The organism is Anaerostipes hominis (ex Lee et al. 2021) (assembly GCF_002270485.1).
GTDB classification, from domain to species: domain Bacteria; phylum Bacillota; class Clostridia; order Lachnospirales; family Lachnospiraceae; genus Anaerostipes; species Anaerostipes hominis.
Map to the genome: position 1 here is coordinate 1 of NZ_NQOG01000013.1, position 57,671 is coordinate 57,671.

At 41.0% G+C, this 57,671-nt stretch carries 62 protein-coding genes, 2 pseudogenes and 1 riboswitch (1 of these 65 running past the window's edge); of the genes and pseudogenes, 4 read left to right on the top strand and 60 right to left on the bottom strand.

The annotated features are described in order from the left end of the window. Positions 1 to 412: 412 nt before the first annotated feature. From CI597_RS11815 to CI597_RS11850, 8 genes are all read right to left on the bottom strand, one after another. Positions 413 to 997: a LysE family transporter gene (locus CI597_RS11815; RefSeq protein ID WP_024728798.1), complete on the bottom strand. Its 585-nt coding sequence runs from the start codon at positions 995 to 997 to the stop codon at positions 413 to 415. Positions 998 to 1,082: 85 nt separating this feature from the next. Next, on the bottom strand, positions 1,083 to 1,481 hold the full coding sequence (locus CI597_RS11820) for a hypothetical protein (RefSeq protein WP_024728799.1): 399 nt from the start codon (positions 1,479 to 1,481) through the stop codon (positions 1,083 to 1,085). Between the two features lie 28 nt (positions 1,482 to 1,509). Continuing rightward, a complete protein-coding gene (locus CI597_RS11825) occupies positions 1,510 to 2,577 on the bottom strand; it encodes a PDDEXK nuclease domain-containing protein (RefSeq protein ID WP_024728800.1) in 1,068 nt (355 codons plus the stop codon). Between the two features lie 336 nt (positions 2,578 to 2,913). Then, complete coding sequence (locus CI597_RS11830; protein WP_235824615.1) at positions 2,914 to 3,075, bottom strand: hypothetical protein; 162 nt, start codon at positions 3,073 to 3,075, stop codon at positions 2,914 to 2,916. A gap of 180 nt (positions 3,076 to 3,255) precedes the next feature. Next, on the bottom strand, positions 3,256 to 3,576 hold the full coding sequence (locus CI597_RS19500; RefSeq protein WP_095142951.1) for an AAA family ATPase: 321 nt from the start codon (positions 3,574 to 3,576) through the stop codon (positions 3,256 to 3,258). Next, the gene (locus CI597_RS11840; RefSeq protein WP_024728802.1) at positions 3,527 to 3,808 is read right to left on the bottom strand and encodes a nucleotidyl transferase AbiEii/AbiGii toxin family protein; all 282 of its coding nucleotides are present in this window, start codon (positions 3,806 to 3,808) and stop codon (positions 3,527 to 3,529) included. The genes CI597_RS19500 and CI597_RS11840 overlap by 50 nt, the downstream gene beginning before the upstream one ends. Further along, entirely contained in the window at positions 3,805 to 4,398 is a 594-nt protein-coding gene (locus CI597_RS11845) for a type IV toxin-antitoxin system AbiEi family antitoxin domain-containing protein (RefSeq protein WP_024728803.1), read from the bottom strand. The genes CI597_RS11840 and CI597_RS11845 overlap by 4 nt, the downstream gene beginning before the upstream one ends. 380 nt (positions 4,399 to 4,778) lie before the next feature. Next, complete coding sequence (locus CI597_RS11850; protein ID WP_024728804.1) at positions 4,779 to 5,447, bottom strand: flavodoxin family protein; 669 nt, start codon at positions 5,445 to 5,447, stop codon at positions 4,779 to 4,781. Positions 5,448 to 5,559: 112 nt separating this feature from the next. On the opposite strand from CI597_RS11850, the gene CI597_RS11855 reads away from it, so the two are divergent. After that, positions 5,560 to 5,931, top strand: coding sequence for a winged helix-turn-helix transcriptional regulator (locus CI597_RS11855; protein WP_024728805.1), 372 nt, complete (start codon positions 5,560 to 5,562; stop codon positions 5,929 to 5,931). 138 nt (positions 5,932 to 6,069) lie between these two features. Here CI597_RS11855 and CI597_RS11860 read toward each other — a convergent pair whose 3' ends face one another. The 13 genes and pseudogenes from CI597_RS11860 to CI597_RS11920 all read right to left on the bottom strand — a co-directional run bounded on the left by CI597_RS11860 (position 6,070) and on the right by CI597_RS11920 (position 15,999). Next, positions 6,070 to 6,411, bottom strand: a complete 342-nt coding sequence (locus CI597_RS11860) for a hypothetical protein (protein ID WP_024728806.1) — start codon at positions 6,409 to 6,411, stop codon at positions 6,070 to 6,072. 65 nt (positions 6,412 to 6,476) lie between these two features. Beyond that, positions 6,477 to 6,664 (bottom strand): annotated as a pseudogene (locus tag CI597_RS19505) (transposon-encoded TnpW family protein). Positions 6,665 to 6,964: 300 nt separating this feature from the next. Then, positions 6,965 to 7,786 (bottom strand): DNA-3-methyladenine glycosylase family protein, encoded by an 822-nt coding sequence (locus CI597_RS11870; RefSeq protein WP_024728807.1) that lies wholly within the window; start codon positions 7,784 to 7,786, stop codon positions 6,965 to 6,967. Between the two features lie 550 nt (positions 7,787 to 8,336). Continuing rightward, complete coding sequence (locus CI597_RS11875) at positions 8,337 to 8,945, bottom strand: AAA family ATPase (RefSeq protein WP_024728808.1); 609 nt, start codon at positions 8,943 to 8,945, stop codon at positions 8,337 to 8,339. A gap of 49 nt (positions 8,946 to 8,994) precedes the next feature. Continuing rightward, on the bottom strand, positions 8,995 to 9,729 hold the full coding sequence (locus CI597_RS11880) for a GntR family transcriptional regulator (protein WP_024728809.1): 735 nt from the start codon (positions 9,727 to 9,729) through the stop codon (positions 8,995 to 8,997). Between the two features lie 33 nt (positions 9,730 to 9,762). Beyond that, positions 9,763 to 10,545 (bottom strand): SDR family NAD(P)-dependent oxidoreductase, encoded by a 783-nt coding sequence (locus CI597_RS11885; RefSeq protein WP_024728810.1) that lies wholly within the window; start codon positions 10,543 to 10,545, stop codon positions 9,763 to 9,765. Positions 10,546 to 10,559: 14 nt separating this feature from the next. Beyond that, a complete protein-coding gene (locus CI597_RS11890) occupies positions 10,560 to 11,036 on the bottom strand; it encodes a PTS sugar transporter subunit IIB (protein WP_024728811.1) in 477 nt (158 codons plus the stop codon). Further along, positions 11,008 to 11,442 (bottom strand): PTS sugar transporter subunit IIA, encoded by a 435-nt coding sequence (locus CI597_RS11895; RefSeq protein WP_024728812.1) that lies wholly within the window; start codon positions 11,440 to 11,442, stop codon positions 11,008 to 11,010. The genes CI597_RS11890 and CI597_RS11895 overlap by 29 nt, the downstream gene beginning before the upstream one ends. 12 nt (positions 11,443 to 11,454) lie before the next feature. Continuing rightward, positions 11,455 to 13,089: a PTS system mannose/fructose/sorbose family transporter subunit IID gene (locus tag CI597_RS11900; RefSeq protein WP_024728813.1), complete on the bottom strand. Its 1,635-nt coding sequence runs from the start codon at positions 13,087 to 13,089 to the stop codon at positions 11,455 to 11,457. Between the two features lie 21 nt (positions 13,090 to 13,110). Then, the gene (locus tag CI597_RS11905; protein ID WP_024728814.1) at positions 13,111 to 14,115 is read right to left on the bottom strand and encodes a zinc-dependent alcohol dehydrogenase family protein; all 1,005 of its coding nucleotides are present in this window, start codon (positions 14,113 to 14,115) and stop codon (positions 13,111 to 13,113) included. A 14-nt stretch (positions 14,116 to 14,129) separates the two neighbouring features. Beyond that, positions 14,130 to 14,975 carry a class II fructose-bisphosphate aldolase gene (locus CI597_RS11910; protein WP_024728815.1) on the bottom strand — a complete coding sequence of 282 codons (846 nt, stop codon included), beginning with the start codon at positions 14,973 to 14,975 and terminating at the stop codon, positions 14,130 to 14,132. 201 nt (positions 14,976 to 15,176) lie between these two features. After that, a complete protein-coding gene (locus tag CI597_RS11915; RefSeq protein ID WP_024728816.1) occupies positions 15,177 to 15,446 on the bottom strand; it encodes a DUF3795 domain-containing protein in 270 nt (89 codons plus the stop codon). 28 nt (positions 15,447 to 15,474) lie between these two features. After that, positions 15,475 to 15,999, bottom strand: a complete 525-nt coding sequence (locus CI597_RS11920; RefSeq protein WP_024728817.1) for a PadR family transcriptional regulator — start codon at positions 15,997 to 15,999, stop codon at positions 15,475 to 15,477. A 120-nt stretch (positions 16,000 to 16,119) separates the two neighbouring features. Here CI597_RS11920 and CI597_RS11925 point away from each other — a divergent pair, with 120 nt between their 5' ends. Continuing rightward, positions 16,120 to 17,526 (top strand): MATE family efflux transporter, encoded by a 1,407-nt coding sequence (locus CI597_RS11925; RefSeq protein ID WP_095142952.1) that lies wholly within the window; start codon positions 16,120 to 16,122, stop codon positions 17,524 to 17,526. 127 nt (positions 17,527 to 17,653) lie between these two features. Here CI597_RS11925 and CI597_RS11930 read toward each other — a convergent pair whose 3' ends face one another. The 15 genes from CI597_RS11930 to CI597_RS12000 form a co-directional block, all read right to left on the bottom strand. Next, positions 17,654 to 18,826, bottom strand: a complete 1,173-nt coding sequence (locus CI597_RS11930) for an iron-containing alcohol dehydrogenase (RefSeq protein ID WP_024728819.1) — start codon at positions 18,824 to 18,826, stop codon at positions 17,654 to 17,656. A 21-nt stretch (positions 18,827 to 18,847) separates the two neighbouring features. Continuing rightward, complete coding sequence (locus tag CI597_RS11935; protein WP_081723905.1) at positions 18,848 to 19,876, bottom strand: zinc-dependent alcohol dehydrogenase; 1,029 nt, start codon at positions 19,874 to 19,876, stop codon at positions 18,848 to 18,850. A 71-nt stretch (positions 19,877 to 19,947) separates the two neighbouring features. Further along, complete coding sequence (locus CI597_RS11940) at positions 19,948 to 20,628, bottom strand: L-fuculose-phosphate aldolase (RefSeq protein WP_024728821.1); 681 nt, start codon at positions 20,626 to 20,628, stop codon at positions 19,948 to 19,950. Positions 20,629 to 20,641: 13 nt separating this feature from the next. Beyond that, on the bottom strand, positions 20,642 to 21,697 hold the full coding sequence (locus CI597_RS11945) for a 2-hydroxyacid dehydrogenase (protein ID WP_024728822.1): 1,056 nt from the start codon (positions 21,695 to 21,697) through the stop codon (positions 20,642 to 20,644). A 40-nt stretch (positions 21,698 to 21,737) separates the two neighbouring features. Further along, positions 21,738 to 23,165, bottom strand: a complete 1,428-nt coding sequence (locus tag CI597_RS11950) for a PTS transporter subunit IIC (RefSeq protein ID WP_024728823.1) — start codon at positions 23,163 to 23,165, stop codon at positions 21,738 to 21,740. Between the two features lie 41 nt (positions 23,166 to 23,206). Then, the gene (locus CI597_RS11955) at positions 23,207 to 23,506 is read right to left on the bottom strand and encodes a PTS sugar transporter subunit IIB (RefSeq protein ID WP_024728824.1); all 300 of its coding nucleotides are present in this window, start codon (positions 23,504 to 23,506) and stop codon (positions 23,207 to 23,209) included. Between the two features lie 15 nt (positions 23,507 to 23,521). Beyond that, on the bottom strand, positions 23,522 to 23,977 hold the full coding sequence (locus CI597_RS11960) for a PTS sugar transporter subunit IIA (RefSeq protein WP_024728825.1): 456 nt from the start codon (positions 23,975 to 23,977) through the stop codon (positions 23,522 to 23,524). A 153-nt stretch (positions 23,978 to 24,130) separates the two neighbouring features. Continuing rightward, a complete protein-coding gene (locus CI597_RS11965; protein WP_024728826.1) occupies positions 24,131 to 24,538 on the bottom strand; it encodes a hypothetical protein in 408 nt (135 codons plus the stop codon). A 30-nt stretch (positions 24,539 to 24,568) separates the two neighbouring features. Continuing rightward, positions 24,569 to 25,276 carry a phosphoenolpyruvate-utilizing N-terminal domain-containing protein gene (locus CI597_RS11970; protein ID WP_024728827.1) on the bottom strand — a complete coding sequence of 236 codons (708 nt, stop codon included), beginning with the start codon at positions 25,274 to 25,276 and terminating at the stop codon, positions 24,569 to 24,571. After that, a complete protein-coding gene (locus CI597_RS11975) occupies positions 25,273 to 27,327 on the bottom strand; it encodes a BglG family transcription antiterminator (protein WP_024728828.1) in 2,055 nt (684 codons plus the stop codon). Before CI597_RS11975 ends, CI597_RS11970 begins: the two co-directional genes overlap by 4 nt. Positions 27,328 to 27,333: 6 nt before the next feature. Continuing rightward, positions 27,334 to 27,594: an HPr family phosphocarrier protein gene (locus tag CI597_RS11980; RefSeq protein ID WP_024728829.1), complete on the bottom strand. Its 261-nt coding sequence runs from the start codon at positions 27,592 to 27,594 to the stop codon at positions 27,334 to 27,336. A 290-nt stretch (positions 27,595 to 27,884) separates the two neighbouring features. After that, positions 27,885 to 28,619, bottom strand: a complete 735-nt coding sequence (locus CI597_RS11985) for an ABC transporter ATP-binding protein (protein WP_024728830.1) — start codon at positions 28,617 to 28,619, stop codon at positions 27,885 to 27,887. Between the two features lie 5 nt (positions 28,620 to 28,624). Then, positions 28,625 to 29,623, bottom strand: coding sequence for an ABC transporter substrate-binding protein (locus CI597_RS11990; protein ID WP_024728831.1), 999 nt, complete (start codon positions 29,621 to 29,623; stop codon positions 28,625 to 28,627). 28 nt (positions 29,624 to 29,651) lie between these two features. Then, positions 29,652 to 30,416 (bottom strand): ABC transporter permease, encoded by a 765-nt coding sequence (locus CI597_RS11995; protein WP_024728832.1) that lies wholly within the window; start codon positions 30,414 to 30,416, stop codon positions 29,652 to 29,654. After that, positions 30,385 to 30,681 carry a thiamine-binding protein gene (locus CI597_RS12000; protein ID WP_024728833.1) on the bottom strand — a complete coding sequence of 99 codons (297 nt, stop codon included), beginning with the start codon at positions 30,679 to 30,681 and terminating at the stop codon, positions 30,385 to 30,387. The genes CI597_RS11995 and CI597_RS12000 overlap by 32 nt, the downstream gene beginning before the upstream one ends. Positions 30,682 to 30,875: 194 nt before the next feature. Then, positions 30,876 to 30,989, bottom strand: a riboswitch (TPP riboswitch). A gap of 162 nt (positions 30,990 to 31,151) precedes the next feature. Here CI597_RS12000 and CI597_RS12005 point away from each other — a divergent pair. After that, positions 31,152 to 32,558, top strand: a complete 1,407-nt coding sequence (locus CI597_RS12005) for an amidophosphoribosyltransferase (RefSeq protein WP_024728834.1) — start codon at positions 31,152 to 31,154, stop codon at positions 32,556 to 32,558. Positions 32,559 to 32,681: 123 nt separating this feature from the next. On the opposite strand, the gene CI597_RS12010 is transcribed toward CI597_RS12005, so the two are convergent. From CI597_RS12010 to CI597_RS18615, 19 genes and pseudogenes are all read right to left on the bottom strand, one after another. Beyond that, positions 32,682 to 33,638, bottom strand: coding sequence for a transketolase family protein (locus tag CI597_RS12010; protein WP_024728835.1), 957 nt, complete (start codon positions 33,636 to 33,638; stop codon positions 32,682 to 32,684). Beyond that, entirely contained in the window at positions 33,626 to 34,492 is an 867-nt protein-coding gene (locus tag CI597_RS12015; protein ID WP_024728836.1) for a transketolase, read from the bottom strand. The genes CI597_RS12010 and CI597_RS12015 overlap by 13 nt, the downstream gene beginning before the upstream one ends. A gap of 9 nt (positions 34,493 to 34,501) precedes the next feature. Next, a complete protein-coding gene (locus CI597_RS12020; protein WP_024728837.1) occupies positions 34,502 to 34,780 on the bottom strand; it encodes a PTS sugar transporter subunit IIB in 279 nt (92 codons plus the stop codon). Between the two features lie 27 nt (positions 34,781 to 34,807). Continuing rightward, the gene (locus CI597_RS12025; RefSeq protein WP_024728838.1) at positions 34,808 to 36,193 is read right to left on the bottom strand and encodes a PTS ascorbate transporter subunit IIC; all 1,386 of its coding nucleotides are present in this window, start codon (positions 36,191 to 36,193) and stop codon (positions 34,808 to 34,810) included. Between the two features lie 36 nt (positions 36,194 to 36,229). Then, positions 36,230 to 36,688, bottom strand: a complete 459-nt coding sequence (locus tag CI597_RS12030; RefSeq protein WP_024728839.1) for a PTS sugar transporter subunit IIA — start codon at positions 36,686 to 36,688, stop codon at positions 36,230 to 36,232. Beyond that, positions 36,685 to 38,736 (bottom strand): BglG family transcription antiterminator, encoded by a 2,052-nt coding sequence (locus CI597_RS12035; RefSeq protein ID WP_024728840.1) that lies wholly within the window; start codon positions 38,734 to 38,736, stop codon positions 36,685 to 36,687. The genes CI597_RS12030 and CI597_RS12035 overlap by 4 nt, the downstream gene beginning before the upstream one ends. Positions 38,737 to 39,027: 291 nt before the next feature. Next, positions 39,028 to 39,642, bottom strand: coding sequence for a class I SAM-dependent methyltransferase (locus CI597_RS12040; protein ID WP_024728841.1), 615 nt, complete (start codon positions 39,640 to 39,642; stop codon positions 39,028 to 39,030). A 21-nt stretch (positions 39,643 to 39,663) separates the two neighbouring features. Then, positions 39,664 to 42,978, bottom strand: coding sequence for a DEAD/DEAH box helicase (locus CI597_RS12045; protein ID WP_024728842.1), 3,315 nt, complete (start codon positions 42,976 to 42,978; stop codon positions 39,664 to 39,666). 149 nt (positions 42,979 to 43,127) lie between these two features. Next, positions 43,128 to 43,615, bottom strand: a pseudogene (locus tag CI597_RS12050) (6-phosphogluconolactonase). 18 nt (positions 43,616 to 43,633) lie between these two features. Then, on the bottom strand, positions 43,634 to 44,656 hold the full coding sequence (locus tag CI597_RS12055; protein WP_024728843.1) for a Gfo/Idh/MocA family protein: 1,023 nt from the start codon (positions 44,654 to 44,656) through the stop codon (positions 43,634 to 43,636). 47 nt (positions 44,657 to 44,703) lie between these two features. Next, on the bottom strand, positions 44,704 to 45,528 hold the full coding sequence (locus CI597_RS12060; protein ID WP_024728844.1) for a PTS system mannose/fructose/sorbose family transporter subunit IID: 825 nt from the start codon (positions 45,526 to 45,528) through the stop codon (positions 44,704 to 44,706). Beyond that, on the bottom strand, positions 45,521 to 46,285 hold the full coding sequence (locus tag CI597_RS12065) for a PTS mannose/fructose/sorbose/N-acetylgalactosamine transporter subunit IIC (RefSeq protein WP_024728845.1): 765 nt from the start codon (positions 46,283 to 46,285) through the stop codon (positions 45,521 to 45,523). The genes CI597_RS12060 and CI597_RS12065 overlap by 8 nt, the downstream gene beginning before the upstream one ends. A gap of 11 nt (positions 46,286 to 46,296) precedes the next feature. After that, the gene (locus tag CI597_RS12070) at positions 46,297 to 46,773 is read right to left on the bottom strand and encodes a PTS system mannose/fructose/N-acetylgalactosamine-transporter subunit IIB (RefSeq protein WP_024728846.1); all 477 of its coding nucleotides are present in this window, start codon (positions 46,771 to 46,773) and stop codon (positions 46,297 to 46,299) included. Then, positions 46,760 to 47,182 carry a PTS sugar transporter subunit IIA gene (locus CI597_RS12075; protein WP_024728847.1) on the bottom strand — a complete coding sequence of 141 codons (423 nt, stop codon included), beginning with the start codon at positions 47,180 to 47,182 and terminating at the stop codon, positions 46,760 to 46,762. Before CI597_RS12075 ends, CI597_RS12070 begins: the two co-directional genes overlap by 14 nt. Before the next feature lie 185 nt (positions 47,183 to 47,367). Next, positions 47,368 to 50,001, bottom strand: a complete 2,634-nt coding sequence (locus tag CI597_RS12080; protein ID WP_235824616.1) for a sigma 54-interacting transcriptional regulator — start codon at positions 49,999 to 50,001, stop codon at positions 47,368 to 47,370. 516 nt (positions 50,002 to 50,517) lie between these two features. Further along, complete coding sequence (locus tag CI597_RS12090; protein WP_024728849.1) at positions 50,518 to 50,844, bottom strand: hypothetical protein; 327 nt, start codon at positions 50,842 to 50,844, stop codon at positions 50,518 to 50,520. A 35-nt stretch (positions 50,845 to 50,879) separates the two neighbouring features. Further along, the gene (locus CI597_RS12095) at positions 50,880 to 51,179 is read right to left on the bottom strand and encodes a type II toxin-antitoxin system RelE/ParE family toxin (RefSeq protein ID WP_024728850.1); all 300 of its coding nucleotides are present in this window, start codon (positions 51,177 to 51,179) and stop codon (positions 50,880 to 50,882) included. Between the two features lie 3 nt (positions 51,180 to 51,182). Continuing rightward, positions 51,183 to 51,431 (bottom strand): type II toxin-antitoxin system prevent-host-death family antitoxin, encoded by a 249-nt coding sequence (locus CI597_RS12100; RefSeq protein ID WP_024728851.1) that lies wholly within the window; start codon positions 51,429 to 51,431, stop codon positions 51,183 to 51,185. A 99-nt stretch (positions 51,432 to 51,530) separates the two neighbouring features. Continuing rightward, positions 51,531 to 51,848, bottom strand: coding sequence for a hypothetical protein (locus tag CI597_RS18615; RefSeq protein ID WP_024728852.1), 318 nt, complete (start codon positions 51,846 to 51,848; stop codon positions 51,531 to 51,533). A gap of 154 nt (positions 51,849 to 52,002) precedes the next feature. On the opposite strand from CI597_RS18615, the gene CI597_RS19245 reads away from it, so the two are divergent. Beyond that, positions 52,003 to 52,194 carry a hypothetical protein gene (locus CI597_RS19245; protein WP_330607107.1) on the top strand — a complete coding sequence of 64 codons (192 nt, stop codon included), beginning with the start codon at positions 52,003 to 52,005 and terminating at the stop codon, positions 52,192 to 52,194. Between the two features lie 741 nt (positions 52,195 to 52,935). On the opposite strand, the gene CI597_RS12115 is transcribed toward CI597_RS19245, so the two are convergent. The 5 genes in view from CI597_RS12115 to CI597_RS12135 are tightly spaced (at most 35 nt apart) and all read right to left on the bottom strand, a layout consistent with a single transcriptional unit that may run on beyond the window. Next, complete coding sequence (locus tag CI597_RS12115; RefSeq protein WP_024728853.1) at positions 52,936 to 53,532, bottom strand: glycerol-3-phosphate responsive antiterminator; 597 nt, start codon at positions 53,530 to 53,532, stop codon at positions 52,936 to 52,938. Positions 53,533 to 53,554: 22 nt separating this feature from the next. Then, complete coding sequence (locus CI597_RS12120; RefSeq protein WP_095142953.1) at positions 53,555 to 55,063, bottom strand: FGGY-family carbohydrate kinase; 1,509 nt, start codon at positions 55,061 to 55,063, stop codon at positions 53,555 to 53,557. A gap of 26 nt (positions 55,064 to 55,089) precedes the next feature. Continuing rightward, complete coding sequence (locus CI597_RS12125) at positions 55,090 to 55,965, bottom strand: class II fructose-bisphosphate aldolase (protein ID WP_024728854.1); 876 nt, start codon at positions 55,963 to 55,965, stop codon at positions 55,090 to 55,092. 35 nt (positions 55,966 to 56,000) lie between these two features. Next, positions 56,001 to 56,759, bottom strand: a complete 759-nt coding sequence (locus tag CI597_RS12130; protein WP_024728855.1) for an SDR family NAD(P)-dependent oxidoreductase — start codon at positions 56,757 to 56,759, stop codon at positions 56,001 to 56,003. A gap of 25 nt (positions 56,760 to 56,784) precedes the next feature. Next, a protein-coding gene (locus CI597_RS12135) for a 2-hydroxyacid dehydrogenase (protein WP_024728856.1) crosses the window boundary here: on the bottom strand, positions 56,785 to 57,671 show its 3' portion. The gene runs 169 nt beyond the window's last position; the window shows 887 of its 1,056 coding nt (coding positions 170-1,056); its start codon lies beyond the right edge, outside the window; the stop codon is at positions 56,785 to 56,787.

The following is a 57,671-nucleotide window of genomic DNA, read 5'->3' on the forward strand; positions in this document are numbered from 1 at the left end:
TATTGGCTTGAACAACCTCATTATAACGGAAAGGTGATTTTTTTGTATAACTATCACCGCGCACCCGCATAGCGGGTGGTTTCTATTTCGCACGCTTTGCGTGCTCAACAGGGTCACGACCCATAATAAAAATCGCCCGGCAGGTCGCAAACCTACCGGGCGAAAAAAATGCTTTGCTGTGTTCGTTGAATTACATGGTATAATACATACCCATGACCGGAATAGCCCTGTGGAGAAACAAGGCTTTTTCTGAGCGGTGGAAATAGATTAGATTATGACAATAGCAAAACTGATCAGCGCCTTGATTACCCTCCTGCAAAGACGGGCGGGGCTGTCAACGGCGGCGCATACGCGCCGTTCATCTTGACCGTTGACTGGCTCGACTGGCTTTGCTATTTTGTCAGAAAACAATTTATTTTAGCATACTATATACACATTCCAATAATGTTAATGCAAGAATAATATTTATAACTCGATAGTATTTAAGATAATATTTTTGTATTAGTATTCCTAATCCAATCCATGTGATTGTTGCGATTGTCCCAATCGTTGCAATTATCATTTCAAATAATAGCAAAATGCTAAGAGATGTGCTGTAATCTGTAATATAGCCTGTCAACGAAGTAATGCCAAACATATATATTTTGATATTTACAAATTGAAGCATAAATCCTTTTGTGAAAGACGCTGATTTGCTGTCGCCACTTATATTTGGCTTACTGGCAGCAATATGAAAGGCCAGCCACAAAATATAGGCGGCACCAACATATTTCAGAATTTTCAAAATATCAGGAAGAAAACTACTTACGCCAAAGACAAATATTGCACAAATAGCCTGAACAATATAATAGCCTGCAAATATCCCTAAAAAAAGCGGTTTTCCTTTTTTCCAACCATAATTTGTTACTGTATTCAGTGCAAGAATATTTCCGGGTCCTGGTGTAAACGCATTGATTATACAATACAGCAAAAATCTGGTAATAATATAAATTGGCATGAATTTTCCCTCCATGCCAATTAGTATATCACAACATTCTATTCATATAAAATTCTATTTGGAAATGCTTATCCATAGTTTGTAACTATGCAAGTCCAATATATGTTTTCATCTCATCAAACGTTGGTTTCTTAACCTTTGACTTTCTATGAATATAAAGTCTCGGAACTGCTGTCAAAGTAGACTGAAGCATCTGGAGGCGTAGATACTGATAATAAAGATCTGTCGAAATTTCCTTCATATTCGGATTTGTCTTCGGATAATATTTCACCTGAATAAACTCGAATGTGCCATCCTCGAAAAATACATCCACATCCTCTAGATATTCTGAACAGACATACTTTACTTGCTTCTGAAGGAGACACATAATCGTAATATAATCCTGAAATAAGAATCCCCTAATCTTGCTCGTGGCATCTCTATCCTTATCACCATCATACATGACTGATAATTTAGCAAACTCTTCTTTCGTATATATACTCACGAATCATTTCTCTCCCCTCTATTTGTATCTACATATCCGATTTCTGTTCGTCTACATATATATCTGGATGCTGCATAGAAAAAATTTCTTTCTGTCTCTCAATCTCTGCTTTCAACTGCTCCTTTGTAGGCAAATAAGTCAAATATTTTGACATAAAAAGTCTATCATTATCATGAAGAACCGAATATCTGGCAATATCCTCATCAGTTTCTGAACACAACAAGATTCCAATCGTAGGATTGTCTCCTTTTCCTCGCTTTAATTCATCATACATGCGCACATACATATCAATCTGTCCCACATCCTGATGGGTAATCCTGCCCATCTTCAAATCGATTAGAACATAACACTTCAGTTCGATATTGTAAAAAACGAGATCTAAATAGTAGTCCGAAGTTTCCGTTACAATATGCTGCTGACGAGCCACGAATGCAAATCCTCTGCCCAATTCCATTAAAAAATCTCTAATATGCGAAAGAATGGCAGATTCTAAATCTCCCTCTAAGTAGGTATCTTCATTTTTGAAACCAAGAAATTCCGCAATCACCGGACTTTTGATTAGTTCAAACTGATTTTTCTGAAACTCTGCGGTTTTCTGTTTCATTTCTTCAATTACAGCATCTTTTTTGGGTGCCTGAAGCAGTCTATAATAATATTGCGTACTGATATTACGATCTAAGGTTCTTGAACTCCAGTTCTCATCAATAGTCTCTTTCATGTACCAATAGCGCGCATTTTCATCTGCAACGCGAAGAAGACTCCGAATGTGCGTCCAGTTAAGATTGTGAACGCATGCGTTCACAATCTGTTCATCGGGAAAGCACTGATAAAATTTGATGTAATAATGCAAATTCCTTTTGGAATAATTTTTGCCAAACTCCTTTGTCAAATCGTCTGCCAATGCAGAAATTAAACCTCTGCCATACTCTGCACGTTCACTGCCGCCCATTTCCTGCTCTACAATTCGTTTGCCAATATTCCAATAAGTAAGCAGCATTGCCTTACTAGAGGCACTATAAGCTGCTTCTTGTCCGGAAGAAATAATGCTTTTAATTTCTGTAATAACTGATTGGTATGGCGTCAAATGATTTTCCATTATGTCACCTCAATTTTCCATAATAATTATATTTTAACTTGCTTTTACTGTCATATCAAGACACTTTCAAAAATGGTGTAGTAGTGGTGTAGTAAGCGCCTTTATCTGTAACAGAACTATTGATTTTACTGGCTTCTCCAAGACTTTTCAAGATACTGCCGTGGCAAATAAAAAGTACTTTTATCATATCTTTTATATCCCTTCATAAGCCTTCAAATACCTGTAATTACTGGCTTTCCGGCGTTTTCTTGATTTTCTGTTTTTACCTTTCTCTATGCATATCTACATAAGTCTACGCAAATTCATGGGCAAATGGTGTAGTAAACTGGTGTATTGTCAACCTGATTTTCTTTGTTTTTCCTGTGTAGCAGTTACCTTAAAACCGATAACTTTTGCCATCTGTTCCGCAGCTCGGTCATAGCTTGCGTGGGTGTAAACATTCAGCGTCGCTCCCACAACAGAATCTCCCATTACATACTGTAAGGTCTTTATATCCATACCTGTATTTACCATGTTAGTATAGAATGTATGTGGAACACATGGGGAGTTATTTTTGGTAATGATTCTTTAAATTGCTATTTAATTATACTTTCTTTTAATAATCAATTTATCCGGCCCTCCAATCACGGCTGATATATTCCTCATAAGTAAAAATATTATCATCACCAACAAGCTCACTCAAAAAGTCACGAAACGTATCATCAAGTACTTTTCTAAATAACCAGCAAATGTTTGTTGCATCTGCGGGTGCATATGAGACTCCGGTTCCTCAATAAACAATAAGGGAATACATGCAAGATTTCCCTGTTTAATCTTATCCGCAAAATCCGCCAACATAAATTTAATTTTAATAAGATTCTTATATCCCAATCCATTATGAGAACTAGGAAGCGCTTCTCCCACTACCGTTGATGCATATGTAAGTTCTGTCTTGTCCTTAATTTGATCATCAATCTGTAACCGAGTATTTACTCCGAAAACTAAACAACACATCATCATTCAATTCTATTTTACATACTTCTCCAAATATTTCCCGAATAGTCTGTTCATTTACAGGCAATCCTTTTATTGTTGCGTCCATATCCATGGTTGCTCTAGTGTCAAGACCAACCATCGCTGCAATCAAAAATCCACCCTTCAAGATAAAATTTTGCATTATGAGTTGTGCAGATATATGTTTTTCTTTTGCAAGATTTTTAATAATTGCCTTTAACTGCATTGCATTTTTCACAACAGTACCTCCAGATATGATCTGAGTTTTATTTCAACCTTTAAAAGTTTTGCTAATTCAGATAAAACAGGAATATTTTTATCCGAATTAGCTGCATAACGCTTAAAAGCTTCTGTTACCACCTGAATGTCCACATGGCTATGAGGCTTTAAAATATCACAGAGCGTTCGTTCTACACTATACGCTCTTACAGCATTTCCACCCGGTGTAGTCACTTCTTCTATTCCCAAATCATATATCTCTTTCTTACACTGCACACACCTAATATTTTCTTTCTTTGGGTTTGTCAAATTGTAATTCATCGGAAAAGTCATATGATATTTGTTCGGTGTTCGATCTGTTAAATCCCATAGAAACAATGCTGTTTCGTGGGAATAAACTCCTCTTTTAAATCGATTCTGTAAATTAAAAATTTCATCATCCCAAACTTCCGGCAAAATGTAAATACCTCGGGAGGATTTCTCTATTATTCCCTTATCAACAAGGTATTTAATATTCCCACGTGAAAACCCTGCTGCAACCACCATTGCAGTAGTAACTATTCCATTATTCCCTTTTGCCATCTTAATAATCTCTTCAGTTGCTCCCACAATAATCCTCTACTTCCCATTGACTTTTATGCTTGTTATTATATAATTACAAAGCGCAAAAGTCAATAAGTATACATTTTCTTAGTCAAATTGGGTAGACGATGTCTACCCAATTCACAGTATAATCCAGTATATTTTAGATTTCTACAAAATTATCAAATTCATTCATCTTTTGCTATTTTGTCATTCAAGGCTCTTTCAAAAATGGTGTAGTAGTGGTGTAGTAAACGCCTTTTCTCTCCATGAAATCATTGATTTTGCTGGCTTTTTAGGACTTCTCAAGATATTGCCGTGCAAGTCATAGAAAATTCCTCCTTTCTCCCACGTGGGGCGGTGCATAGTTTATGGTTACATCTGTAATTCATAAGGATAGCAGCGCTTTAAGCTGTTACGCCTTGATTACTTGCATATGAGGCTAATTTTTCACCCATTTTAAAAGCGTTTTGGCAATCTATCGGAAACTGCTTTTTTCTGATTTTTCCCTTATGTTCTGCATTGAAATTTGATGCAGCATATTTTGAATAATCGTCAAACTGGTAACAGTCTGCAGAAATGATATATTCAGAATGTCCATTTAAAAGTTTCAAGTAATTTTTGTTGTTTTCAAAAATATAATGATAGCCAAACGATTTTATCATTTCATGTGGCAAGCCCATAGTATAAATAAAACCAGTTTGTATCGTACCCATAAAATTTGTGCGGTTTGCTGAATCATAAGAAAGATTTGCAAATATAAGCCGTTCCATAAAAGATTTCATTTCTCCGGTAATGTTGCCTAAATAGATGGGGGAACCGAATATCAAAATATCACTTGATATAACTTTTTTTAACACCTCTGTCAAATCATCTTTCATTGCACAATGTCCATTAAGATTGCTTTCTTTTTTCTTGCACGCAAAACAGCTACAACAACCTTTAAAATCTAAATCATAAAGATGAATCAAGTCTGTTTCTGCACCAATAGAAGCGACTCCTTCAAGAGATTTCTTTAACAGAGCGACCGTATTCCAATCCTTTCTTGGACTTCCGTTAATTGCTGTTACTTTCATACAAAACTCCCTTTTTATTTACATTCAAAAAACTTTTGTTATAATTAGTATAGCTTTAAGAAACAAAAATACAAGTACGCACACTTTTGTGCCCTAGAATAGTGAGGAATAAATGGCTGATAGAAATTTATATAATGGCTCTTGTGAAATTGTAAGTGCGCTCAATCTTCTCAGTGGTCGTTGGAAGTTACCAATTTTATGGAAATTATCTTATGGAAATATACGATACAATGAACTAAAAAGGCAAGTTCATGGTATCACCAATATTATGCTAACTCGTTCATTACAAGAATTGGAAACACATGGTTTAGTTACTCGTATTCAATATTCGGAAATCCCACCTCATGTAGAGTATTGTTTAACACAAGCCGGATTAAAGTTGGTTCCAGCGTTACAGGAGTTAAAAAAGTGGGGAGAAGAACAGGCGATTCTTGAAAAACAGCTACTTTCAACTTCTAAAAATAAAGTTTCAAATTCAAAATAGTTTTATATTTATCTATCTTTTTGACCATATAAGAATGAGAGGGATTCCGTAGTCGTCGGCATTGTGTGTAATGTGTATAACTGGCTGTCTTATGGAGTTGTGGGTAACTCTGTTTGCAAAATATGGGAAAGCTGCACTTTAGCTTTTCCATGTTCTGTGAACAGAGTTATCCATGACACAATAGCCTGTTATGCACATTTCCACAATGTTTTTTTTGCTTCTCCGGCTCGCTGGCTCTGTGTTTCTCCCTCCATTCCTTTTGCCGTTCTCGGTTGTATGCAAGCCGCTTTTCCTCCGCTTCCTGTTCCTCCTGCTGGCGGCGGTCATTCCCCCGCCCGATAAGCGGCGGCGGCAAAGATGTTTCCTCCAGTCTTTGCGCGCCTGCGCCTTTTGCTCCTGCACAAGCTGTTTCCGCTTGTTTTCAAGCTGTCTGATTTCCTCCTCGATACCTGCGATTTTTTCAAGTTTGGTCTTTGGCATATCTGAAATGCTCCTTTCATTTCTGGAGTATGGAATGGATTTTTACAAATAAGCGGTTTTCCGTTTTACTCCGTCCTGTCGGCAAGTATCATTTTCAATAGCTTGTCGCGGAATGTTTCTGTGCCGCTGTGGTTGAAAACAACTCCGCAACAATGATCTGCCCGTTCCTCTGCGTCGTGATGATACCGTCGGGTTTCCGGGCGCGAAAAAGGGATTTCCCGTGGTTGGAAAATCCCTCTTTGCTGTCGGTTATTCTGTTTTACTGTGCGGGCGGCGCGGTGGCTTGTGCTTTTTTCCTTTCCCAAATGTCCAGATATCTCCCTTGCATCCCCTGCAAAATCCCCTCCGGATGCGAATACCCTATCTGCACGCCACGGCGAAAAATCCTGGTTCCAGTCGGCACCTGTGATGCCGATAAGAATACACTGTTCCTTCATCTGTGCCCGGATATTCTCTGCTTCTCCCGGAAAAGTATGTATCCAGATGACCGGGTCATCTTTCCTTATTTTATCATCAAAAATTGTGATCTCAGATCCCTTAACTTTCAACTCCTTCATTTATTCATCTTCTTTCCCATCAGTTCATAATAAAAAATGTACTGCTGCATGACTCCTTCACATCCATTGTATCTTTCTGCCGGAAACCCGTCAGGATAATGGCCTTCCAGAGCCTGTCTGATGTGAGTGTCTACAGGAAATGCTTCAAAATGATGAAGTGCAAACAGGCAGATACAGTCCGCCACTTTCTCCCCGATGCCATACAGTTTCATCAATTCAGTCTTTGCCTCTTTATAAGGCATTTGTTTTATTGCCTCCAAAGAGACTTCTCCCTCTGTCAGGCTTTTTGCAGTCCGCACCACATACTTGCTCCGGTACCCCAGGTTGCTGTCCTTCAAAGCATCCTCATGAAGTTCCGCCAATGCCTCCGCTTGAGGAAATGTATAGTAAAGCTTCCCTGATCCGTCAAATCTTTTCTCTCCATAACACTCACAAATGTTGTCAATACACCGGCGGATGCGGACAATATTGTTTTGCTGTGATATTAAAAATGAGACGATCATTTCCCATAAATCCTGATTCAAAATACGGATGCCGAAACCAAACTCCGAGGCTTTTTTCAGATATTGGTCTTGTTCATCAATTGATTCTATGTATTTTTTGTAATCTGTATTCAGATCAAAATATTCCCTCCAAAATGTCTCGTACTTCCTTTCATCACAGTGAAATGTGCATTGGTTTCCATTCTGGGTCACTTCCAAATATTCATTTCCTGCAATCACCGAATATGTATTGTCATGCTTCTGCCTCATACGGAAACACTGACCGGAATCACAGATCTGTGCAATGTTAAAACAGTCTAATTCTTTTGTTATCATAATACTCCTTATAATATAGACATATAAACTTTCCTTTTATACTTCATCATTTTCTCTTTGCCTAATATGGAATTATCTTATTTACATCCCTTATATCTGAGTAGCTTGTATCATCTATGATAATTCCAATACCGCTTCTGTCTGATTCTGCACAGTTTCCAGATGTTATCTTGATCACTTATTGTTAATCCTAAGTACACTAAGACTATATTTGTACGCGTTCAATTGGTGTATTTCAAACACTTATAGTTAGCTCTAATACCCATTTCCTTCGCATAAAATAGTCATTCTATTAAAACAACAATTCTCACCAAAAAGCTCACATATCTCTCCATCCCGCATAAACTCGGATTTTTTTAAATCGGTCGATCCCCCATACTTTATACGCTATCATAGGCCGACCTTTATTAAATATCATACTATAATAATTGCCTTTTTCCATATATTTTAAAAATTTATAGAAAATACTGGTACGATCCTCAAAATATTTAATTCATCACATTTTTGCTTCCGTTAAACATTAAAAACAAATTTTTTCACAATTCTGTCTCTATCGATCCAATATCTCATCCACCCGATCTAACACCGCCTCATAATCAACCTTTTCATAATCCGTCACGTCCAGTTCAATCAGACTCCCCAGCTGAAACTTATCATAACCTTTATTTAAACACCGGTCTTTAAATATTTCATAAGTCACCAGAGCATCCGCCTTCGTCCGGTCTTCCAGCACATCCCCTTCTTGATATCGTGTCACCAAATGTGCCAGGTGTCTGGACGGTTCCAGATCTCTGTTTCTTGACCGCTCATACAACACATCAATGTTTCCGGTAAGGCGGATCGTGAGCACCTGATATCCATAAGTTAAGGAAAGGCTTTCAAGTCTTCCCTTCTGTTTTTCGCTGAACGGATAATCCGAAATTACCGAGTACTCCCCGCTCATGAGTTCCTCCAGCTTTGCATAGTACAACTCCCAGCTTTGATCTTCCAGACGAATCTTTTCTTCTATATTTTCAAATCCAAAACGGTCCCACAGCTTCTCTTTCATTTCATCCTGAGAAACTACAACAAATTCATTGTGCCGATTTAAAATCTGTTTGCAGAAGAACGTCTTCCCCGTTGCCGGATAACCGGCAAGGAGTATCATTGCTTTTTTCATACATCTCTCCCAAATAAACAGACTGCCGCGGCAAAACGGCAGTCTCCTGTTATAATGCTAATTCAACTGTCAGATAATAAGTATCTGCCCGGTAATAAGCTTCTACATACTCTCTTGGAATTTTGTTTTCGTCATAGGAAACACGCTTCACATAGATCAGAGGCGCTCCCACTTCCACCTGAAGCAGCTTGGACCTCCGCTCATCTGCCAAAATAGAATAAATCTTTTCTTCCGCTTTCGCCAGCTTGATGTGACAGTGGTTCACATAATAAACTCTCAGCGATTCCTTGGAAAAGTCTTTCTCCAGCGCTTCCGGAACCCAATCGTAATCCAGATAATTGGTCTCAATATACATGGGCTTTTCATCTGCATACCGGACCCTCTCAATCCTGATCACTTTTGCGCCCTCTTCAAGCTGAAGATTTTCTAAGACTTCCTGATCCGCACGAATGACCGTCTTATCCAGAACCTTTTTGCTCGCCACCCTCTTGCCGTCACTGTGTTCCCGCAAAAAATTGACGATCTTCTGGTTATCACTTTTTGCTTTCATGTTCTTTACATAAGTCCCATGGCCGCGTTTTTTTTCGATCAGTCCTTCATCTGCCAGCATATCCATCGCTTTTCTGACCGTAGCCCTGCTGACCTTATAATAAGCCATCATTTCACTCTCAGCAGGGATCAGATCCCCGATCTGATACTTCCCGGTGACAATGTCCTGATACATATAATCATATATCTGGTAATAAAGCTGTTCCCTTCCGCTGAAATCCAATTCATGTTTCATCGCTTACACCTCTCTGTAACTGTGTTCCTAAAATTATTCCATCAGCTCCCCGCCCACGAGATTGATGGACTGTCCGGTCAGATAGCTTGAGCTGTCCGTAGTCAGGAAGATCGCCGCATCCGTTACATTTTTCAGATCTACCAGCTTATGCATCGGAATATTCTTCTCAAAATACGGGAGCACTTCTTCCGGATCTAAATTTCTTTTCTTTGCATATTCATATTTTAACTTCTGCCACATCTCTGTCGGGACAATTCCCGGACAGATGGTATTTACCCGTATGCCCTTGTCTGCAAATTCTTTTGCTATGGACTGGGACAGTCCCTGGACACCGTATTTGCTTGCGCAGTAAATGGTCTGCCAGGAACTTGGCTTTTTCCCTGAAAGTGAAGACATATTGATGATTGTTCCGCCTCCGTCAAGCATCTGTCTCACTGCCGCCTGACAGCACAAGAACGTGGCTTTCAGATTCACATTGATCGTCGTATCCCAAAGTTCCTCACTGCTTTCCAGAAACGGCGCCATCTTGGAAAATCCGGCAGAGTTGATCCATGAATTGATTCTACCATATCTTTCGGCTGCTTTACATGTATTTTCATCAATTTGCTCTTTCTTCGTCACATCCGTCTTGAAAAAGCAGGCCTCACCGCCTCCGGCCTTTATTTCCTCCACAACCTGCATGGATTTTTCTTCATTCAGGTCAAAGATTACAACTTTGGCTCCCCTCTTTGCAAACTCTTTTGCCATAGCGGCTCCCATGCCGCTTCCGCCTCCGGTGATGACAGTTACCTTATCATCTAATCTCTCCGCATTCATGTTAAAAGCCTCCTTTACTTTTTAATATACTCCGCAACATTGACTTGTTTATCCTGAGGCATAACCTGGACAAAAACATTAACTCCCTTTTGGATCAAATCAAGGAAGTTTTTATTTTCTTCCGGGTTAGTAGAAATATTTTTATACAAAACACTTCTCCCTTCTTTTGCACCCATTCCTCCCACGTCGATCTCATCGATTTCAATTCCTTGATCCACCATGTAATTCAGGATTTCCGGCCCTTTTACAAGAAGGATTGTAGGCGCTTCCAGCCCCTGTTTCATAAATTCCACCGCATCGTCCCGGTTAAATATACCGATGGCAATCTCATCGGGCACTGCCATTTCCAGCACATTGATCATAAAATCGTCTTCTGCCACTTCATCATCGGCAACGACAACCTGTACTGCATTTTTCTGCTTGATCCAGGCTGTCATCACCTGCCCGTGGATCAGCCGGTCGTCAATTCTTGTTAAGACTAAGTTTTCCATTCTTCCTGCCTCCTTTGCTTAAATTCATTCCCTTTACCGCCAATGCCCCCGGAGAGACTGCCTCCTGTATCAGTTCATCCAGCGTGCTCTTTTCGGTTCTGGCAAAAACCAGAGTGATCAGCATCGGCATATTCATACCTGAAACCACACCGATCTTATGGTCTTTCGCCAGGTATCCTGTACTGTTAAAAGGGGTTCCCCCTGTCACATCCGTAAGAACCAAAGTACCTTCCTCTGATTCGTACTCTTTTATCTCACTTTCCAGTCTGTTTCTGTATGCTTCCGGAGACTCTCCGGGCAGGAGAGGGACAGCTGATATCCCCTCCTGTTCCCCTGCCACCATTTGAAGGCTTTCTAAAAGCCCTTCACAGAAACGGCCGTGGCTTACTAACATAATATGTATCATAACGGCATCCCTCTATCCCACAAATCCAAGCAGCCCCAGATAAGATGCCGCAATTCCTACAATGAAGATGCCGATAACGATCCAAGTGACGTTGATCTTCTTTGAAACAAGTTTCCATACAATCAGGGTGATAGCTAAAGGAATGAGTCCTGGAAGAAGGGAGTTTAAAATCTCCTGAAACTTTACCACACCGCTGCCCACGGCAATCTTAAACGGAGTATTCACTGTAATTCTTGTGGAAGCCATGCACCCCACAACCATGAGTCCCACAATGCTGAAGGCATTGGTCACCTTATCAATCACCCCGTTTTTAAGGATTTTCAACAGAGTAGATTTTCCGTATTTGTAGCCATTCATAAACATGAAATATCCGCATGTAAAAATCAGGATCTCAAACAATACTGTAAAAAATACCGGTCCGACATAATTCCGGTCCAGCGCCATCGTACAGCCGATACCCGCTAAAATAGGAAACAGGATTCCCTGCATAACGGTGTCTCCGATACCGGCTACGGGTCCCATGAGTCCGGTGCGGACGGAATTGATGTCTTCTGCCGAAACACTTTCCCCGTTGGCTCTGGCCTCCTCCATAGAAACCGTGATCCCGTTAATGATCGGCCCGATAGTAAAGACTTCTGAGTTATAAAATACCATATACTTTTTCAGCTCTCTGACCCGCTCTTCATTGGATTCGTACAGGCGTTTGACCGGCCCGATCATCAGATTGGCGATTCCCAGGGCCTGCAGCCGTTCATAGTTATAGCATGCCTCTGTGCTGGTGGTGGCCAGCCATGTCTTTACAAGATCTCTTTTTGACAGTTTTTTCTGATAATCCCTCGCTTCTGTTTCCTCTGCATAATCAGTGCGCTCTTCATTTTTCTTCAGCGTGAGGCGCTTCACTTTCTTCGTTTTTTCTTCCTTTTTATTATCGGCCATAAACATGATAATTGCAATGATTGCCGCAAAAATCGCAACGGCCATAATATCCAGTTTTAAGTAGATCGTCAGGAAAAATCCGGCAAAGAAATACGGAACCAGCTTTTTCTTTCCAAGATAGTTTAAAAGCATGGCGATTCCAAGTGCAGGCATGATCCCTCCGACTACCTGCAGCGCAGTTACAAGGCTCTTGGGAATGGTATTAATCAAAGCAGTACCCCATGTTTTCCCGGACATCACGAGCGCAAAGGCAGGAATCCCATACAGCGCAAAGGCCACCAGAAAGGACGGGACAAAATTCATAAGCCGCACTCCTCTGATATTCCCGTTTTCCAGCATAACATCAGCCCTGTGAATCCAGAAAGAGTTCACAGTCATATAAACCTGATTCAGTAAAAGGCCAAACATACTGAACGGGATGGCAAATGTCACTGCCATCGTCGGGCTCGCGCCTGATAGAATCGTCATGGCTGTACCAAAGATCCCTGCAACGATCGTATTGCTAGGCATGGTTCCCCCTGCGGAAATCCATCCCAGATAGATCAGCTGTATGTTAGCACCCGCGAGCATACCTGTCATCGGATCTCCCATAAAAATACCGGTCAGCAGCCCTGTCGTCAGTGGGTACACCAGACATTTTGTCACCGGACCAAAAAACCACCACTGCCCCATTGTTGCCAGCAAAGCTACTAAAATTGCTGAAATTACCATCTTAAATCCTCCTCTTTCCGATTAATGTTTTCCGCTTAAGCGGACCATCACTTTCCCTTTCTTTGCATACCTCTGTGTTTTCAGCTCCTCACCCATCTCTTCCAGATCAAGGCTGGCACTGATGATTGTATCGGTATCAAGCTTTCCGCTTTCTAAAAGCGCCACCGCCCGTTTCGTTGTGTTTGGATTTAAATAAGAAGTATAGATGCTGAGTTCCTTCGTATACGCCTCAAATTGGTTCATGGAAACCGGCTCATCCGGATCTCCGAGTCCAAACAGCAGTACCTTGGCATTTTTTCCCGCAATCTTCAGAGACTGCTCCATGGTTGATTTTAATCCGATACATTCGATAACATAGTCAATATTAAATGTCTCAGCCAGCTTTTCTATTTCTTTGTCATCCACTGCATAATCGGCTCCCAGCTCAAGAGCCAGCTGCTGTTTCTCTTTCTCCCTCTCAACCACGATGATGACAGAGGCCCCCGAGAGTTTCACCATCTGAAGCATCAGGCTTCCGATAGAGCCCAGACCGTAAATTACCACTGCCGAGCCGCTTCGGATCTGAATCAGATCCAGTCCGTGGATCACACAGGACAAAGGCTCTGCGAATGCCGCATTTTTAAGATCCAGCTTCTCCGACACTTTATAGACGTTCTGCTCCGGAGGGTACACATAGTCAGAAAATCCTTTTGCCACACCGTGCCTTTCAAAACAGAAATTCGGAAGCCCCTGCTGGCAGTAAATACATTTCCCGCATCCGTAACTGGGATCTGCCGCCACCCTGTCTCCGGGTTTAAAATACTTAACCTTCGGTCCGACGGCTGTCACAATCCCGGAACACTCATGTCCGAGAATAATCGGCGGTATCACCGGACTGGCCCCGTTTTTCCCTTCAAATTTATGTATGTCTGTGCCGCACAGGCCGCACCATGCCACTTCGATTTTCACTTCATCATCTTCCGGTTCCCGGTCAGGTACTTCTCTCACTTCATAGGTCCGATCCCCTGTATAATATCCTGCTCTCATATGCATCACCCGCCTTAATTGAGATTTTTAAAGAGTTCTATTTTCCTCTGTACTACCTGGTTGACTGCTTCGATACACGGCACTACATTATTTCTCAGAGAACTGCTTTCCGAGGTCTGTCCAAAAAGCTCTTTGGACTTTTTCGTCCAGGTGACCAGAAGTTCTGTTCCCACATTAAATTTCCTGATTCCAAGATCGATTACCCGTCTCACGTCCTCATCCTTTACTCCGGTCCCGCCGTGAATAACCAGAGGAAGATCTACCGCCTCTTTAATTTCTTTCAGCCTTTCAAAGTTAATGTTTGTCTTGGACTTATACTGTCCGTGATTCGTGCCGATTGCCACTGCCAGTGCATCAATCCCTGTCTTCTTCACAAAGTCCACTGCTTCTTTTGGGTCTGTATAGCGCACCTCCGCCTCTGACACTGCTACTCCGTCCTCTGTTCCCCCGACGATCCCCAGTTCCGCCTCCACAGAGACATCAAATTTCCCTGCATATTCAATGATCTGCTGTGTCTTTAAAATATTTTCTTTCAGCGGCAGGGATGATCCGTCAAACATGACAGAACTGTAACCGGCATCAATCGCCTCTTTTATATCATCATACTCTTTTGCATGGTCCAAATGAAGCACCACGTCAATTCCTGCTTCCTCCGACATGGCCCTGCACACAGATACCAGATTCTTGTGCCCCACATATTTGGCCGTTCCGACACTCGTCTGAATGATCACCGGAGTCCCCTGTTCTTTCGCCGCCAGGATAATGGCTGGAAGCATTTCCAGACTGTGGGTATTAAACGCCCCCACTGCCATGTTCAGTTCATCCGCTTTTTTCAGAACCTTCTTCAAATTTGTATACATCTTAACCTCCTCAAATATTGACTTCTGCCTTTTGTTTTAAAATTCTATTTGTTCACCTCCCATCATTTTATCCTAACGTTATAATGTACGGACGTTTGTACTTTCGAATGTATTATACAACTATTTTTACATTTTGTAAACAGTTTTTAAGCCAGAAGATGAAAAATCTTCTGGCTTAAGGTCATTCTCATATTCTGTTGTTTACTTAACAGTACTCTCTCCCGCCCAAATCCTGCACTGCGTAATCTTAGGTTCCGGATCAAATCCCTCTTCCACGCCCATAGCAGAAAGCATCTCACACGGGAAATCCGGACAGACTCCGCAGTGGTCGAATCCTTTTTTCTCACAGCAGGACTTCACCCCGCACTCACCGCCCCAAAACGGCTGTTTCATTTCTGTGCATCCTTTACAGTGAACCTGCTCCTTTCGTTCACATGAATTGCAGCAGACACCGCATCTTGATTCAAACATAACTTACCCTCCTAAATTTTTCTTTCAGTTAAAGAGTTTCTTTCAGTTCCTCAATCCATGTTTCCAGCGCCTGTGCCAAGATAAGCTGCTGCTCTAAAACAGCCATTCCTGTTTTCGGAATCTCCGGCAGATGTTCTTTCAGGCTTACATTTTCTTCGATATATCCTTTTAAAGTCTTCATGTTATTCTCAATCTCTGTCAAACAGGATTTCTGTTTTTCCTTCGGCAGACTGTCCAGATTTACAATGACGGCATTAAAGTCGAGAAATATTCGGACAGGTTTTGAAGCGATCTCCAGCATGAGCTTTTCAAATTGCTTCTCGCCCTGCTCCGTCAAAGAATAAACCGTCTTTTCCGCCATATTTCCTTCTTTTACAATATCGCCTTTCATAAATCCTTTTTTCTCCAGCTGGATGACTTTTTTGTAAATAGAAGGTGTACTGATCTTCACCCATTTGGATATATTGCGGTACTCTACGATCTTTTGAATATCGTAGGCACTTAAAGATTCCTTCTTCAAGATTCCCAGCACGATAAGATCAATGGTTGCCATGATTTCCCCCTTTTGCTTGACAACTACTATAATTTATAGTAGTATGTGATTCACTATTTACTTGCTATAATTTATAGTAGTATATTTTATATTTCATGTCAACAGAAAGGAGAGTTCATTATGAATGAACAAAACAAAAAGATGGAACTGTTAGGAGGTGCTCCGATACCGAAAGCACTTTTAGCCATGGGGCTGCCGACTATGATCGGCATGATGATCAATGCCTTATACAACCTGGTAGATGCTTACTTTGTGGGAGTGCTGGGAACCAGCCAGATGGGCGCAATCTCCGTTGCCTTTCCCCTCGGACAGGCGGTGGTAGGACTGGGCCTGTTATTCGGAAACGGAGCCGCATCCTATGTTTCCAGACTGCTGGGACGCGAAGAAAAAGATACTGCCAACAAAGTCGCCAGTACAGCTCTCTACAGCAGTGTGGCTGCAGGTGCAGTCTTAATTATTTGTACGGTGATTTTTCTGAATCCGATTTTAAAGTTGCTTGGAGCAACCAAAAGCATAATGCCCTATGCAGTCACTTATACAGGCATCTATATTGTCTCATCTATCTTCAACGTTTTTAATGTGACAATGAATAATATTGTCACCAATGAAGGGTCCGCTAAGACAACGATGTGTGCCCTGCTGACAGGTGCTGCTCTGAATATTATTTTAGACCCCATCTTCATTTATGTCCTGGATCTGGGCGTGGCCGGTGCTGCAATCGCTACGGCCATCTCACAAATAGTTTCTACCGCTGTGTATTTATGTTATGTATTCAGAAAGAAAAGTGTATTTGATTTCAAAATAAAAGACTGCTGTTTTTCTAAAAAAATGATATCGGAAATCATGAAAATAGGGATTCCTACCCTGATCTTTCAGCTGCTGACCAGTCTTTCCATCGCACTGATCAACAAACAGACGAAAGTATACGGGGATTCCGTCATCGCCGCTATGGGTGTGGTAACAAGGGTTATTTCTATGGCAAGTCTCATGGTCTTCGGATTTATCAAAGGCTTTCAGCCAATTGCAGGATTCAGCTATGGGGCAAAAAAATATGACCGCTTACATGAAGCGGTCAAAACTTCTATTATATGGTCCACAATATTCTGCGTAATCTTTGGGGCAGCTGCGGCTTCGTTTTCCTCATCTATCATTTCAGGATTCACAGAAGGAGATATGGAAATGATCCGTGCCGGCCAAAAGGCACTGCGGGCAAACGGTTTATCTTTTCTGCTCTTTGGTTTCTATACGGTATATTCATCCCTTTTCCTTGCTCTGGGAAAAGCAAAGGAAGGTTTTATCCTGGGTGCATGCAGGCAGGGAATCTGCTTTGTCCCTGTCATCTTTATTTTCCCGGCACTTTGGGGTATCAGCGGAATTCTTTATGCTCAGCCGATTGCTGATGTTATCTCTGGGGTTATTACAGTATTTATGGCTCTGCACCTTCATAAGGAACTTAAGAGTACAGCAGACGTTACTGCCCAAGTAAACAGGAGTCCCCAGCCAGACAATATAAAATATGAGTCTTAATGCTGTCCGCACAAAATCCCCGTTTCCATGCGGTTTGACGAATTTTTAAAGATTTTCTTTCAAAAAGCTAACCTCTGAAATCAATTGATCTCAAAGGTTAGCTTTGACAAAATATGAAACTAAGCCTTTACAAGCTGTTCACAGTATCTTTCCCATAGTATACCTTAAGAATTAATTCCTTCATCTCTTCTGCCGTTGGCTGAATCGGATTAAATGGCGTTGCCACGTCACTCATTGCTTTTTCTGTTAATTTATCCAAATTCTTAATAAAAGTGTCTTCCTGTACTTTTTCTTTCATTGTTTTTGGAATATCTATTTTCTCGCTCAGCTCGGCAATCGCATCCGCCAATGATTTTTTTCCTATAAATCCTGCAAGTTCGTCGTACATTTTTTTAACTTCATCATTCCGACTGTTATATTCCAATCCGTATGGAAGTACAATCGCATTGGCAAGCCCATGGGGCACTCCATATTCCGCCCCGAAAGAATGAGCAATCCCATGAACAATTCCTAATCCAGAATTAGAGAATGCGATTCCTCCCATGCAGGATGCGGCCAACATCTCTGCCCCTGCATTTTCATCTTCCGGATTTTCGTACACTTTTTCCAGACTCTTATATCCATAAAGAAAAGCGGCCAGGGACATTGCCTTTGAAAATGGATTTGCAGTTGGCGTTACATAAGATTCTATTGCATGTGTCAGGGCATCCATTCCGGAAGCTGCCGTTAAACTCTTAGGCATCGTTGCCGTAAATTCAGGATCTAAAACAGCTGCATCCGGAACCAGTCTTCCATTCATGTCTCTGACAGAATATTTTTTCTTTTGTTCAATATCCTTAATTAAAGCTGCTCTGGTTGCCTCACTTCCTGTTCCGGCAGATGTGGCAATACAGCAGACTTTTGCTTTCACTCTTAAATTCTCTATGATATTCGGAGGCATTGTCTCCTCCAGTGTTCGATAGGCAGGATTCTCATAAAACACCCACATAGCTTTTGCTGCATCCATTGCTGATCCGCCGCCAAATCCTATAATCCAGTCCGGTTCAAAAGTCTTCATCTTTTCTGCACCCTTTAAAATTGTATGAAAACTTGGCTCCGGTTCAACTTCTGTGTAGGCCTCGTATTCAAAACCGGCTTCTTCTAAAACATCCGTAACTTTTTTATAGGAGCCGACATCTATAAGAACATTTCCGCTCATGACAATAAATGCTCTTTTTCTTGGTCCTTCCAGTGTCTTAAGCTGTTGTACAGCGTTCTTCCCCCAGTAAATTTTTTCGCACCCTAATTTTATAGAATACATGTTATCACCATCCTTTTCTGCCTAGTAAACAATACAATTTTTAATTACTTTTTGGGCCGCATGTTCAAGTATCGCCTCTTCCAGTTTCTCAAGCGGATACTCCTTTTGAATAAAATCATCACTTTGGATCACTCCCATTTTTAACAACTCCAACGCAGTTCGAACATGTCTCGGGGTTGTGTGAAATACACCTTTGACCGTTACTTGTGAATAGTGCAGAAGAGTTGCATCAATCGAAAGGATGCTTTTTTCCTTTGTTCCGCCGAATAAAAGAACAAACCCGGCTTTCCTTGCCATCTTAACACTGCTTTCCCATACATTGATCAGGCCGGTAGCCTCAATTACAATATCCGCTCCCCTGCCTCCTTCTGTCATCGCTTTTACTGCATATGCGCTGTCCTCAATATCTGTAATATTTAATATCTCATGAACCCCCAGCTTCTTTGCAAGCTCCAATCGATTTTGTGCCTTATCCGTAACAATAACATGAGCGCCTTTTAACACTGCAAGCCTCGCAAACATCAAACCGATCGGACCCGCACCGTTTACCGCTACTACATCACCTAAGTGAATGGGGCATTCTTCTATTCCATATACAGCACAGGAAAATGGCTCCATCAGGGAAGCACTCTTATGAGAAATCGAATCATCAAGCAAAAACATATTCTGTTCTACAATTCTCTCCGGTACTTTTACATATTCTGCATAGGTCCCTCTGTTAAATAACATGTCTTCGCACATAGAAGGAAATCCCTTTTTACAGAAATAACAATGATTACATGGGGCTGTATTGTGCACAGCTACCCGGTCTCCCTCTTTAAAATTCTTAACCTTTTTCCCCACTGCGGCAATCACTCCCGAGTATTCATGTCCGAATGGATGCGGTGGTTTCAATAAAGGATATCCCCTCTTATATATTTTTACATCCGTCCCACACGTGGCAGAGATCTTGTTTTTTACTAAAACATCTCCTTCTCCGATTTCAGGAACCTCACATTCTTCAATCCGAAGATCCTCCTGTTCATACAAAACTGCTCTTCTCATTTTCATTCCGGGACTCTGCTCCTCCTTAAATTAAATTGGAAATCCCGGCTCCAAAAGCGGAAACCGGGATTGAAACATCAGTAACAATTGGATGTCTGATCTTCTTTGCCTTTTTTTGGCTGTCCATATGATTTGAATTTCTCCATAACCACGTTCATTTCTTCGTCACTTAAAACAACCGGTTCACCGACTGACATTGCCCGATACTGCATTTCCGCACAAAATTCCATATTCACTGCCAGACCAAATGCTTTTTCAATTCCGGGTCCGCAAGTCAAAAGCCCATGATTTGCAAGTAAAACAGCTTTCCCCTTTCCGCAGGCTTTGATCGCTACCTCCGCAAGCTCCGGAGTTCCGAATGTACAGTATGGTGCACACGGTACCATCGACGTTCCCGCACCTCCGATGACATAATGCAAGGCCTTAATCGGCATATTCAGACATGCAAATGTTGTACAATAAGCAGAATGTGTATGTACGACTGCCCTTGCATCCGGTTTATTTACATAAAAAACTGTGTGCAGCCCCCATTCACTGGAAGGCTTTTTATCACCTTCAACGACATTTCCTTCTAAATCCATCACAACGACATCCTCCGGGGCAGTTTCAAAATAACCTACGCCGGATGGACTGATTGCCATCATCTTTTCTTCTGCATTATATATACTGATATTTCCGCTTGTCCCCTTGCTGAGACCGGCTGCACTCATTTTTTTGCCGTACTCGACTACCAATTCTCTTTCTTTTTTTAATAACATATTGTTCCCCTTTTTAAAATGTGATCTCGTTTAAATTGACTATCATATCACTGGTTTTTGTCTCCCAAAAACGATTAATCGTGTCTACCAGTAGTTTTGGAGATTTTGGGAGGGCATCGACAACATTTCCGGCGTTATGCGGCGTTAAAGTAATATTATCCAGTTTCAGAAGCGGATCGTCCTTATCCAGCGGTTCATTCCAATACACATCTAATGCCGCTCCGCCGATCCGTTTATTTTCTAATGCCTCAATAAATGCCCCTTTATCTAAGACCTTCGCTCTGGATGTGTTGATCAGATACGCCGTCGGTTTCATAAGACTGATAACTTCTTCATTAATACTGTTTTCAGTCTCCGGTGTTACCCTTAAATGAAGTGATATAATATCCGCTTCTCTGAACACTTCTTCTTTCTCTTTCATTGTTACAGCAATGCCTTTGGCATTCATGGCATCCTGAGTCACAAATGGATCATAAGCGATGATTTTCATGCCGATCCCGGCGGCTTTTTCCGCCACTAAACGTCCGATATGTCCCAGCCCTATGATCCCTACTGTCATTTCTCTCATTGCAGTGGTATATGCTGAATTAACATACTCTTTTCTCCAGATGCCCTGTTTCATTGCTGCGTGGGCTCTTGCAATGTTTCTTGTCTCAGCAAACATTAAGCCGACCGCAAAATCTGAAGTTGCTTCCGCATTTCTTATCACATGCACCACCGGAATATTTTTTTCAGTTGCGGCTTCCACATCTACATGCTCCAGTCCCCCGCGGCATGTTCCAATCAGCTTTAGATTTTGAGCCCTCTCAATTAATTTTTTCGGAACGGGACAGAAATGTACCAGCAGAATATCTGCATCTTCTATTTCGGTATAAAGTTCTTCTGGAATCTCTTCTGCCTCCGGCCCCTTTGTTTCTATGTTTAAAGCCTTTTTCTGAAAATCCTTTCGGTCATCTGCTTTCCAAACAATTTCTTTAATTTCCGGTTCATCATCAATGTTCAGGCTTTTTGCGGCTTCTGCCAGCAATCCGCTGCTCACGATGATATCCCCTACTACTGCAATCTTCATAATTTCCCCTTTCGTTTCAAAGTATCATCCGCACTGGGTCTTATGCAGTTTCTCCGCCCGATGCTCCGGCGGCTGCCTGTGCTCCTCCCATAGCATTAGATTCTAAATAATCCCATACTCTTTGTTTATTTTTCTTAAATAATACGAAACACAAAAGATAGACAGCTATGACCGCTCCAATAATGATCGGATTCATGGTCAGGAATGCGTATGTAATAAGCCCTGCCGTACAGTTTGACAGAATAAATCCGATAATTAATACAGTTCCTGCAGTCACTTCATATCCGGCATTTACTGCGATGTCTGTAAATACGGCTGCCCAGGAGGATGCCATTAACAGCTTTGCGCAGAACACAATACAGGCTGCAATCCAGGATTTAAAGATGTTGCCGTTTGACAGAGATACCGGAACTTCTACCATATATGGAAGAGAGGGCAATACCATTACCGGAAGAACGATATTTCCAGGCAAAATGAAGGCTAACAGAAGGGCCACCGGGATAACTAACAAGCCTGTTGTCAATGTAGCCGCTTCTCCATATCCCAGTGCATCATTTACTGCGACGATAAACTCCCGGTCCTTTCCATACTTTGATTTCTTTAATGCCTTTCTTGAGTAATCCGTAATGACAGTAAATCCTGAGGCAAACAATCCCGCAATCTTTGGAAAGATTGCCATTACTGCTGAACAGGTCACCGCAACATCTGCAACCTGTCCCCATGAAGTCATCTCATTTAAAGTCGATATATTTCCGACGATTCCAAGAATCAGTCCTACGATCAGGCCTACATACATTGGTTCGCCCAGAAATCCGATTTTCTTCTTAATTGCATCCGGTCTTAAATTAATCTTATCTGCTCCCAGTTTCCCAAGTGCAAAGTCTAAGGCTAAGTACAGAGGTACATCCCCCATATGATGCGGCGCTATCATTGCACAGCCTGGATAATGATAGTATGTAGACCATCGCTTTTGGACAATCTCTGCAAGCAGCAAGACAACCAAATTGACAAAAAGCATAAGAACAAATGCCATCACAAGGTTTCCTTTGATCTGGTATAACAGCGATCCCCACACGATGATTGAGTAATTATTCCACAGATCCGACGGCTGAAAGATATCTGTAATCTTTACCAGGAAAATTACAATCTGGAAGATCAGCCCGACTCCGATAAACATCATCCCAATGTCAGTGGAATAAGCTACCGAAGCAACGGCCTGCCACCCTACATCCAGCGCCGGCAGATTGATTCCCGTCTGCTCGATCAGTTTTGTTACTAACGCTGATAATACGCTGCCAAACGCACTGGTTATAAACGCCATACCTTTCAAACCGACACCGATCAGCACAGCAGACATAAAAGCCTTTTTTACCGGTGCTTTGAATATTAAACAAATAATAAATATGATAATCGGCACTGTTATATAGTTTCCGAATGTATCAAAAAACAGTTTCAGTGTATCCCACATATTTCAACCTCCTCGTATGAATGTTTTCCCGCCTTTCAAAACTACAGTTCCAGACTCTCTACCTCCTGCATTAATTCTTCAATAAATTCTTCTTCATTAATGCCCACAAGGAAACCTGTGGCATTCAAAATGGGAACTCCGTAGTTTCCTTCCACAGGGCTTGTGTAAACGATCAGGTCATAACCGCCTCCCTGCATGGCACCCGGAACTCCTCCGGGACTCACTTCCGTAGCTTCCATCTCATATCCTTTTTCCTCAAATATATCTGCTAATTTTGAAGAAAGCATTGCTGAACTCACTGTTCCTGAACCGCACACTGATAATACTTTTATTGCTCTCATAATTTCTCTTCCTTTCTAATCTTCTAAGATTTTTAAACAATCCAGGATTTCTGATCTGTCTTTAGAATCCCTGATCTTCTTCAACAGCTCTCCGTTTTGAATGATCTTCATCATCTGCTTCAGCATACTGATCTGCATATCCGAATCTTTGATTACCAGAGGAATAATCACTTCACAATCCAGCCACACATCTTTTGTTCCCATTGCACAAAATCTTACAGGTTCTCTGGGTACGATGACACCTACTGCCGGTTTATTTACATATGTATTATTTGTATGAGGAATCGCAATCGCCACTCCTTTTCCGGGCAAACCGGTGGGATATACTTTCTCCCGGTCTATCACTGCCTGTGTATATCCATCTTTTACATACCCTTTTTCATAAAAAATCGTTCCTCCGAGCCGAATACAGTCTTCTGCCGTTTTAACATCTGCATCCAAAATTACAAGTTCTTCATCTAGCAGCCTCAAAAATTGTCACCTCTTTCTATTTTTAGATTTTAATAGAATATTTAGTTACCGATAACTTAATTTCTAAATATACTATAACACTGATGTTTTTTAACAAAAAGAGCAGTTTTTTTCACTTTTTATTTCACTGATTTTACATTTTTTATACCTGTTTTATAAGAAGGACATATCCCATACCGTAATAACTGCTCCAAACACAATAAGCGCCCCTGCTGCAAAACGAACATACTTGAGCGTTTTCCATATTCCAAATCTTTCATAGTTATGAAAATGCATAAATACCAGCGGCCACTTACATAAACAAATCCCTATGATGACCAGCGGTATATGTGTCCACCAGCCTTTCATCGACAAACCGATGTTTATTAAATTGACAGCAGCACATATTCCAATGATTACATATGCTTTAAGCCTTGATGCATTATCCCACTTAATAAATCTGGACGTTTTGTTACAACAGTCCATACTGCAGCACTGGACTTCTTCTTTTTCCCTTTTCAGCCAAACAGCTGCCGGCTTTTTGGTGATCGGCTGTCCACAGTATATGCACCTTTTTTCCATAGAAACCTCCTCTCAAAGGATGTCCGATAACTACTGATCCGGATCTATAATTATCGTGCCTTCACCGCCATCCATATAAATATTAGTTTTAGAACCGGCTTCATCCAATATATTTTTCACACCCACAACAGCCGGTATCCCTAATGCTTTTGCAAGGATCACCGTATGAGATGTGTTCCCTCCTCTTTCAGTTACAAAGCCCTTTACATATGTTGTGTCCATCCGGATCATATCTTCGGGTGTCAGATCTGCAGCGACAATCACAACATCTTCTTTTAATTTTTCAACCTGATCCATCGGAGAATTTAATCCTTCCATCTTCCTGATCAAAGCATTACAGACATTTTCGATGTCAGTCCCCCTCTCCCGCATATATGGATCATCCATACTTTTAAATAGTGCCGCTGCTGCTGTTTTCTCCTCTTCCAAAATATAAACCAGGTTCCGTTTTTCATTTTGTACCCTCTTGATAATTTTCTGAAAAAAAGCATCATCATTTACCATTTCAATATAAGCCAGGAAAATGTTTGCAGGCTCTTCCCCTGCTGAAACCTCCGCCTCTCTATACAGTTGTTTCAGCTCCTCCTTATATTCTTTTCTTACAGTTTCAAAGCGGCTGATTTCATATTCAGCATCGTCAGTCTTTTCAGCTTTAACTTCATATTTCAACTCGTTTAAAACCAGAATGGTGCCCGCAGCTTTTCCTTCAGCACCTCCAACTCCTCTCAGTTTTTTCACTTTTTAACTCCTTTCATAGCATTGATAAAACTTTTCCCCTTTTCACTCTCACAGTAACGATAAATACCTTCCAGCACAGGGAAATGTGTATTCTGATCTACGGTGACAAAGAAAATAAATATCTTCCCTTTTATCTCTTCAGATATTTTTATCCTTTCTTCTGAAACAACAATTTCATAATTTATTTCTACATTTAAATCTCCGCGCATGGGACAATGGAGTATTACAACATCCTGAGAAATTTCATAAAATTTTATTTTGTTATGGTTCATCATATTGCATAACCTGTTATACAGCCGCTTCCACGCTTTTTCTCCAACCGCTTTCTGGCATCCCAGCATGAGCAGCTCTTCTTTGGTGCTGTGTGCAGACAGTACGCTATACCTTTCATTTTGAATATAATCTGCAATGGAATTTAATTTTTTGTCTATCTTTCTGTTATCAGATTCAAATAATATCCGCAGCACGTCAAAATATAGTTCATTTTCATCAACAATACCATTTGTACTCCGAATGGCCGCCGATATAATTCTTTGAATTGTTTTGTTATACTCACCGATGACCCCGCACTGATTCATGACCTGGATAATTTTTTTCTTATCAGTATCCTCCAAAATAACATTGGTGAACACAATATTTTTCCGGTGTGTCAGCAGCTCTGAATATCCCGTGGAAATGATCAGTGCAAAATCGTCCAGATTATATTTTTTAGCTTCAGAAATAATGCCCAATTTAATATCGGCGGTACTGCCAAACAGTGTTTTCAGCTGTTCTTTTACCAAAGTTGAGGTTGCCATTCCATCTGCGCAGAGTACTAAGACCTTAGAGACGCTGCTTTTCTTTTGGATTGTCTGATACTTCTCATCGCTTATAAAATAGATTGTTAAGTATGCGATCTCATCTGATGTTAACATTTTGGCAAGGTCATCTTTCATCTCTCTCACTGCTTTCCCAGTGAAATCATATATTTCGGGATACATTCTCATAACGTCCTGTACCAGCGGATTTGTCGATTGAACTCCATATTTCAATCTATAATACAATGGTCTGATATGCCCTTTTAATCTTGTCATTAAGCGGTCTTTATTATCAAAAGAAATACACGCAATCCGTTCAAAATTTACAACAAGCGCCTTTGTAAAATTAGAAATATACAAATCTTCCTGATCCTGAGACACAAACTGTGCAACCTTTATCCCTAACAAGAGCGTTGCAATATAATATATTTCCGATTCAGGAATTTCTAAGTTATAAACTTTTAATTTTTCAAAACTCTGTTTCAGCGATTGATACGGCTTTGTCTCAACTAAAGTCACCTTTTCTTCTGTATGAAGATTCATCGTGTAACCATCCATGCTTCTGATCCAGGAAATCAGGATCATGCTGCACTCCAGCTCTTCATTTTCCAAAACCAGTTTGATATTTTCGTCTTGTTCATACTGCTTTATCAGACATCTGGCGATCTCCAGATAATCATAGTCCTCCCCGGTTATCGTAACCAAAGATTTCTGCATCCACTTTTTTAAAATATCTTTAGGCTGAAAATTTTTTAGTTTCTTTATTTCCTTTCCAACAATTTTTCTGATCGCAAATTCTTCTCCCTGGAGTACATATCCGAACTTGATTGAACTTGCTATGGAAATGTCCTGGTTCCCCAAAATTTTTTTCCACTCTTTAATGTCCTTTAGGATCGTATTTTTGCTGACATCAAAAAGGTTCTGCATTTTCTCTATGGTTACAACTTCAGCAGACAGCAGTATCATCAAAAGCTCCAGTATTCTTCTCTCTTGTACGGAATAATAATAACTTCCGTTCTTTCTCATCTCAGCTTCCAACATTTCAATTTTCTTTGATTTCACACAGATAACTTTTGACTTTATTTCCAGCTTCCCTAATCCTCTGCTTTGCAGCCAGTCATTGATCAGTTCAATGTCATAGTAAAATGTTCTCTTTGTAATATTTAGTTTCTCAATAATGCGGTCAACAGTATAACCCTTTTTTTGTTCCAGTATAATTTTTAAAATATATGCCGGTCTGCTTTTTAATTCCAAAGCAATCTACTCCTTTAAATTTTCAATAAATTCACTGATTTTTTCTCCTGCTTCTTTTTCATCTGTTCCATTTACTACAAGTTTGATTTTTGTGCCTTTACATATTCCCCCTGACAAAATACTGATAATACTTTTGGCGTCGATTTCCGTGTCTTCTGCCCTGATTTTTATATCACTTTCATAAGCTTGACATAATGTAGATAAGTCTGTTGCCGGCCTGGCATGAAGTCCTGTTTTGTTATTAATGATCATTTCCTTTTCGTACATGTTTGCTCCTCCTGACTGTTTCACTTTTCTCTGTGATTTCATTATATTCTCATTATTATTTTCAGAAAATAGCAATTAATATCACTCTTTTTTTCTTGTTTTGTGCAAATATTGTACTGAAAATGGAACCTTCATACGATAACAAGCTTTCTCCTGAGAAATGAAATACGGATGCAGCCCCAGTGCATCCGTTTACATATGTTATCTCTCTAATTTAGATTATAAAAATGACCCTTGGAAAACAATATATAATATTTTCCAAGGGCCTGTATCAATATAATCATATCTGTCTAAAGTTTTTTTAATATATCTTTCTTATACTCCAAAAATTCTTCCGTCAGATTAAAATCCTTCCTCCGGGGCTTCGGCTCCCGGATCACAATTTCTTCCGTAATCCTCCCAGGCCTTCCGGTCAGCAGATAAATCCTGTCCGAAAGCAAAATTGCTTCATCAATATCATGGGTGATAAACAGCGTAGACAGATGGATCTTATCCATCACATCCAGATACCACCGGTGCATATCACTTTTGGTCAGTGTATCCAATGCACTGAAAGGTTCGTCCAGCAAAGCCACATCTTCAGAAAACATATAGGTCCTCAGCAGTGCGGCCCTCTGACGCATACCTCCTGAAAGCTGTTTTGGATACTTTTCCTGAGTGCCCTCAAGGCCAAACTCCTGAAAGAGTGCCCCGGCTTTTTGCCGGGCAGTTTTTTTGTTCTCACCTTTAATCAAAAGCGGCAGTGCTACATTATCCTCAATCGTCCGGTAAGGAAGCAGTAAATCTTTCTGAAGCATATAACTGATATGCCCCGGCCGCCCGGTAATATCCCTGCCGTTCAGCATAACTTTTCCCTGATCAGGTTTTTTCAGTCCGGAAATTACATTAAACAGAGTCGTCTTCCCTCCGCCGCTGGCTCCCAGCAGACAGACCAGCTCATTGTCATGCAGCTCTATATTGATGTCTTCTATTATATTTGTATTCTCATATGCAAGCGTAACATCCGTTACAGTCAAATCCGACATTTTCTTTACTCCAAATAGTCATTGGTAAATCCGGTGTTTTCCGGAATCTTCGTTTTTGAAAGACCTTTTTCACTGATCCAGTTATAAAATGCATTCCACCTTTTTGGATTGATATAGCCCCATTGCTTCACTTCGGCTTTATACTGGTCTTTCATATATTTCTGGCTGGCCTGTACCATTTTGGAATCCAGTTCCGGTGAGGCTTCACAGAGAATATCTCCTGCATCTTTCGGATGTTCGATGGCATACTCATAGCCCTTTTTTGCGGCTGACAAAAATGCTTTTGCCGTTTCCGGATTCTTTTTCATCCATTCACTGTTCCCAATGATCACCGGCGTATAATAGTCAAAGACCGGATCAATATCTTTAAATGCAAAGTAATCTGTATCAAGTCCGGCCACCTCTGTGGCAATCCCCGCCCATCCATAGTAGATCCAGATGGCATCCACTTTTTTGCTCTTTAATGCAGAGACCTCATCGGTGACAGTGCTCGAGATCATTTCTACCTTGCTGAAATTCCCTTTGTCCTTCTCAACCACCTGTTTTAAGATTGCTTTTTCAATATCCTGATTCCATGTGGCATATTTTTTGCCTTCCAGCCCCTTCGGACGCTTGATCCCTTCCCCCTTCCGGGAAACGATCCCCGATGTATTATGCTGTAAAACTGCTGCCACAGCCTTGATCGGAAGGGCATCATCTCCAACGACAGCAGGCATCATTGTATCCTGAAATGAAATACCGAACTGTGCTTTCCCGGAGCCCACAAGTACTTCTGCTCCGTCCTCCGGCGGCTGTACGATTTCCACGTCCAGGCCGGCCTCTTTAAAATATCCTTTTTCCTTTGCCACATAAATACCTGTGTGGTTAGTATTCGGTGTCCAGTCCAGAACAAATGTAATCTTTTTAAGCTTTCCGTCTCCGGCTTCCTCTTTCTTTGATCCGCATCCAGTCATTGATACAGCTAATAATGCAGAAAGGAATACAGCTAACATTCTCTTTTTCATAATCATCATCCTCTTTTCACTTTTTCGGCTATTCCCGGCTCTCCCATGGCATACATTTCTTCTGCAGAAAATTGACTGCCCACATCAGCAGCAGACTGATCGCAGAAATCATAAAGATCACCGCGAACATTTTGTCAAATGCAAAACCTTTCTTAACCCGGATCATATAGACGCCCAGACCTTCAAATCCTCCCAGCCATTCTGAAATGACGGCTCCCACAACTGCATAGGAAGCTGAAATCCGCAGGCTGGCAAAAAACTGGCCCAGAGATCCCGGAAATTTCACATACCGGAATATCTGCAGCTTTGACGCACCCATGGATCGCATCAGACTGATTGTATCTTTGTCCGCCGAACGAAAGCCGTCCAGCAGGCTCACAGTAATCGGAAAAAATGTCACGATAATAATCAAGATTACCTTTGGAAGCATTTCATATCCAAACCACAATACAAGGAGCGGCGCAATGGCCACTGTGGGCACCGTCTGCGTCAACACGATCAGCGGATAAAATGCCTTATACATTTTATCGAAATGATCCATGAGCACTGCCATAAAAAAACCAATGACAACGCCCATCAGCAGACCGATAAACGATTCAATTATGGTCACTCTCGCATTCGTCATCAGCAGTGAAAAATCATTCACAAATGCCTTGACCACATCCACCGGCGACGGAAGCAGAAATTTTGAAACCATCCCTGTCCCGCTGGCAGTCTGCCATAATGCCAGAAGCACAAGGATCGCCGCTGCCGGCCACAGTTTATTGGTGGTGTTTTGTAACTTTTTTATCAATGGTAAGCACATCCCCTTCTGGCTTATAGGACACTTTAATGTAAGCCGCAACCGACGGTGCACCCGCACGGACAGCGATATGCTGACACTCTTTCACAATGTCCATCAGTTCATCGTAGTCACCCTCAATCGCAGTTTCAAACGGTCCCACATAATAATTCAGTCCCGTACTCTTAATATAATCAATTACCTGATCCACAATACGGATCAATTCTTCGTCATTGGCTGCCTCCGGCAGTGTTTGGATCGCTACGCTTGCATTCATATTTCTTTCCTCCTCATAAATCTGTTTCCTTGACAACTTTGCGTGCCGGATGCAATTTGCCAAAGGCAAATAATTTCCTTGCGCATCTGTGCACAACCTGCGGAGCATTTTTATTTCATTAGGGAAGGTCGTAGAACTTTACTATGAAATAAAAACCCCGCCGGATAAAATCCAACGGGGAAATAGTCTCATGTACAACTGTACTGTTTTATTCCTACGCTGGCATTACCCAGATCAGGTATAAGGGTTAAAGACTTCTTCTCGTCTTACTCTCAGCCGGCAGTCTGCCAGCACCCCTGTATATAAAGTTTTCGTATGTCTCGGTTTAACGGTATGTTTGTATTATAATGAATATATTGAATTAAATCAATTCCCATTTCGAAAGAATACCAATCTTTCCTTGTCCCGTTCCTTCCGTTTGGTTATAATAAATACAGCAATATAATTTTATTTACAAAACGGAGGAATTTATGGGCGGATTTTTTGGTGTCACTTCAAAACAGGATTGTGTTTTTGATTTATATTTTGGGACAGACTATCATTCCCATCTTGGGACAAGACGTGCCGGTATGGCGGTTTACAGTAAAGACGACGGTTTTGACCGGGCCATTCATAACATAGAAAATGCTCCGTTCCGGACAAAATTTGACAAAGACGTCAACAAAATGCACGGATATATGGGCATCGGCTGTATTTCCGATTACGAACCGCAGCCGCTGATCGTTCGCTCCCACCACGGTACTTACGCGATCATGACAGTAGGAAAGATCAATAACACGGATGAAATTATAAAGCAGATGTTTGATTCAGGCCACACACATTTTCTTGAAATGAGCGGCGGAGATATTAACGCAACGGAGCTGGTTGCTGCTATCATCAATCAGAAAGAACATCTCGTGGAAGGAATTCAGCATGCACAGGATGTCATCGACGGTTCCATGACGATCGTGCTTCTGACACCGAAAGGCATCTATGCCGCCAGAGACAAAATGGGCCGCACTCCGATTGCTGTAGGCAAAAAAGACGATGGCTACTGTATTTCCTTTGAGAGTTTTGCCTATTTGAATCTCGGATATGTGGCCGAACGTGAGCTTGGTCCCGGAGAGATCGTGATTCTTACGCCCGAAGGCATTCAGACTCTGGCAAAGCCAGGCGAAGATATGAAGATCTGTACTTTCCTTTGGGTTTATTATGGTTATCCTTCGTCCTCTTATGAAGGAATCAGCGTGGAGGAAATGCGCTATGAGTGCGGAAAGAAGCTGGCTCAGCGTGATGATGCCTCACCGGATACAGTGGCAGGAGTCCCTGATTCAGGAACCGCACATGCTATAGGATATGCCAACGAATCCGGAATCCCATTTTCCAGACCATTTATTAAATATACACCGACCTGGCCTCGTTCCTTTATGCCGACCATACAGAGCAAAAGGAATCTGATCGCCAAGATGAAACTGATCCCGGTCCACGAACTGATCCAGGATAAAAGCCTTTTATTGATTGATGACTCCATCGTAAGGGGAACCCAGCTCCGGGAAACCACAGAATTCCTTTATCAGAGCGGTGCAAAAGAGGTTCATGTCCGCCCGGCCTGTCCGCCGATCATATACGGATGCAAATATTTGAATTTCTCACGGTCTACTTCTGAAATGGATCTGATCACACGCCGGATCATTGAACAGATCAGCGGAGATTACAAGAATGTACATCTGGAGAAGTTTTCAAATCCGGACTCCCCGGAATATCAGGGTATGATAGATGAGATCTGTAAGCAGCTGAATTTTACATCACTCCGGTATCACAGGCTGGATGATATGATTGAGTCTGTCGGATTAGATCCTAAGAAACTTTGTACTTATTGTTGGGATGGGAAAGAGTAGGATATATGTAAGATCGCCTTTGATATTATAAAAACCTCCAAACTGATAAGTTCATCTTATATCAGTTTGGAGGTTTATTAAAAATACTCCTATTAAATCAATTATCTACATTTTTGAATGCTTCTATAAATAGTTCTCTATCTCCTTTTTCAAGTGTTCTGCCGTCAGCCCAAATTCCTCTTGTAAAAATTCCGGCGTTCCGACCTGTCCGAATCTTTCATTTACACCTACTCGCTTAAACGGTACTGGAATATTTTCTTCTGCTATTACTTCAGCAACCGCACTTCCTAAACCTCCATAAATTGAGTGATTTTCAAATGTAATAATTAATTTCTTGTTCTCCGCCTCTTTTTTTATCAATTTTGTATCTAAAGGTTTGATCGTAAACATATCAATTACTTCAATTGAATGGCCTTCCCTTTCTAATTGTTCAGCACAATCCATAGCTTCTGATACTAACTGACCAGATGCAACCAATAATATTTCTTCTCCTTCTTTCAAAACATTTCCTTTTCCAATGGTAAAACCAGAACCTTTTTGATACACGTTTCTGACATCTTTTCGGTTTCCTCTGACATAATGAATTCCGTCCATAGCCGCAAATTCTTTTAAGATCCATTCCATCTGCACGTCATCAGCTGCATCACAAACAACGGCTCCTGGTATTTCTCTCATCAATGCCACATCTTCCCATGTTGTATGGGTTCCTCCGTTTGCCCCGACTGCAAACCCCGGATCAGATCCATAAATATTGATGGTATTTTCTGCATATGCTCCAGACAGATACAATTGATCAAATACTCTTCTTGTTGCGAACGGGCCAAAAGTATGTACAAAAGGTTTAAATCCTGTAACAGATAAACCTGCTGCAACGCCGATCATATTAGCTTCTGCAATTCCACATTGTACAAATCGGTCTGGATTGCTCTGCTGGATCTTTGTAAATCCGCTGGCTCCGCCCAAGTCAGCTTCCATGGCAACCACTTTGTCATCTGAGTCCATGAGCTCTTGTAAAGTTTCAACTACGCAATAGCGTAATTCTCGACCTTTTTCTTGTCTGTTTTCAGCTAATTTAAACATTCCTTTTCACCCCCTTCAATGACTTTTTGCAGTGTTTTCATGGCTTCATGGTTTGCCTCCAGAATTTCTTCATTATTAAACTTGACTGAATGATTCCCTGCAAGCTGTTCAAAATAAGGAACCCCTGCTCCTTTCACAGTATCTAAAACAATACACACTGCCTGATTACCTACTTCTTTTGCCCTGCAGATAGCCTCATTAATTGCTTCTTCATCATCTCCTTTTACTGTTTCTGTATGAAATCCAAAGGCCTTCATCTTATCGGCAATGCTAAAAGGATTCATGATTTCCATTGTTGTTCCATCCAACTGTTTCTTGTTTTCATCGATAATAACAATACAATGATTGAGGCGGTAATGTGCAATATATTGAAATGCCTCCCAACATTGCCCTTCGTTTAATTCACCATCTCCTACAATCAAATAAACATATTGGTCAGATCCTTTCATTCGGAATCCTGTTGCAATCCCTGCTGCCGCAGAAGTTCCTTGTCCCAAAGAACCTGTCGTCATATCAACACCTGGTGTTTTTAAACGGTCAGGATGCGATGGCAGTCTGGTCCCTCCATCATTTAAAGTGCTCAGCCATCCTTTGTCGAAAAAATTTTTTTCTGCTAGTGCAGAATACCATACTGGTCCTGCATGGCCTTTGGATAAAACAACCATATCCCTATCCTCCCAGTTAGGATTTTGGGGATCATATTTCAGCTGTTTTCCGTATAATACACTCATCAATTCCACAATAGATAATGAGCCCCCTATATGTCCATACCCGCGCTTTTCCAGCATCTCCAACACATCCAAGCGGATCCGGGCAGAAAGTACCTTTAACTGCTGCAATTCACTTTTCTCCATAAGTTCTGCCTACTCTTTCTCAATCTCTGCTTTCAATTTTGTTTCTAATTCCGCTTTGTCCATGATATTGTCAAGAATAATAACTCTTGGCAGCTCCTTTACAAAATTAGCAAGGTCTTTTCCGACAACAAATAAATCTGCCGCTCCTTCTGCAGCATCCGATAAAGATGAATGAGATACCGAAATCCCTGAAGCTCCAAGTTTTTTAAGTGCTTTTTCCACATTCATACGAACCAGCATGCTGGAACCTAATCCTGAACCACAACAACACATGATTGAATGTACCATAACGATTACCTCCTAAAATAAATTAGATTATTGTACCTGTTTTTTTGGTGCAACGATATTAAAAATGATTGGAAGCAGGAATAATACGATGCATACTCCAAACAAACCGCCGTCTTTGATAAATTTTGTTATATTTCCTAATATAATTCCCAAGATTGAGAAGTCAGCATCTGAAAATGTACAGTTTGCAAAATTTAAAGATCCCATAACTGGCATACAAATCGCCGGAAGGAATGTGATCAGCAGCCCGTGCAGAAATGATCCCGCCAAGCAGCCTTTTAATCCGCCTTCTGCATTGGCAAAGACACCAGCAGATGCACCGCAAAAGAAGTGAGGAATAACACCAGGTAAAATCAATGCCACCGGAATCAACGCTTTGTTGATCGCTCCAAGTATAAATAATCCTAAAATTCCGCCTACAAATGATGTCAGAAAGCCGATCAGCACTGCATTTGGCGCATATGGGAAAATAACCGGACAGTCAATAGCTGGCTTTGCATTTGGTACAAGTTTTTCTGCAATACCGCGGAATGCAGGTACGATTTCACCAATGATCAAACGGACACCACTTAAGATAATATATACCCCGCCAGAAAAGCTGAATCCTTTTGTGATTGCCCATACCAACCAGTGTGTATTTGTTTCACCCTGGAAGAAAGCCGCGATGGTTGGATCGCTCATTCCATCCCTCACTACAACTGCAACAAATGTAACAATGATAAAGAAGATTACCATAGTCAATCCAATCGCAACGGTTGTATCTCTCAAAAATGAGATTCTCTGAGGAAAATTAACCTCCTCTGTTGATTTGCTTTTTCCTTTAAATAACTTTCCTATCTGTGCCGAAAACCAATACCCTGATCCTCCAAAATGTCCAAATCCCAGCTCACTCGTACCAGTGATTTTTTCCATCGTTGGCTGGCAAAGTGCCGGAGAGATTACCATGATAAGTCCAAGCATCAGACCTCCGCCAATCCATAATAAAGGCCCGCTTAAGTTTCCTACATTTAAGATAACCGCGATCATACAAGCCATGTACAGTGTATGATGACCTGTTAAAAATATGTAGTTCAGTCTCGAAAATCTGGCCAGAACAATATTGGCGATCATGCCTAAACACATAATATAAGCGGTATCCTGTGCAAACTCTTTTAAGCCTAATGATACGATCGCTTCATTATTTGGTACAACTCCCTGCATGTTGAATGCATAATTAAAAATTGTTCCAAAATCATTCAAAGACCCTGTTTGCAGAAAACTTGATCCAGCTGTCAATACTAGAAATCCAACGATTGTTTTTACTGTACCTTTTACTACATCCTCGGCCGGCTTCTTTTGCAAAAGCAATCCAAATAAAGAAATGAAACCCACCAAAATTGCTGGTGTTGATAAAATATTAATAATAAAATCCATTTTAAATCCTCCTATATTTATGAGATGTCTGATATCCTATTTGTCTTCAGTTGCGTGAATGAACAAATCATATATTTCATTTTCTGTTCTGGCATTCAATATATTCTGCACACTGTCCTGCTCAGAAAATAATTGCGACATTGCCTGAAGGATTTCCATATGAGAGTCTGAATCTGTCGCTGCAAGAGTCACCATAACTCTTACATTGTATCCATCCTCTTTAAATTTGATTGGTTCTTCTAACAATGTAATTGCAATCTGCCGTTTTAGTACTCCCTGATCTGTACTTCCATGAACCAATGCTAGATTCTCGCACAGTACATAATAAGGTCCTAATTTTTCAGTGTTCTTAATGATCTCATCAATATATCTTGCTTCACAATACCCACCGTTTACTAATGGCTGCACTGCTACATGGATTGCTTCCCTCCAATCTTTTACTTTCGATATAATCTGGATATTTTCCTTTTTTAGCATGTTATATATTTCTTTCATGTCTCCTCCTGTACAATTTTACAGATGGTATTTCTTATACCCTTGGCACTTTTCAGCTTCCAAATCTTTTCTGCATTTTCGGGTACTTCAAAAATCGTCATAATGTCGTTTAACATTCGGATATGCGTTACCTGATCTTCTGCACATAAAGTCAAAATAATCTTTGCTTTTCGTTCCTGTCCATCCAACGTATGGAATAATACTGGCTGCTTAAATATAGTAAATGATATCCCCAAATGTTTTGAACCATCTTCAATATCTGAATGTGCAAGAAAAACAGAGTCTGTAATAAACATATATGGTCCATACTGCCTTGTTTTATCCACAATACTTTCTAAGTAAGAGGGAAGAATATAACCATCATTGATTAATTTTTCTCCTGACATTCTGACAGCTTCTACCCAACCCATTTTTTCCTCAACGATGCGGATAAAAGGCTCCTCCAACATCTGGCAGATTCCTTTGTGTTGATTTCCCTTTTTTACATATGTCTTAATTGCCGTATTGGAAAAATAATCTGTTAATTCTGTTTTAAATTTGCGCAGATTGTCCTGTGTCATATACTTTGCTGCAAGTCCTGCAATAAAGGAAATATCAGCACTGTTTCTGTTCTCTATCCGCATACATTTTTTTAAGATTAAAATCCTATCATTGTCTGTCAAAATCGGATGAACCAGGATAAGATTCTTTTCTTCGGGAATTGCAATCGTGGAAATTACAACATTATAATTATGCTCTTTGTGATAATTTTTCATTGAGATAATATCAACTGCATGGGCATTTGGAACTAAAGTGTGGATTTCTCCGCATAACATATTGGCTGTACTTAATCCGTTTGGGCAGACAACCAAGACCCTTAATTTCCGTTTTTTTTGCTGCCCTGAGTTAATAAATGCTCCAAAATGCAATGTTATGTACGCAATCTCTCCCTCAGGAATAGGAACACCAATTTCACTTTCCAAATCTTTGCAGGCTCTGCTTGAGACCTCAAACAGATCACCATACTCATTTTTAATATCATGCAGCAGAGGATTTCCCAGTTGTATTCCATACCGGTAACGGTACAACGAAGTCTTTAAGTGGGCCGCTATTGCTTCGACCAATTCCTCTTCTCTTGTAAATTCAATACCCGCAAGTCTTGAAAACGCCTTAACTAAAATCTTTGAAAGCCGCTGATACTCCTGTCCGCTTTCTTCATTTCTGAAATTGACAGAAATATTCTGCGTTCTGGATCCAAGCAGATGTAATGCAAGATATAACTGTTCACTTTCCTCAAAATCAGTAAATTGTTTTGATACAATTTCATACTCTATGCTATGCATAATTTCCAGTTTTTCATTTTCTGTAAATTCAACGATATCGGTTCGGTTTTCAATGGTTGAAAAAAAAACTGCTATGGAATATAACGTTCCTGCAACATACTGGGTATCCAGTGCATCTTCAATGTCTTTTAACTTATCCAGAATCTGTTGTACTTTGTCTGGAGCATCTAATGGAAGAATTCTTTTTTTATAAAAGTCTGCAATGGAGTTAAAATATAAGAAATAAATGCTCCGTTTTCGTACTAAATCTCCTGTAATGTGATAACCTTCTCCATTTTCATAGGTCAGGAGAAGCTGATATTTAGAGATTTCTTTAGTCGCTTCCTTTATGTCATTAATGATTGTATTTCTGCTTACCTGACAAAGTTCCATAAAATCATCGATATGAAGATTTCGGTTTCTCTGCAATATAGAACAAATAATAATTTTTTTTCTTTCCACCGGTGAAAATATGTAAGGAAGTTTGGGTGAGATCTCTCTTAATCTTGTACGGATTAATCCTTTTTTCTGCTCATCAATCAAGATTCCTTTTTTTCTTTCAATTTCTAGTGGAGCTATCCCTTGGGTTTCCATCCACTCACTTATTTTTCGTATATCATAATAAGCACTTCGTTTAGAAATTTCTTTTTCTTCTGCAATTTGCTGTACTGTGATATATTCATCTCTGTACAATAAATACTCCAGTATTTCATAGCATCTTACATCTAAGTTATACGAGATTGACATTTTATACCTCCTTGCATCTTCCATGCTTTAAGATTAACTAATGAAAATACACTCGTAAAGTCCAAGAAATGTTCAATTTCTTTCTACAGAAATGCAAAATTTGCACAGTCCAAAAAATGTTTACTTTCTAATATTTTTTGTGCAGACTTTTATATTCTAAAAGCCAGAGGTTCATACCTATCAGAACAGAAACAGGACGGCAAATGCTTTTCTAATAAACAAAAAAAGCAGCCTTTTCGGCTGCATATATAGATATCTTTACATTTCAATTTCAATCTCTTCTCTAACTGCTCATTCACCCCCCAAAACATAACCTTCTCTCCTCTTCAAAATCATATTCAGCCATATTTCTTCATCTCTCCCCGGTCTTACATCAGACGTAATCCATGTTTCCTCAACAATAAAAACTCCTGTATCATCTACCAATCTGTGCAATCGCTCCTCATTCAAGTCCGTAAAATATCTTCCATTCCGCTCTCCCTCGAAATGTCCATATTTAAATGAAGCATATACAATCCCTTGATGTCTTAATGCCTTTGCCATTTTAGGAAAAACTTCCTTAAGCTCATTTACCGACAAGTGAAGAATAGAGGAACAGGCCCAAATTCCATCATACCTATCTTCCTCATCCAGTTCATGAAAGTACCTGTGCTTCACCTCAATTCCTGTAAAATCCGAAGCCATCCTGCACAGTTCCTCTGATCCGTCCAGCGCCTCCACTTGATAACCCTGACTCATAAAATACTTAGTATCACGCCCGGAGCCGCAGCCAAAGTCAAGCATCAATGCACCTTTCGGAAGCCTCTCACAAAAACGCTTCTGATTATATTCCATGTTGGCTCCAACTGTATTGGAGACAAATTCTTTGGCATTTTCGTTGTAATACCTGATTGTTTTAGTGTGCATAAATCCTCAGCCTTTATCTATTTACTTCAATAATTCCTTCAGTTCTTCTCTGGTAAAGCTTGCGCTTCCCATTCCTTCTCCGCCCAAAATCTGCTCTGCCAATTCTTTTTTCTTTTCCTGGAGCTTCACAATGTTGTCTTCAATGGTTCCCTCAATGATCAGGCGATAGACCATAACCACATGTTCCTGTCCGATCCGGTGTGCCCTGTCTGTGGCCTGATTCTGTACGGCCAGGTTCCACCACGGGTCATAATGAATCACGATATCCGCGGAAGTCAAATTTAACCCGGTACCCCCTGCCTTTAGGGAAATGCAGAAAACCGAAGTATCGTCATGATTAAAGTCTTCCACCATCTGGGCCCGTTTTTCTTTGTTTACCGATCCGGTAAGCGTATAAAACGAGATTTTTTCAGCTTTCAACCGCTCTTCCAATATAGAAAGCATGGATGTAAACTGAGAAAAAAGGAGAATCTTATGCCCTCCGCTGACTGCATTCTTTATAAGATCAATACACAGATCGGATTTTGCAGACCCTCCTGTATAACCTTCAAAAACCAGCTCGGGGCTGCAGCAAAGCTGTCTTAACCGGGTAAGCTCCGAGAGTATCTGGAGCTTAGAGCTTTTAAATTCTTCTTCCGACTGCTTATCGAGCATCAACCGCATCCGTTTTACATAGGCATCATAAAGCTTCTGCTGCTCCCCTTCCATCCTGGCATAATAATTTTTTTCCAGTTTGTTGGGCAGATCTTTTAACACATCCTTTTTTAAGCGCCGCAGCACAAAGGGCCTGATCATCTTTTGAAGACGCTTTATCTCATTCTCACTGTTATCCTGTACGATTGGAAGCTCCAACTCTTCACGAAACCTCTGATAAGAATATAAAAATCCCGGCATGAGATAATCAAAAATACTCCAAAGTTCACTCAAGCGGTTTTCCACTGGAGTTCCTGTAAGAGCCAGCTTAAACCCTGCATTCACCATCTTGACTGCTTTGGCTGCCTGGGTATTATGATTCTTAATATACTGTGCCTCGTCAATGATCTGGTTGCTGAAAGTCATATTTTCATAGAGGTCAATATCCCGCTTCAAGAGATCATAGGAAGTGACGAGGATATCCCGGCTGCCTGCATGTTTGATGATAGACTTTCTGTCTCCGGCCTTTCCCACAACCATCTGGACCGGAAGGTCCGGAGCAAACTTTCGGATCTCGCTCTGCCAGTTAAATACCAGCGATGCAGGGGCCACGATCAGACTTGGACTGTTTCCTTCTTCCTCCAGGTATTCAGATAACAGAAATACAATCACTTGAAGTGTTTTCCCAAGCCCCATGTCGTCTGCCAGGATTCCGCCGAAACCATTGTATTTTAAAGTCTTGATCCACAAAAATCCTCTTTTTTGATATTCTCTCAGGATAAGTTCCATTTTGGCAGGGATTTCAAAATCATTGTCCTCCACCGTTTTCATATTCCGTATCAGGGCCTTAAACTCTTTATCCTTGTGGGCGGAAACCGACTGCCATTCTTTCAGCTCCTCGTCCAGATAAAGGGCGTGGTATTTCGGAAGGATCACCTGCTCCTGTTCCAGCTGCTTTTTCGTCAGGTGAAGCCCTTCTTTCATTTCCAGCAGGGCATTAATCCCCTCCCCTTCCATATTCACGAAACCACCGCTCTTTAAACGATAAAATTTCTTTTTCCGATTGTATTTTGATAAGATCTCCAAAAGCTCTTTTCTCGGCATATCTCCCGCGGTCATCTTTAACTCCAGCAGATCGCCGGAAAGAGATACTCCCACAGCCACTTTCGGCGCCGGGGCAATGTTGATTTTCTTCAGGGCGTCGGAAATATATACTTCTGCAAACTGCTGCATGGCAGGAATCCCGTAGACCAGCAATTCATAAAGCATCTCCTCATCATTGGCCAGGACCATGGTTTTTTCATCTTCATCATAGGCATTACAGTAACGGGAAACGATCCTGGCGGCTTCTGCTTCTTTTTTCAGATCCCGGCCCCCTGTTTTCTGGTTCTTTTCAAAAACATGGTATTTCTGTTCTCCGTACACCGCATCCAGCTTACATGTAATAAAATCTTTTTGAGGTGCATCCAGATATACTTCAAATGTGGCCGGCACTACCCCATAGTCCTTCTCGTCAAAGCTCTCTCTTGTGCAGTCAAAATACTTTTCCAGCACGGGCAGGGCTTCTCTGCAAAACACAGGCACATCTGCCGTTTCTATAAAAACCTTCCGCTGCGGCAGATTTGCCATACAGGACAAAAAATCATTGATAGGCTCCAAAAACGCTCTGCTTACTTTGTAGATCTTTCCTTTGCAAAAATAAATATTGTGTTTGATGCCCTGGAATCCGAACAAATAGTTGACCTCTACGTCAATTCCCTGTTCCTGACCTGTAATCTTCATGGTCCTGCACAGTGAATCCTTTGTCACATGCCAGAGTTTCTCCGGCATCCTGCTGATTTCCGCCGAAAACTCCCGGTCTCCCACTGCTTCTAAAAACAATTCCAGATCCCCTGTTGTCAAAGGGGCTTTTCTTAATTTCATTGTGGAATCTGTATATGAATACCCATAATAAGAAATCTGCATATACTTAATCCGGTTCTGAGCAGTCCACGACTGTATAAATTCAGCCAGTTTTCTTGATTCACCGTCAAACACTTCCATATCATGAATAAATTCCAGTTTCTGCCCATAAGCGAATTTCTGTTTATTCTGTAAAGCATCTGCAAAGGCAAAGACATCTTTTAATACATACATATAAGACGTTCCGATCTTAAACTCCAAATAGATTTCGTTGTCCGTGCATGTTAAAAATGGTTCCAGATGCACTTTTCCATAAATATCTTCCTGGACGATGGGCAGGGTGCTTTTGAGCTGCTGCTGTGAAAGAAATGCCTTCATAGCCGGAGTCGTCTTTGGTTTCCATCCATCACCGGCCATAAGTTTATTCTTCATGTCTTTCATTATCTGAAGCTTTGCAAGGCTTTCTTCTTTCCTCTGTTCATACTGCCAGACAGCTTCCTGTGTTTCTAAGTAATCTGCATATTCAAACAAGACAGCTACACAGTGCTTGCATAATCCCTCATATTCTCTGAACGCCGGACATGTGCAGTACGCATTTTCCAGCCACCCTTCTTCCATATTATATTCCAAATCGACTTCATACATATTTCTGCCGCTGCCCTGTACGGCGGCGTATATATAATCAATTTGGCCGTCTTCCTCCACGGAATATTCCAGAACAGCGTCTGAACGATACAGGTTTCTTCCTCTTTTATAAGAATTTTGATCTGCCAACGCACGTATTTCTGATTGATCCAACATCTTACCGCAACCGCCCTTCCCTTTTATACAAAAAATGCAAAATGACTCTCAAATTTATTATATGTCATAAGATATTTCCAATCAAATAAAAGTTCCCAAAGACAGACACTCTTTGAGAACTTTTGACCTCACCCTATGAAATTTCTGTATTATACTATTGGTAGCTTATGATTTTCTTTGATCACAGAGAGAGCCTCCTCATCCGCAAATATGGCAGTATGAGGATGAAGTTTAAGGATTGATGCCGGGACTCTCGGCGTAATTTCACGCAGTGGGTATCAGAAATAAAGGCATCCCCCGGCTCATTGAAACCGATATGTCCATTAGCACCCAGCCCAAGAAGCTGAAGATCAATCCTTCCCTTTTCTGCGATGATCTCCTCATACTCACGGCATGCTTTATCAGAATCCTCTTCTGCCCCGAGTCCTTTATATTCATCCAGATTAATGGTGGTGAGCCCTGAAAAATCAAGCTGTCCCTTCTGATGCCATTCCACCAGCCGGTCATAAACTCCGATCGGTGTAGACCCCGTTGACAGTCCGAGAACTGCCCTGGGATTCATTCTTATTTCGGAAGCAATGATCTCTGCCGCTTTTTGACAAATTTCTTTATAATCTTTTCCTTGATAAATTGTCATAAGATAAACTTCTGTGTTTTAATCTCTTTTAACCTGAACTTTCTGTCCTGTCTTCAGGCTTTCGTGTACAGCCTCCGCTACCAATTCCGCCTGCAGCCCGTCATTACCGTCTGCAATGAAAGGAATATCTTTTTGCAGACAATAGATGAAGTCGTTAATCGGCTCAATCCCAAATCCGCTCGGCCTGCCGCAGTTATTTAAGATAAAATAAGAGTTGGGCGTGCGCTGTTTCTCATGGTCAAACATTTCCACACCGCGGTTCTGTGAATCAATTCGGAACATAGCATTTTCACAGAGGATCTGTGTCCTTCCGTCATTGTTTTTTGCAAATCCTTTCGGAAGAATCCAGGAATTTTCCACTGTCCAGTAACATCCGTTTTCCATCTTTAATGTGGCTTGGATCGAATCATACGTATCAATCCCTTTTGATTTTAAGACCTTTTTTGTCCCCACGGCGGATACTTCTTCTACTTCGCATCCCATGTACCAGCGGATCTGATCATAGCAGTGAGTGCCGAGGAAATGGACCGGACTCGATTTGTCCGCCCAGCCAAACCATTCCGTCGGGACGTCGATGATGTCGTCCATATTCATATACCCGCGGACAGGAGCTCCTGTTTCCGCTTTCTGCAGTTCATTTCTAACATTGATCGCCGCCGGGTCCCATCTCTTATGATAATCCACCGCAACACGCACCTTATACTTTTCGGCTTCTGCAATAATTTTTTTCGCGTCCTCTGAAGTCGTAGCCAAAGGTTTTTCCACTAGGATTGGTTTCCCATGGCGGATAGCCGCCAACGCCGGCTCCATATGAAAGGCATCGGGGGTCGCAATAGACACCGCATCGATTTCTTCTTTATCCAGCATTTCATTGACATCATTGTAGGTCTTGACCTCATACTGTTTGGCTATTTTATCCGTGATTTCTTTATTCAGATCACACACCGCCACAAGATTTGTATTCGGATTCCATGTATAGGCATTCACATGATTAATTCCATATATTCCGGCTCCCACAACGGCTACATTCATAACTTTCATCTTTATAATCTCCTTTGATTTTTTTCAGCTTATTTATATAGCTTTATTTAAAAAATACCTATTAAGGCACACAATATAGAAACTGCGATGATGCCAATGACAATCTTTCCGGTTCCGATTTTTTTATGTCTGACTAAATAGTAAATCAGGAACAAGGCCGCCAGCGGAAAGACTCCCGGAAAAATCCCGTCCAGTTTTTCCTGAATGACAACACTGCTAATCTTTAACGGAGTTGTGAGTGTGACCATGGACGCGGTCATCGCTCCCATCATAAACATCGCAAGCACATTTGCGCCGGAAATCACGTCCTGCATGAGGCCGGAACCCATAATAGTTTTGATGGAACTTCTGCCCTTTTTATAAGTCAGATTTGTAAAAAATACTAACTCGACGATACAGTACATCACAAAAGCGAGTAACACTGCAATCGCAAACGGATTCCCCGCTGCCGCCAATGTGGCTGCTGCTATTTTAAACAACGTGCCAATGATACCCCAGTCAAAACTGTCTCCCAGAGCCGCCACCGGTCCCATAAGCCCGGTCTTCAAACCTGTGATAGCTTCCGCCGGCATCACTTCCGGTTTTTTGGCCCTCTGTTCTTCCATTGCAATGGTCGTTCCGAGGATCAGTCCGCCAGCAGTCACGTTACAGTTATATAACAGCAGATGGCGTTTTAATGCCTCCGCCAGGTCTTCTTTTTTCGTATACAGCTTTTTTAAAATCGGTGCGATACTTCCGCAAAATGCAATCCCCTGCATATTTTCAAAATTCAGTGGCATCTCCGCCGACATATACCAGCGGAACATGGCTTTATTTAAATCTTTTTTTGTCAGTGCAGGGGCTGTATCCGCCGTCGTTACTTCCTTACTCATCGCTGCTTACCTCCTCCATAATCTCTCTCTTCTGGAACACATAAATAAATGCAATGCAGATTCCAATGATTCCGGCCGTCAATGAGTTAATCCCTCCAACCGAGATCACAATGTACCCAAGAAACACATACGGGATCAGTTTTTCTTTTCCAATCATATTCATGATGAGAGCAAATCCCAGGGCCGGCAGGATACCTCCCGCGACTTCTAAACCGTGAGTCACAAATGTCGGAAGAGCATTCATCAGATTTACAACTACATCCTGCCCCACCATGTTGATAATAAACACCGGGAGAAACAGAAGCGGAATTGCCAGGAGCACCGGAAAAAGTGTCGCACATCTCCAAATGCCTCCCGCGTTTCCTTCCTTCGCATAATCATTTGCTTTCTTTACAAAGTATGTATTTACCACTTTTCTTAAGTTGGTCACAAAAGAGCCAAGCAGCCCGACCGGCACAGCCAGTGCGATGGCGGTCGTTGCACTCATGCCTGACCCAATTGCAATAGGAATCACGCAGGTCGCCGCCAGGCACTCATCTGTTGGCAGATTTCCGCCCGGCGCGATAATTCCCGCAAACACAAGGGCAATCCCTCCGCCGATGATCAATCCCTGCATTGGGTGACCCATCAATAATCCTGCCACAAGTCCGACGGTTACCGGACTCGAAATAAACAAAAAACCAAAGTACGAAAAGATCATTCCTCTGCACCACCAGTACATGATCCCCATCGTGACCGCAATTACCACAGTACTCATATTTTAACCTCCTACATTTTCTTTTTAACTGCATCAAAATTGATGGCAGAAATTTCAGGGATGGGCTGAACCGTAATTTCAACTCCCTCTGCATTCAGTTCTTCTAATTTTTCCAGTTCCCCTGCCGAAATCGCCACGCCGCTTGTAATTAAATTCTTCCCGTCTTCGTTGGGAACTGCCCCTACATTGAGAGAAGAAATTTGAACCCCTTTCCGGATCGTCCGGCAGCAGCTGTCAATATCTTTAAAAATAAGAAACACCGTATCGTTGGTTTTATCCAGAACGCTTTTTGCTTTATTCACAGTTACAATGTCCACAGCGGTACCCTTGGGCACTGCCATTTTGTAAATATCACTCATAAATTCATCGCTGCCCAGCACGTCATCCACAAGCACGATCCTTCTTACCGGGCTTACCTTTAACCATTTTGCGACGACCTGTCCGTGAATCAGACGGTAGTCAATCCTCACCATTTTAATATCTGCCATCTGTACACCTCCACTCTTCAATTGATTTGTTAGGACACAGGATTCCATCCTTGCCTGCCTCTGTACACTCCAAGATCAAATTGTCCAGAGAATTGTTCTCTCTGCATGATACAAACTGAATCAGCATCGGAAGATTGACACCTGTCAAAATCCCTACATTTTTTCTCATAGAAATTTTTAACGCAACGTTTGACGGTGTTCCTCCGAATAAGTCTGTCATGATCATGACGCCGGCACCTTCATCCAGACTTTCCACGTATTGCTCCAGTTTCTTTTCTCCAAGTTCAATGCTGTCTCCCGGGTTTAAAGTCCATGTCTCACAATTTTTCAATGGCCCCGAAAACATCTCGGCACTTTTCACCAGTTCTGCACAAGTATTTCCATGAGTTGCAATAATTAATCCGACCATTTTCTCCTCCTTTCCAGGTCTATTTTAAGGTTTCCTGACACTCGGCATACAATTTCCATATCACGCATCATTTCGCCTCTGCAAATATATACAGCAAAATCTGTGCCAACTTTTATTTTTTGCAATAAAAAAAGCCTGTATTTTTTAAAACCGCATAAATACAAGCTCTTTTAGCACTTTATTTTTTAAATATTTTTTATCAAACTATAAATCATATGAATTTCCATATGGTTAATCGACACATTATACTGGGCTTCTATGACAGAAAAACTTTCCTTTAAGTTTTTTATAAAGCTTTCCCGACACTTTAAACTTTGTGTCGGATTACTCTCTGATAATTGTCCTTTTTCCAGGATCAGTCGTTCCACCATCACACAAATATGAATATAAAGCATTTTTTTCAAATCAATAGGATAATTCTCTCCCTCCAAAATTTCCAGCCTCGTCACTGCTTTTTCCACATCGTCTAAAATCTTGTCCGGATTGAGAATCGTCAGCTGGCCGATCAAGTTTCTTATGGTAAAACTGCGGACAATATTTTCAATAAACTTCTGAACCTTTTCCTTATCAAAATATTTGCCTACTGTTGCATAAATGACCTCTTCTCCCCGTTTGTCTATCAGTTCATTCAAATGAATCGCGGTATAATCCTCCGCCTCCAATTTACTCGTAGTAACAACAAACTGTACATTATACTTCCGGAAAACATCACACTGGCTCCCGTTCCTCTGCAAATCCGGAAACGGCACCTCCACTACCTCCAGTTCGATTCCTTCCAGGCACTCTTTGAGAAGAGTCTTCATTTTCACCGCAGTCCCAAGCCCCGTGATACAGCATAAAACGATGGCTTTCGGTTTCTGTCTGCTGGGCACATACGACTTTTTCGTCACATGGTGAGACAGAATATTGTCCATAATACTCTGAAGATCTTCATGACGCAGGATTCTCTCTCCCGCTTCTAATGCCATTTCCGTAGTAATATTGTTGACAATGCCAAGATCCCCTTCAATATCGTCTTTTAAATCCTTGGATATGCTCAGCAGCGACCCCATATCTACAAAGATCAGCAGGCCTTTTGACGTATTGGTATTTTTCAAATATTTTTTTATCCTCGACACAATTTCACTTTTCGGTGTATCGTATGCCATATCAAACGCCTCAAAGATATAGGTCTCAAACACCCTGTTCACCGTGCTTGCAATGCTGGACGCTGTCGCAGGTCCGTGGGATACAATAATGGCATTGGTATAATCCCCATCCTCCTTTGCCATACTGTAAAAATACAGCATAACAAATAATCTCACAAACCAGGGACTTGTCTCATAATCCATGGTCTGGTGAATCATCTCCGTAAAAATCAATCCCATTTTATAGTAGCGGTACATGACCGGCTGCAGTTTCCTGACGATGATCTCGTATTGACTGTCATCGGGTTTGTCACTCTGATTATTCAGGTCATATAAGATTTTTACAAACACCATCTCCATAACCCCATTGTATTTTAAGCCGTAATTGTCCTGAAGATACACTAAAATATTGTTGACCGCCTGGTTATAGAGATTTTGTATAAATGGGTCCATTTCCCGATAAATGACATCGTCTATCATATGATTGATCTCATCATAAATAATTTTGCGGAACCGAACCTTTGATATCTTCTTTTCCAGATATTCATATACTGCCGTGACAATGGTCTCTGCCGGGAAATACACATGGATCTGCTCCGTTGTCAAAATATACTGAACCGACTCTTTTTCCGATGAAATCTCAACGTCTTGATTTACATAAGGAACTGAACCGATGCCTGTCATAAACTTCTGTGTATCTGATAAATGTCTCAGCTTTAACGGTACTGTCCCCTTTTTATCTTCCGCCTCATTATAAGCCTTTGTACATGACAGCTTAATAATATTGCGCAGGCTCCCGATGTTCCCTTTTCCCTGAAAGGTCAGCAATCGGTTGATCACATTGCTACTCACCAAAAAGCTGCATTCCATGACAAATGTCTCCTGATGAATCAGATAAATGATCAGCTGATATCTTTCCTCCAGAGTCCGCTCGTGAAACGGAGGAAGTGTCACCTCCACCGGAATCCTTCTTAAAAAAGTATCCAACATGGATTCCTTCCCCTCTGTCGTAGCGAAAATCAGCCTGACATTGAGTTCAATGTTATGTCCATTATCACCGACCCGTGACACAACCCCTTTATCCATATAATGAAATAATTTCTCCTGTCCTTCCGGAGAAAGACGGTGTACCTCATCTAAAAATAAATACCCATTATCCGCTTCCTCGATCAGCCCCCTCGTATCTGTGTGGGCCCCAGTGAAAGCACCTTTTTTATATCCAAACAAGACAGAAGACAGCAGTTCCTTATTGTTTGCATAGTCTGCACAGTTTAAAACGACAAACGGGGCATCCTCTGGTATTGTGTGGATATACTTTGCATATTTATAAATGTACTCGGCCAGCAGACTTTTTCCCGCGCCACTTGGGCCAAACAGTAAAATAGGCATATCCCGTTTGAGATATATCGCAGACAGCTTGCACTTTTCCACCGTCTCCTTCAGACTTTTGTCCGCACCAATAAAGGACGCAAACGGATCGTCGGAAAATACCGAATCTTTTTCTATATAAGAAAACATCACCGGACGTGTTTTCTCCTTCCGGACGATTTCATCTCTGGCAAGCTCATTTAAGATAGCACTGGCTGTATTCCTTTGAATCCCCAGACAATCGGCGATTTCTTCTGCAGTCTGCTTATTTCTGTTTTCCTGAAGAAGTTTTATAATGTTTTTTTTGTTTCCTGGTTTTCCCATTAATCTCTCCCATGCCATTGGATTTGTGGTTGGCTTTCCTTATAAGAGAAATATAGCATGGCAGTGGGGTTTTGTCACTTGTGAATGTGTTTTCATATACTGTAGCTGCTTTGCTCTTCCGACCGATTTCCATGAAACTTCTTTTCGGACTCTTGTTTTTAGAAATCGAGGTTGACATTTGTCCCTATATGGGCAGGCATTACATGTCTCTATTATGAAATATGCAACAGAGCGATCATTTCCAGAATCATATGTGCATTCTTCAGGAGAACTGCCATTCACGCATTCTATCAAAAAGTGTCCATCCTCAAAAGCCTGCCGTTTGTGGATGTATTTTGATGTTGTATGTTAAAAAAAATCTGGTCTACTTGGCCATAATGGAGTAGACGCTTGATCCTTTAATAAAACTAGGTTTATCAAAGCAAGTAATTCATTAAACAAGATCTCTACATCCTGTGGGTTCATAAGAATCTGCTCATCTTCTGTCTGAGGTATACCCTCTATTTCATACTTTTTCTAACCAATCCATATATAATATTTTTCAGCACAATTTTTATATGCTCTTTCCAAATTTTCAATAAGTGATGTCATTGTATCCTTATTTTGAATTTGAAGTAACATGGTCAAAAAGTCAGCATCTGTAAAATATACTCTACAACCATTCTTTAAGTACAAAAATCTCGTAAGTTTCCCCTTCCTAATTATGTAGTTCTCGTTTATACTTCCATATAATTTCACTCGAAAAGGAATATTACATACAAAAGTCTTATTTTCTTTCTTAATTCTGTTTTTCTTACGTTCTCTCCAATATCTTTCATCTAAGTCTTCTACAAAATTACTCATCCCTTTTCCTTCAGTGAATTTTGAATCCATAATAACTATTCAAATAATTTTGTAATATCTCGATACCGATTTACCACCCGGTAAATCTCAACATACTTTTCTCCAACTTTATAAAAGATTACATAATTTTCCCATACTGCATACTTATAATTTGTTCGGAAACTGACTCTTTTGGAAAGATCTGCCCCCATCTCGGGAAACAGTTGAATATTCTCAAATTTACTATAGATTTCTTTGATCGTCTTTGCAGCATATTCTGCATTATCCTCGGCAATATAATCACAAATCTCTTTTAAATCCGCTGCAACTAATGGGTTAATTCGTAATTTCAGCATAGTCTAATCCCCCATAAGTGCTTTTAATTCATCCAAACTGAGCCATCCTTCTCCGTCTTTAACTGCCTCCTCTGCCTCCTGTAGCTTCATTAATAGTTTTTTTTCTGCACGATCCCTCTCATAATCTTCTATATCAAGCACTACAAAACGTCCCCTTCCATTCTTTGTCAAAAATACTGGTTCTCCCGTCCGGCAATTTTTTAAAACTTCATTATAATTTCTCAAATCAGATACTGGTAAAATATTTGCCATATAGACCGTCCTCCGTGATTTATCATTATTATTTCTATACTTATTATACGCAAAAGTGCTGTAAAATTCAACTTAAAATTTTACAGCACTTAATTATAGTTATTCTTCGCCTTCCTCACTGTACTCTTTGATTTCAGCAGCTTCAATATCAAAAGCATTCTCCTCTGCTGTTATCTCATGATCCGGATTACACAAAAACGTATCCTGTAAAGGTGCTTTCAATGCATTATTGGCACCTGCAACTCCATACATTACTCCCAGACAAAGAGTCAAGATATTCAGTGTCTCCGTGTCAAACTTTTTCCCTTTTTCTGTAACGTCAATTTCCGGGAATCCATACAAATACAACAATTTTTGTGTCACTCGTAGCATATAACCATAGTACTGTGCAATATCCGCTGGAATTGTTGCTGCCATGGCAAAATCGCCGGATGTTGATAATGCTGCTGAAATATTTAGGTCAGCAGTTGGGATTCAGTGAAGTGCAGGCTGATGCCCGCATTGCACAGTACGAAAAAAGCTCTCGCAGTCCAAAGGAAAACTATCTAAATGCACTAGTTATGTAGGACTGATGCACACCTTATTTGCATTAGAAGACCTTTATGGGCTTCATATCGGAGAAATTGACAGAGAACTCTGCCTCCGGTTAGATAAATCCAAAGGAACCACCTACCTTTCTATGTTTGATATGTTCCATGCATGGCAGAAACAGGCAGAAAAACTTAAATCCAGGAAAATTACCAAGGAAGAATATGATCAGTGACGGTACAATTACCCGAAAAATACAAAATAAAAGCCGAAGAAAAAAGGCCTTACCAAATTGATTTCTCTCAATTCAGGAAGACCTTTTTTGTTGGTTTCACACATATTACCTGATAACCATCGGATTGATAATAAATAATACCAAAATCTCCAGTGTTATCATTTTGTTATCAAATAGAACCTCTAATGCCCGGGAATGCCCTGTTTATAAGGGTTTCCAGATTTTTTCATTATTCGAACTCCACTTTTATATTTGTCCAATCATAAATAATATGTATTATGGATTCGCTTTTTGTGCATTTTATGTTATTTTATATGCATGATTCGTTTCGTTCATAATATTTTTGTAGCCAAAATGTAGCCACGCTATTTTTATTCACCTCATTAAAATTGTTTAACATTTCCGGACTTTTTTACTCTAAATAAATTTTATCCGCTGGTTTACGAGTTCTCGTTTACATAACCGAAAACAGCGAGAAAATCAAGGGTTTCATAGTAATTTGTTGCAGACGCGTTGCAAACCATAAACACCTCATAACAATCGAAAACATCTCTCTTGAGATTGTCGCAAAATTATCAAATTAGATGATGGAGCGATGCCCGCCCTCAACTATAGAAACAGATGTCAAGATCGTTGACCACCAGTCCGTGGCGTCTCTCTTCTGATACTGTTTCTTTATTTATTTCAGTTCTACCGTTTTAGAACATCACAGGGTGGAACAAAATCCCCCGCCCTGTGACGTCATAGGATTTCTTTTCCTCCAAGTGGGTGGTTCCATAATTCCACACAACTTGTCATAGTTCCTGAAAACCCTGCCTGATACACTTTTTCCAGGATTTCTTCTGAATTTACAAACCCACCAACTACAAATGAACAATTACATATTGCACGAAATTTATTATAATATTGTACTGCATAATACGCCGGCCTTAATTCTATCCCGTCATAATCCATATCTCCCATACTCCGTAACACCTGTTCTACCGATAACGAATCGCTGAGCACAATACGGCGGATTGACTTCATCTTTTCTCTTGATATCAGACCTATCTTTGTATTTCCTGTTCCCATGACTCCATCAATGTGATACATATTTTTTAACAATTGAAATGCCATTCTATCTGCCCCGAGTCCGCCTACAAGCTCGTGATTGATAATAACTTTCTTTCCTGCCCTATGGCATATATCAACATTTTCTCTCAAATTACCTATATGACAGCAGCTTAATAATATCCATTCTTCTCGTCCTTCCAGTGCTTTTTTAAGATATTTTAATTCCCGGATAGAAGGAATAATATGGAATTTGCAATCTCCAAATAACTTTTCCTGTTTAGCCAATTCGTATTCTCTCCTGCCTATATTATTTATAATTCCAGTACTCTTTCATCATTTCATTTATGTTAGTCCACTCTGCATAACGTTTTTCATAACAAGGATACTTTTCCAGCCGAGGCATAACCGGAGCCTTTGTCTTCACCGCTCTGTTAAATGCCTCTTCATAATTACTATACACGCCTGCACCAATTCCCGCAACGATTGCCGAGCCCAACGCCCCGGTTTCCTCACAGTCTACTCCGACAATCGGCACCTGTAAAACATCTGCAAAAATCTGTTTCCACACTTTACTCCTTGCTATCCCTCCCGTCAGACGTATTGTGTCCAGCGGAAGTCCTGCATTCTTCAGAAAATCCACATGATATTTATGGATATACGCAACACCCTCTGCTACTGAATAGCAGATCTCGGCATAACTTGTATTCTGATCGATCCCAATAAAGTTTGCCTTTGCGTTCGGATGGATGCTTGGCTGTGCAACGAACGGACTGAAGATAACTTTTGCGTCTTCAGGGCGGACTTCTGATATCAGTTCATTTAGTACATCAAATATAGATACGTCCCTTTTCTCTGCTTCAACCTTCGCTTTATCCCCCAGTGTATGGATAAACCATTCATAATTCGATCCCGAAGCTCCTGTATAAGAGCAATTAAGATATTCTCCTTTGTGCAGATACGGCATATTCGCCGAAGCACCGGGAATAATCCGCTCCGAGTGTGTCTCATTAATACACCAACTGCCCGCTACGGCTGTGTATACACCCCCTCCTGTAGCTCCAGCGCCTACAAGACAAGCCAGAATATCCATCATTCCCGCTACAACAGGCGTCCCCACTTTAAGCCCTGTCAGCTTTGCGGCTTCCTCTGTCACGCAACCGATAATCTCTGTCGGCTCTGCTAACTTAGGAAGGACGTCGTACAATTCAGGAATCCCAAAGAGTTCCATAAGTTCCCTGGAATATTCCATTGTCTCCATATCAAGAAGGGCTGATCCCCCAATACAATCCAGATCCGTCGCAAACACGCCCGTCAAACGATACATAAGGTAATCTTTGAATGTAAAAAATCCACCGATCTTATCGTAGGTCTCTCTGTCATTTTCTTTATACCAGCGAAGAATCGGTGCCGGCTGACCAGCCCAGAGTGTACCTTTAATAATATTATTAATTTTATCATAAGTTCCTTCTTTTTTGTACTTTTCAAGAATTTCATTTGCTCTGTAATCCTGTGAAAAACATCCCGGAGCAATAGAATTTCCGTCTTTGTCCAAAAATACTACACCATTTCCGAACGAAGTCACCCCGATTCCTCTGATTAATGACGGATCAATCTTTGCTTTCTGTATTGACTCTTTAATTGTTCCAGAAACAAGATTCCATAGTTCATTAACGTCAAACTCTTCAAAATCAGCCCTGCGTTTCTTAAACCTCATACTCGGAGTCGCTGCTGATGCTATAATCCTGCCATCTGTATCGAAAATTACTGCCTTACTAGACGTACATCCGGCATCAATCCCTATTAAATATTCTGCCATACTTATACCTCCATCTGCTATTGCCTTCACGCCTTATTGGCTGATCCTACTAAGTCAATCTTTTCCAGTACGACTTGTTTGAGAGCTGCAAGAGATTTCTCGTTCGCCTTGCTCACCCAAATTGCAAGTGTTCCTGACTCTTCCAGTTTCTTCTTTAATTCTCCGTAATATGCACTCAACATTTCCGAATAAATGTTCAGCTTGCAGATTCCCCTCTGGATTGCTTCTTTTATCTGGTCATCCGGAGTTCCTGACCCTCCATGCATTACCATCGGTATACTTGAAATCCTGTTTAATTCATCCAAACGGTCAAAGTGGAGTTTCGGCGTATGTACATAAACCCCATGTGATGTTCCCACAGCTACAGCAAGACAGTCTACACCGGTCTCGTCAATAAATTGTTTCATCTCATCAGGATTTGTCAGGTAGTCATCCGGATTATCATAATCCTCATCCGCCTTTAATTCTCCGGATACAATACCGTCTCCCACATGTCCCAACTCTGCTTCCACCGTTACCCCATGTGCATGGGCATATTCAACAGCCTCTTTCGTCAGACGGATATTTTCCTCCAATGGATATACAGACGCATCATACATAACTGATGTAAATCCAAAGTCCACACATTTTTTCAGAAAAGCCATGTCTGTTGCATGGTCCAAATGAAGGCATACAGGAACGCTTGCTCTTTCGGCCATTCTTCTTAAACAAGTAATCCAATAATCAAGCATATCTCCCTGCAGATCTGGTGTTAATCCCATAATAATCACAGGAGACTTTTTTTCTTCTGCTGCCTCTATAATTTTCTGCGCCATCTCCAATGTACTGGCATCAAACGCCCCCACACAATATTTCTCTTTCCTTGCTTTATTTAACATATCTTTTATTGAAACTAATGCCATTGTAACTTTCTCCTTTCAATCCATCTCAACAACTGCTATCGCATCAGCATTCCGCCTGTTGCGTCAATTGTTATTCCTGTCAGATAATCCGCTTTATTGGAGGCCAGAAATACAACTGAATATGCGACTTCTTCAGGCAATGCAGCACGCCCCAGCGGAATCCGGCTGTTATAATAATCTGAATTCTTCTCCAATGACTCCCGGATCATTTCTGTTTTCATAATTCCCGGAGCAACTGCATTCACTGTTATTCCGTATTTGGCAACTTCTCTTGCGAGAGAAATCATAAACGTCACCAATCCGCTCTTTGCTGCCGCATAATGTGCATGTCCCGTAGTTGAACCATGGAATGCCGCCTGTGAGACTACATTGATAATTTTGCCCTTTTCTTCCCGTGAGATCAGATGATTAACCATCATCCTGCTCAGGATATAAGGCACTTCCAAATCCATGTATATGGTACGCTCAAACTCTTTCTTTTCCATATCACGCACATAGGCCGTCGGCCATATACCTGCGTTATTGACTAATACATCTATTTTCCCCAGAGCTTTTACACTTTTCCTAAATAAATCCTCTGCCGCATTTTCCTCTGACAAATCTGCAGGGACAACAGCTATTTCAGTCTTATATGTGTTTCTGATATCTTCCGCCAGTTTATTTGCTTTTTCCTTGTTTCTCCCATTAATAACCACATTTGCACCTTCCTGTGCCATAAGCTGTGCAATTGCTTTTCCAAGACCGTTGGTGCTTCCGGTAATCAGTACATTTTTTCCTTTTAATCCCAGTTCCATCTGTCGTTCTCCTATTGTCAGCAAATTATATTTGTTCTATTACTTTTGAAAAAATTTCCTTATTAACCACAAATCTTGAGTCTTTTTCCGTAATCAGAGTTTCCATTTCCTTTGCAAGCAGTTTCGGCGATCGCGTAAACGCATCTACTGTACCTCCTGCAAGATGAGGTGTTACTGTCACATTGGGAAGTGTAATCAAAGGATAGTCTGCTAACGGAGGCTCCACATCAAACACATCTAACGCGGCTCCTGCAATCTTTCCTGCCTTTAACACTTCATATAACGCCTTTTCATCTACCAGTCCAGAACGTGCCGTGTTAATCAGATATGCATCCGGGCGCATCATTCGAAGCACTTCTGCATTTATCATATGCTCCGTGCTAGCACTCAGCCTTGTGTGCAAAGTTACAATAAGGCACTCTCTCATCAATTTCTCCAGCGAAACCAACTCTACATAGTCCGGTACTTCCTTAACATATGGATCGTATGCCATAATTTCCATATCAAATCCACGCAGCCTCTGAGCTACTTTGCGCCCAATCGCTCCCAATCCGATAATACCCGCTTTATTTCCCGGAAGGTCCGGCACAGTCGCAGCGTTACTGTAATCCCTTACCCATTTTCCCTCTTTCAGGTTTCGATGGCTCTTTGCAATGTTCCTACATTCGCTTAGGATCATCCCAACTGCAAAATCAGCTACCGCATCCGCATTCCTTCCCGGTGTATTACATACGATGATTTCTTTCTCTGTTGCATATTTAACATTAATATTTTCATATCCTCCCCTAAGAACTCCAATCATTTTCAGGTTCTTACAGGAATCAATCACTCTTTTTGTTATCGGACAGAATTGTGTTATAATTACATCGGCATCCTGTACAGCCTGCAAAACATCATTAGACGGTTCGTACG

Excerpts from the sequence above, each read along its gene's own strand:
- CI597_RS11815 (WP_024728798.1), bottom strand. The coding sequence starts at position 997 with ATGCCAATTTATATTATTACCAGATTTTTGCTGTATTGTATAATCAAT.
- CI597_RS11825 (WP_024728800.1), bottom strand. The coding sequence starts at position 2,577 with ATGGAAAATCATTTGACGCCATACCAATCAGTTATTACAGAAATTAAA.
- CI597_RS11830 (WP_235824615.1), bottom strand. The coding sequence starts at position 3,075 with ATGGATATAAAGACCTTACAGTATGTAATGGGAGATTCTGTTGTGGGA.
- CI597_RS19500 (WP_095142951.1), bottom strand. The coding sequence starts at position 3,576 with ATGATGATGTGTTGTTTAGTTTTCGGAGTAAATACTCGGTTACAGATT.
- CI597_RS11850 (WP_024728804.1), bottom strand. The coding sequence starts at position 5,447 with ATGAAAGTAACAGCAATTAACGGAAGTCCAAGAAAGGATTGGAATACG.
- CI597_RS11855 (WP_024728805.1), top strand. The coding sequence starts at position 5,560 with ATGGCTGATAGAAATTTATATAATGGCTCTTGTGAAATTGTAAGTGCG.
- CI597_RS11860 (WP_024728806.1), bottom strand. The coding sequence starts at position 6,411 with ATGCCAAAGACCAAACTTGAAAAAATCGCAGGTATCGAGGAGGAAATC.
- CI597_RS11870 (WP_024728807.1), bottom strand. The coding sequence starts at position 7,786 with ATGATAACAAAAGAATTAGACTGTTTTAACATTGCACAGATCTGTGAT.
- CI597_RS11875 (WP_024728808.1), bottom strand. The coding sequence starts at position 8,945 with ATGAAAAAAGCAATGATACTCCTTGCCGGTTATCCGGCAACGGGGAAG.
- CI597_RS11880 (WP_024728809.1), bottom strand. The coding sequence starts at position 9,729 with ATGAAACATGAATTGGATTTCAGCGGAAGGGAACAGCTTTATTACCAG.
- CI597_RS11885 (WP_024728810.1), bottom strand. The coding sequence starts at position 10,545 with ATGAATGCGGAGAGATTAGATGATAAGGTAACTGTCATCACCGGAGGC.
- CI597_RS11890 (WP_024728811.1), bottom strand. The coding sequence starts at position 11,036 with ATGGAAAACTTAGTCTTAACAAGAATTGACGACCGGCTGATCCACGGG.
- CI597_RS11895 (WP_024728812.1), bottom strand. The coding sequence starts at position 11,442 with ATGATACATATTATGTTAGTAAGCCACGGCCGTTTCTGTGAAGGGCTT.
- CI597_RS11900 (WP_024728813.1), bottom strand. The coding sequence starts at position 13,089 with ATGGTAATTTCAGCAATTTTAGTAGCTTTGCTGGCAACAATGGGGCAG.
- CI597_RS11905 (WP_024728814.1), bottom strand. The coding sequence starts at position 14,115 with ATGAGAGCAGGATATTATACAGGGGATCGGACCTATGAAGTGAGAGAA.
- CI597_RS11910 (WP_024728815.1), bottom strand. The coding sequence starts at position 14,975 with ATGTATACAAATTTGAAGAAGGTTCTGAAAAAAGCGGATGAACTGAAC.
- CI597_RS11915 (WP_024728816.1), bottom strand. The coding sequence starts at position 15,446 with ATGTTTGAATCAAGATGCGGTGTCTGCTGCAATTCATGTGAACGAAAG.
- CI597_RS11920 (WP_024728817.1), bottom strand. The coding sequence starts at position 15,999 with ATGGCAACCATTGATCTTATCGTGCTGGGAATCTTGAAGAAGGAATCT.
- CI597_RS11925 (WP_095142952.1), top strand. The coding sequence starts at position 16,120 with ATGAATGAACAAAACAAAAAGATGGAACTGTTAGGAGGTGCTCCGATA.
- CI597_RS11930 (WP_024728819.1), bottom strand. The coding sequence starts at position 18,826 with ATGTATTCTATAAAATTAGGGTGCGAAAAAATTTACTGGGGGAAGAAC.
- CI597_RS11935 (WP_081723905.1), bottom strand. The coding sequence starts at position 19,876 with ATGAAAATGAGAAGAGCAGTTTTGTATGAACAGGAGGATCTTCGGATT.
- CI597_RS11940 (WP_024728821.1), bottom strand. The coding sequence starts at position 20,628 with ATGTTATTAAAAAAAGAAAGAGAATTGGTAGTCGAGTACGGCAAAAAA.
- CI597_RS11945 (WP_024728822.1), bottom strand. The coding sequence starts at position 21,697 with ATGAAGATTGCAGTAGTAGGGGATATCATCGTGAGCAGCGGATTGCTG.
- CI597_RS11950 (WP_024728823.1), bottom strand. The coding sequence starts at position 23,165 with ATGTGGGATACACTGAAACTGTTTTTTGATACATTCGGAAACTATATA.
- CI597_RS11955 (WP_024728824.1), bottom strand. The coding sequence starts at position 23,506 with ATGAGAGCAATAAAAGTATTATCAGTGTGCGGTTCAGGAACAGTGAGT.
- CI597_RS11965 (WP_024728826.1), bottom strand. The coding sequence starts at position 24,538 with ATGGAAAAAAGGTGCATATACTGTGGACAGCCGATCACCAAAAAGCCG.
- CI597_RS11980 (WP_024728829.1), bottom strand. The coding sequence starts at position 27,594 with ATGTACGAAAAGGAAATGATCATTAATAACAAAACAGGACTTCATGCC.
- CI597_RS11985 (WP_024728830.1), bottom strand. The coding sequence starts at position 28,619 with ATGTCGGATTTGACTGTAACGGATGTTACGCTTGCATATGAGAATACA.
- CI597_RS11990 (WP_024728831.1), bottom strand. The coding sequence starts at position 29,623 with ATGAAAAAGAGAATGTTAGCTGTATTCCTTTCTGCATTATTAGCTGTA.
- CI597_RS12000 (WP_024728833.1), bottom strand. The coding sequence starts at position 30,681 with ATGAATGCAAGCGTAGCGATCCAAACACTGCCGGAGGCAGCCAATGAC.
- CI597_RS12005 (WP_024728834.1), top strand. The coding sequence starts at position 31,152 with ATGGGCGGATTTTTTGGTGTCACTTCAAAACAGGATTGTGTTTTTGAT.
- CI597_RS12010 (WP_024728835.1), bottom strand. The coding sequence starts at position 33,638 with ATGTTTAAATTAGCTGAAAACAGACAAGAAAAAGGTCGAGAATTACGC.
- CI597_RS12015 (WP_024728836.1), bottom strand. The coding sequence starts at position 34,492 with ATGGAGAAAAGTGAATTGCAGCAGTTAAAGGTACTTTCTGCCCGGATC.
- CI597_RS12020 (WP_024728837.1), bottom strand. The coding sequence starts at position 34,780 with ATGGTACATTCAATCATGTGTTGTTGTGGTTCAGGATTAGGTTCCAGC.
- CI597_RS12025 (WP_024728838.1), bottom strand. The coding sequence starts at position 36,193 with ATGGATTTTATTATTAATATTTTATCAACACCAGCAATTTTGGTGGGT.
- CI597_RS12030 (WP_024728839.1), bottom strand. The coding sequence starts at position 36,688 with ATGAAAGAAATATATAACATGCTAAAAAAGGAAAATATCCAGATTATA.
- CI597_RS12035 (WP_024728840.1), bottom strand. The coding sequence starts at position 38,736 with ATGTCAATCTCGTATAACTTAGATGTAAGATGCTATGAAATACTGGAG.
- CI597_RS12040 (WP_024728841.1), bottom strand. The coding sequence starts at position 39,642 with ATGCACACTAAAACAATCAGGTATTACAACGAAAATGCCAAAGAATTT.
- CI597_RS12045 (WP_024728842.1), bottom strand. The coding sequence starts at position 42,978 with ATGTTGGATCAATCAGAAATACGTGCGTTGGCAGATCAAAATTCTTAT.
- CI597_RS12055 (WP_024728843.1), bottom strand. The coding sequence starts at position 44,656 with ATGAAAGTTATGAATGTAGCCGTTGTGGGAGCCGGAATATATGGAATT.
- CI597_RS12060 (WP_024728844.1), bottom strand. The coding sequence starts at position 45,528 with ATGAGTAAGGAAGTAACGACGGCGGATACAGCCCCTGCACTGACAAAA.
- CI597_RS12065 (WP_024728845.1), bottom strand. The coding sequence starts at position 46,285 with ATGAGTACTGTGGTAATTGCGGTCACGATGGGGATCATGTACTGGTGG.
- CI597_RS12070 (WP_024728846.1), bottom strand. The coding sequence starts at position 46,773 with ATGGCAGATATTAAAATGGTGAGGATTGACTACCGTCTGATTCACGGA.
- CI597_RS12075 (WP_024728847.1), bottom strand. The coding sequence starts at position 47,182 with ATGGTCGGATTAATTATTGCAACTCATGGAAATACTTGTGCAGAACTG.
- CI597_RS12080 (WP_235824616.1), bottom strand. The coding sequence starts at position 50,001 with ATGGGAAAACCAGGAAACAAAAAAAACATTATAAAACTTCTTCAGGAA.
- CI597_RS12090 (WP_024728849.1), bottom strand. The coding sequence starts at position 50,844 with ATGAGTAATTTTGTAGAAGACTTAGATGAAAGATATTGGAGAGAACGT.
- CI597_RS12095 (WP_024728850.1), bottom strand. The coding sequence starts at position 51,179 with ATGCTGAAATTACGAATTAACCCATTAGTTGCAGCGGATTTAAAAGAG.
- CI597_RS12100 (WP_024728851.1), bottom strand. The coding sequence starts at position 51,431 with ATGGCAAATATTTTACCAGTATCTGATTTGAGAAATTATAATGAAGTT.
- CI597_RS18615 (WP_024728852.1), bottom strand. The coding sequence starts at position 51,848 with ATGGCAGCAACAATTCCAGCGGATATTGCACAGTACTATGGTTATATG.
- CI597_RS19245 (WP_330607107.1), top strand. The coding sequence starts at position 52,003 with ATGCACACCTTATTTGCATTAGAAGACCTTTATGGGCTTCATATCGGA.
- CI597_RS12120 (WP_095142953.1), bottom strand. The coding sequence starts at position 55,063 with ATGGCAGAATATTTAATAGGGATTGATGCCGGATGTACGTCTAGTAAG.
- CI597_RS12125 (WP_024728854.1), bottom strand. The coding sequence starts at position 55,965 with ATGGCATTAGTTTCAATAAAAGATATGTTAAATAAAGCAAGGAAAGAG.
- CI597_RS12130 (WP_024728855.1), bottom strand. The coding sequence starts at position 56,759 with ATGGAACTGGGATTAAAAGGAAAAAATGTACTGATTACCGGAAGCACC.